The sequence below is a fragment of the Streptomyces sp. NBC_00212 genome (genome assembly GCF_045206365.1).
In the GTDB taxonomy this organism is placed as follows: Bacteria; Actinomycetota; Actinomycetes; order Streptomycetales; family Streptomycetaceae; genus Streptomyces.
Genome location: NZ_CP108115.1, coordinates 4479743 through 4537413 on the forward strand (window position 1 = coordinate 4479743; position 57671 = coordinate 4537413).

46 protein-coding genes (2 of these 46 running past the window's edge) are annotated in these 57671 nt (G+C 71.9%); 18 read left to right on the top strand and 28 right to left on the bottom strand.

All coding sequences use genetic code 11. The features are described 5' to 3' along the window. A protein-coding gene (locus tag OHA17_RS20595; protein ID WP_406507802.1) for an AI-2E family transporter crosses the window boundary here: on the top strand, positions 1-1061 show its 3' portion. It extends 25 nt beyond the left edge of the window; only the last 1061 of its 1086 coding nucleotides appear in the window; its start codon lies off the left edge, out of view; it ends in the stop codon at positions 1059-1061. On the opposite strand, the gene OHA17_RS20600 is transcribed toward OHA17_RS20595, so the two are convergent. After that, positions 1007-3172 (bottom strand): SpoIIE family protein phosphatase, encoded by a 2166-nt coding sequence (locus OHA17_RS20600; RefSeq protein WP_406507803.1) that lies wholly within the window; start codon positions 3170-3172, stop codon positions 1007-1009. The two genes, OHA17_RS20595 and OHA17_RS20600, sit on opposite strands and share 55 nt — an antisense overlap. A gap of 147 nt (positions 3173-3319) precedes the next feature. Here OHA17_RS20600 and aspS point away from each other — a divergent pair, with 147 nt between their 5' ends. The 6 genes from aspS (at position 3320) to OHA17_RS20630 (ending at position 10553) form a co-directional block, all read left to right on the top strand. Continuing rightward, entirely contained in the window at positions 3320-5086 is a 1767-nt protein-coding gene (aspS, locus tag OHA17_RS20605; RefSeq protein WP_406510771.1) for an aspartate--tRNA ligase, read from the top strand. A gap of 212 nt (positions 5087-5298) precedes the next feature. Next, a complete protein-coding gene (locus tag OHA17_RS20610; protein ID WP_406507804.1) occupies positions 5299-5454 on the top strand; it encodes a hypothetical protein in 156 nt (51 codons plus the stop codon). Between the two features lie 52 nt (positions 5455-5506). Beyond that, positions 5507-5896, top strand: coding sequence for a DUF6507 family protein (locus OHA17_RS20615; protein ID WP_406507805.1), 390 nt, complete (start codon positions 5507-5509; stop codon positions 5894-5896). 3 nt (positions 5897-5899) lie between these two features. Beyond that, positions 5900-8050: a hypothetical protein gene (locus OHA17_RS20620; RefSeq protein WP_406507806.1), complete on the top strand. Its 2151-nt coding sequence runs from the start codon at positions 5900-5902 to the stop codon at positions 8048-8050. Continuing rightward, positions 8031-8678, top strand: coding sequence for a pentapeptide repeat-containing protein (locus OHA17_RS20625; protein ID WP_406507807.1), 648 nt, complete (start codon positions 8031-8033; stop codon positions 8676-8678). The genes OHA17_RS20620 and OHA17_RS20625 overlap by 20 nt, the downstream gene beginning before the upstream one ends. A 459-nt stretch (positions 8679-9137) precedes the next feature. Continuing rightward, a complete protein-coding gene (locus OHA17_RS20630; RefSeq protein ID WP_406507808.1) occupies positions 9138-10553 on the top strand; it encodes a DUF6177 family protein in 1416 nt (471 codons plus the stop codon). An 875-nt stretch (positions 10554-11428) separates the two neighbouring features. Here OHA17_RS20630 and OHA17_RS20635 read toward each other — a convergent pair. From OHA17_RS20635 to OHA17_RS20705, 15 genes are all read right to left on the bottom strand, one after another. Further along, positions 11429-12643, bottom strand: a complete 1215-nt coding sequence (locus OHA17_RS20635; protein ID WP_406507809.1) for a helix-turn-helix domain-containing protein — start codon at positions 12641-12643, stop codon at positions 11429-11431. A gap of 106 nt (positions 12644-12749) precedes the next feature. After that, a complete protein-coding gene (locus OHA17_RS20640; RefSeq protein ID WP_406507810.1) occupies positions 12750-13478 on the bottom strand; it encodes an NADase-type glycan-binding domain-containing protein in 729 nt (242 codons plus the stop codon). 570 nt (positions 13479-14048) lie between these two features. Then, entirely contained in the window at positions 14049-14615 is a 567-nt protein-coding gene (locus OHA17_RS20645; protein WP_406507811.1) for a phage tail protein, read from the bottom strand. Then, a complete protein-coding gene (locus OHA17_RS20650) occupies positions 14612-16558 on the bottom strand; it encodes a putative baseplate assembly protein (protein ID WP_406507812.1) in 1947 nt (648 codons plus the stop codon). The genes OHA17_RS20645 and OHA17_RS20650 overlap by 4 nt, the downstream gene beginning before the upstream one ends. Then, positions 16558-16998: a GPW/gp25 family protein gene (locus tag OHA17_RS20655; RefSeq protein WP_053724991.1), complete on the bottom strand. Its 441-nt coding sequence runs from the start codon at positions 16996-16998 to the stop codon at positions 16558-16560. Before OHA17_RS20655 ends, OHA17_RS20650 begins: the two co-directional genes overlap by 1 nt. A gap of 10 nt (positions 16999-17008) precedes the next feature. Then, entirely contained in the window at positions 17009-18937 is a 1929-nt protein-coding gene (locus OHA17_RS20660) for a VgrG-related protein (RefSeq protein WP_406507813.1), read from the bottom strand. Next, positions 18934-19656, bottom strand: a complete 723-nt coding sequence (locus tag OHA17_RS20665) for a LysM peptidoglycan-binding domain-containing protein (protein ID WP_398874552.1) — start codon at positions 19654-19656, stop codon at positions 18934-18936. The genes OHA17_RS20660 and OHA17_RS20665 overlap by 4 nt, the downstream gene beginning before the upstream one ends. Positions 19657-19658: 2 nt before the next feature. Further along, a complete protein-coding gene (locus OHA17_RS20670) occupies positions 19659-20096 on the bottom strand; it encodes a phage tail protein (protein ID WP_053724988.1) in 438 nt (145 codons plus the stop codon). Positions 20097-20156: 60 nt separating this feature from the next. Then, on the bottom strand, positions 20157-21248 hold the full coding sequence (locus OHA17_RS20675; protein WP_406507814.1) for a hypothetical protein: 1092 nt from the start codon (positions 21246-21248) through the stop codon (positions 20157-20159). Positions 21249-23780: 2532 nt separating this feature from the next. After that, positions 23781-23939 (bottom strand): DUF6760 family protein, encoded by a 159-nt coding sequence (locus OHA17_RS20680; protein ID WP_162952566.1) that lies wholly within the window; start codon positions 23937-23939, stop codon positions 23781-23783. Continuing rightward, on the bottom strand, positions 23936-24379 hold the full coding sequence (locus OHA17_RS20685; RefSeq protein WP_398874556.1) for a hypothetical protein: 444 nt from the start codon (positions 24377-24379) through the stop codon (positions 23936-23938). Before OHA17_RS20685 ends, OHA17_RS20680 begins: the two co-directional genes overlap by 4 nt. Further along, a complete protein-coding gene (locus tag OHA17_RS20690) occupies positions 24379-24822 on the bottom strand; it encodes a phage tail protein (protein ID WP_406507815.1) in 444 nt (147 codons plus the stop codon). The genes OHA17_RS20685 and OHA17_RS20690 overlap by 1 nt, the downstream gene beginning before the upstream one ends. 60 nt (positions 24823-24882) lie before the next feature. Next, a complete protein-coding gene (locus OHA17_RS20695) occupies positions 24883-26463 on the bottom strand; it encodes a phage tail sheath family protein (RefSeq protein WP_406507816.1) in 1581 nt (526 codons plus the stop codon). A gap of 323 nt (positions 26464-26786) precedes the next feature. Beyond that, complete coding sequence (locus OHA17_RS20700) at positions 26787-26942, bottom strand: hypothetical protein (protein WP_159047681.1); 156 nt, start codon at positions 26940-26942, stop codon at positions 26787-26789. A 174-nt stretch (positions 26943-27116) separates the two neighbouring features. Further along, positions 27117-28556: a hypothetical protein gene (locus OHA17_RS20705; protein WP_406507817.1), complete on the bottom strand. Its 1440-nt coding sequence runs from the start codon at positions 28554-28556 to the stop codon at positions 27117-27119. A gap of 294 nt (positions 28557-28850) precedes the next feature. On the opposite strand from OHA17_RS20705, the gene OHA17_RS20710 reads away from it, so the two are divergent. The 3 genes from OHA17_RS20710 to OHA17_RS20720 all read left to right on the top strand — a co-directional run bounded on the left by OHA17_RS20710 (position 28851) and on the right by OHA17_RS20720 (position 35468). Further along, the gene (locus tag OHA17_RS20710; RefSeq protein ID WP_406507818.1) at positions 28851-32204 is read left to right on the top strand and encodes an AfsR/SARP family transcriptional regulator; all 3354 of its coding nucleotides are present in this window, start codon (positions 28851-28853) and stop codon (positions 32202-32204) included. 26 nt (positions 32205-32230) lie between these two features. Continuing rightward, positions 32231-33808 (top strand): peptidoglycan-binding protein, encoded by a 1578-nt coding sequence (locus OHA17_RS20715; RefSeq protein WP_406507819.1) that lies wholly within the window; start codon positions 32231-32233, stop codon positions 33806-33808. Between the two features lie 229 nt (positions 33809-34037). Beyond that, positions 34038-35468 carry a hypothetical protein gene (locus tag OHA17_RS20720; RefSeq protein WP_406507820.1) on the top strand — a complete coding sequence of 477 codons (1431 nt, stop codon included), beginning with the start codon at positions 34038-34040 and terminating at the stop codon, positions 35466-35468. Between the two features lie 471 nt (positions 35469-35939). On the opposite strand, the gene OHA17_RS20725 is transcribed toward OHA17_RS20720, so the two are convergent. The 4 genes from OHA17_RS20725 to metG form a co-directional block, all read right to left on the bottom strand. Continuing rightward, positions 35940-37925, bottom strand: a complete 1986-nt coding sequence (locus tag OHA17_RS20725; RefSeq protein WP_406507821.1) for an AAA family ATPase — start codon at positions 37923-37925, stop codon at positions 35940-35942. Beyond that, the gene (locus tag OHA17_RS20730; protein WP_406507822.1) at positions 37922-38659 is read right to left on the bottom strand and encodes a DUF4255 domain-containing protein; all 738 of its coding nucleotides are present in this window, start codon (positions 38657-38659) and stop codon (positions 37922-37924) included. Before OHA17_RS20730 ends, OHA17_RS20725 begins: the two co-directional genes overlap by 4 nt. A gap of 91 nt (positions 38660-38750) precedes the next feature. Beyond that, positions 38751-39428, bottom strand: a complete 678-nt coding sequence (locus tag OHA17_RS20735) for a response regulator transcription factor (RefSeq protein ID WP_053730853.1) — start codon at positions 39426-39428, stop codon at positions 38751-38753. 219 nt (positions 39429-39647) lie between these two features. Next, on the bottom strand, positions 39648-41231 hold the full coding sequence (metG, locus tag OHA17_RS20740) for a methionine--tRNA ligase (protein WP_406507823.1): 1584 nt from the start codon (positions 41229-41231) through the stop codon (positions 39648-39650). Between the two features lie 155 nt (positions 41232-41386). Here metG and OHA17_RS20745 point away from each other — a divergent pair, with 155 nt between their 5' ends. Together OHA17_RS20745 and OHA17_RS20750 are read left to right on the top strand one after the other, a co-directional pair. Then, entirely contained in the window at positions 41387-42040 is a 654-nt protein-coding gene (locus OHA17_RS20745) for a response regulator transcription factor (protein ID WP_406510772.1), read from the top strand. A 13-nt stretch (positions 42041-42053) separates the two neighbouring features. After that, the gene (locus tag OHA17_RS20750) at positions 42054-43187 is read left to right on the top strand and encodes a sensor histidine kinase (protein WP_406507824.1); all 1134 of its coding nucleotides are present in this window, start codon (positions 42054-42056) and stop codon (positions 43185-43187) included. Between the two features lie 3 nt (positions 43188-43190). Here the strand turns inward: OHA17_RS20750 and OHA17_RS20755 are convergent, their stop codons facing one another. From OHA17_RS20755 to OHA17_RS20765, 3 genes are all read right to left on the bottom strand, one after another. Continuing rightward, positions 43191-44519 carry a VWA domain-containing protein gene (locus OHA17_RS20755; protein ID WP_406507825.1) on the bottom strand — a complete coding sequence of 443 codons (1329 nt, stop codon included), beginning with the start codon at positions 44517-44519 and terminating at the stop codon, positions 43191-43193. A 463-nt stretch (positions 44520-44982) separates the two neighbouring features. Continuing rightward, positions 44983-45957, bottom strand: coding sequence for a hypothetical protein (locus OHA17_RS20760; protein WP_406507826.1), 975 nt, complete (start codon positions 45955-45957; stop codon positions 44983-44985). Between the two features lie 14 nt (positions 45958-45971). Then, positions 45972-47459 carry an APC family permease gene (locus OHA17_RS20765; protein WP_406507827.1) on the bottom strand — a complete coding sequence of 496 codons (1488 nt, stop codon included), beginning with the start codon at positions 47457-47459 and terminating at the stop codon, positions 45972-45974. A gap of 298 nt (positions 47460-47757) precedes the next feature. Between OHA17_RS20765 and OHA17_RS20770 the strand changes: the two genes are divergently transcribed. Genes OHA17_RS20770 through OHA17_RS20780 form a run of 3 tightly spaced genes read left to right on the top strand, consistent with a single transcriptional unit; the run spans position 47758 to position 49083 of the window. Beyond that, positions 47758-48168 carry a hypothetical protein gene (locus tag OHA17_RS20770; RefSeq protein ID WP_406507828.1) on the top strand — a complete coding sequence of 137 codons (411 nt, stop codon included), beginning with the start codon at positions 47758-47760 and terminating at the stop codon, positions 48166-48168. A gap of 46 nt (positions 48169-48214) precedes the next feature. Further along, entirely contained in the window at positions 48215-48709 is a 495-nt protein-coding gene (locus tag OHA17_RS20775; RefSeq protein WP_406507829.1) for a hypothetical protein, read from the top strand. Further along, positions 48706-49083, top strand: coding sequence for a peptidase inhibitor family I36 protein (locus OHA17_RS20780; RefSeq protein ID WP_406507830.1), 378 nt, complete (start codon positions 48706-48708; stop codon positions 49081-49083). The genes OHA17_RS20775 and OHA17_RS20780 overlap by 4 nt, the downstream gene beginning before the upstream one ends. Before the next feature lie 17 nt (positions 49084-49100). Here OHA17_RS20780 and OHA17_RS20785 read toward each other — a convergent pair whose 3' ends face one another. Continuing rightward, positions 49101-50045 carry a LysR substrate-binding domain-containing protein gene (locus OHA17_RS20785; protein WP_406507831.1) on the bottom strand — a complete coding sequence of 315 codons (945 nt, stop codon included), beginning with the start codon at positions 50043-50045 and terminating at the stop codon, positions 49101-49103. A gap of 231 nt (positions 50046-50276) precedes the next feature. Here OHA17_RS20785 and snpA point away from each other — a divergent pair, with 231 nt between their 5' ends. Both snpA and OHA17_RS20795 read left to right on the top strand, forming a co-directional pair. Then, positions 50277-50930 carry a snapalysin gene (snpA, locus tag OHA17_RS20790; RefSeq protein WP_406507833.1) on the top strand — a complete coding sequence of 218 codons (654 nt, stop codon included), beginning with the start codon at positions 50277-50279 and terminating at the stop codon, positions 50928-50930. 77 nt (positions 50931-51007) lie between these two features. Continuing rightward, on the top strand, positions 51008-51169 hold the full coding sequence (locus tag OHA17_RS20795; RefSeq protein ID WP_406507834.1) for a hypothetical protein: 162 nt from the start codon (positions 51008-51010) through the stop codon (positions 51167-51169). 150 nt (positions 51170-51319) lie between these two features. On the opposite strand, the gene OHA17_RS20800 is transcribed toward OHA17_RS20795, so the two are convergent. From OHA17_RS20800 to OHA17_RS20810, 3 genes are all read right to left on the bottom strand, one after another. Further along, entirely contained in the window at positions 51320-53278 is a 1959-nt protein-coding gene (locus OHA17_RS20800; protein ID WP_406507835.1) for an FUSC family protein, read from the bottom strand. Between the two features lie 221 nt (positions 53279-53499). Continuing rightward, on the bottom strand, positions 53500-54519 hold the full coding sequence (locus OHA17_RS20805) for an endonuclease/exonuclease/phosphatase family protein (protein WP_406507836.1): 1020 nt from the start codon (positions 54517-54519) through the stop codon (positions 53500-53502). A gap of 76 nt (positions 54520-54595) precedes the next feature. Then, the gene (locus tag OHA17_RS20810) at positions 54596-55426 is read right to left on the bottom strand and encodes an alpha/beta fold hydrolase (protein WP_406507837.1); all 831 of its coding nucleotides are present in this window, start codon (positions 55424-55426) and stop codon (positions 54596-54598) included. A gap of 123 nt (positions 55427-55549) precedes the next feature. On the opposite strand from OHA17_RS20810, the gene OHA17_RS20815 reads away from it, so the two are divergent. Beyond that, a complete protein-coding gene (locus OHA17_RS20815; RefSeq protein WP_406507838.1) occupies positions 55550-57022 on the top strand; it encodes a PLP-dependent aminotransferase family protein in 1473 nt (490 codons plus the stop codon). Here OHA17_RS20815 and OHA17_RS20820 read toward each other — a convergent pair. Further along, positions 56934-57671, bottom strand: the 3' portion of a protein-coding gene (locus OHA17_RS20820) for a hypothetical protein (RefSeq protein ID WP_406507839.1). It continues 153 nt past the right edge of the window; only the last 738 of its 891 coding nucleotides appear in the window; its start codon lies off the right edge, out of view — the gene reads right to left on this strand; it ends in the stop codon at positions 56934-56936. The two genes, OHA17_RS20815 and OHA17_RS20820, sit on opposite strands and share 89 nt — an antisense overlap.

The following is a 57671-nucleotide window of genomic DNA, read 5'->3' on the forward strand; positions in this document are numbered from 1 at the left end:
CCGAACCCGCCCGGCGGCTCGGCGCGTGGTGCGTGATCGTGCTGCTCGTCGCCGGGGTCGTGGGCGTCGGCGTCTGGCTCTGCGTCGTGTTCAAGACCGCCGTCACGCCCGTGCTGCTCGCCCTGCTCGGCACCGCCCTGCTCGGGCCCGTGCACCGGTGGCTGATCCGGATGAAGCTCAAGCGGTCGCTCGCTGCCGCGATCACCTGCGTCGCGCTCGTCGCGGTGGTCGGCGGGGCCGGATACGTCGTCGTCAGCGCGCTCATCGACACCGGGGACCAGATCGTCGCCTCGCTCAAGCAGGCCGGGCAGTGGGTGGCCGATCACTTCGGGGTGGCCGGCGGGGACGGCGTCACCAACCTCGCCGACAACGCCAAGCGGCTGCTCTCCAAGTTCGGGGCGGGCGCGGCCAGCGGGCTGCTCGAAGGGCTCAGCCTGCTCGGCTCGCTGCTCGCCACCAGCGTGCTCGCGCTGCTGCTCACCTTCTTCTTCCTCAAGGACTCCGACCGGGCCGTCGACCTCGCCCACTCCCTCGCCCCGCGCGGCACCGGCGACACCGTCGAGGCCATGGCACGCCGCGCCTTCGAGGCGGTCGAGGGGTTCATGCGGGGGACCACCCTCATCGCCTTCATCGATGCCGTCTGCATCACCGTCGGGCTGGTCATTCTGCGCGTGCCCGGCGCTCTCGGGCTCGGCGCGCTCGTCTTCATCGGGGCGTACATCCCCTACCTGGGCGCCTTCGTCTCCGGGGCCGTCGCCGTGCTCGTGGCGCTCGCCGACCGCGGGTTCGGCATCGCGCTGTGGACGCTCGGGATCGTGCTCGCCGTGCAGCAGCTCGAAGGGCACATCCTCCAGCCCGTCATCCAGAGCCGCACCGTCCAGATGCACCCCGCGATGATCATGATCGCGCTGACCGCGGGCGCCAGCGTCGCGGGCCTCATCGGGATGCTGCTCGCCGTGCCGGTCGCGGCGGCCGCGTTCGCCGTGCTGGGGGAGCTGCGGAAGCGTTACTCCGAGGACGTGTCAGCAGGGTCGGAAGAGCCCGCCGCCCCGGGCTCGTAGAGCTCGAACCAGATCGACTTCCCGTCGCCCCTGGGGTCGACCCCCCACGCGTCCGCCAGCATCTCCATCAGGATCAGGCCGCGGCCGCTGGAGGCCATCTCGCCGGGGCGGCGCCGGTGCGGGAGTTCGTCGCTGGCGTCGGCCACCTCGACGCGCAGGCGGCGGGTGCCGAGCGGGCCGCGCGCCTCCGCCACGAGCAGCGCGTCGCCGTCGGTGTGGACCAGCACGTTGGTGATCATCTCGGAGATCATCAGGACCGCCGAGTCGATCTGCTCCTCGTCCGTCCAGTCGTGCAGGAGCTCGCGCAGCTGGCGGCGGGCGCCCGCGATGCGCTCGGGTTCGGCCTGGGCGATGGTCAGCGCGGTGCGGCGGACCGGGGCGGGCGGGACCGCACCGGCGCCGACGGTGACGTTGCGGCGGAGCAGCAGCAGCGCGATGTCGTCCTCGCGGCGGTCGACCAGCGGGCCCGTGGTGTGGTGCGAGGAGGGGCCGTGCACGGCCTGGACGAGTTCGTCGGCGAGCTGCTCCAGGCTGTCGCCGGTGTGCGTCTCCAGGACCGGGCGCAGCCGCGTCCAGCCGCTGGCCATGTCGTGGCCGCCGGTCTCGATCAGGCCGTCCGTACAGATCATGATCGTCTCGGCGGGGTCGAGCACGAGCCGGGTCGTCGGGTAGTCGGAGTCCGCCTCGATGCCGAGCGGGAGGCCGCCCGCGGTGGGGCGGATCAGGGCGGTGCCGTCGGCGGTGCGGATCACCGGGTCGGGGTGGCCGGCCCGGGCGACGTCGAGGGTGCCGGTGGCGGGGTCGACCTCGATGTACAGGCAGGTCGCGAAGCGCGGCGCGTAGTCCTCGTACCCGTCGCCGTACGGGTCGGGCACCCCGTGCGACTCGGTGATCCCGTACAGGAAGCGGGAGGCGCGGGAGAGGACCGCGTCGGGGCTGTGGCCCTCGCTCGCGTAGGCCCGCAGCGCGATCCGCAGCTGGCCCATGAGCCCGGCCGCCCGCACGTCGTGGCCCTGTACGTCGCCGATGACCAGCGCGAATCTGCCTCCGCCGGCGCCCGTGCGGGAGCCGGGCAGCGGGATCATGTCGTACCAGTCGCCGCCGACCTGGAGACCGCCGCCGGTCGGGACGTAGCGGGCCGCGATCGTCATGCCGGGGATCTCGGGGCCGAGCGTCGGCATCATCGAGCGCTGCAGCCCGAGCGAGAGCTCGCGTTCGCTCTCGGCCTCGCCCGCGCGGGCCAGGGCCTGCGCCAGCATGCGGGCCACCGTGGTGAGGACCGAGCGCTCGTCGGGGGTGAAGGCGACGGGGTGCTTGAACGCCGCCATCCAGGCGCCGATGGTGCGCCCGGCGACGATCAGCGGGACGAAGGCCCACGACTGGCGGTCGAAGCGCTGGGCCAGTGGCCAGGTGGCGGGGAAGCGGCGGCGGTACTCCTGCGGGGTCGGCAGGTAGATGGCCCGTCCGGTGCGTACGACGTCGGCGGCCGGATAGTCCATGTCGAGCGCCATGTCCGTGAACGGGCCGTCGTCCCCGGGGTTGTGCCCGTGGTGCCCGATGATCGTGAGGCGCTCGCCGGCCACCCCGAACACCGCGAGGCCGTCCGGCGAGAAGCCCGGCATGGAGAGCGAGGCGGCGACCCTGAGCACCTCGGAGGTGGAGCGGGCCTCGGCGAGCGCGCGGCCCGCGTCGAGGAGGAAGGCCTCGCGCGAGCGGCGCCAGTCGCCGGTGATGGAGGGGTGGGCGGCGGTGGTGCCGGGCTGTGGCTCGGCGACCTCCTGGATGGTGCCGATCAGGACGTAGTTCTCGCCGTTCATGATCGGCTTGGAGCGGCTGCGTACGGTGCGCAGGACCCGGCCGTTCTCGTCCATGATCCGCAGCCGGACCTCGGCGAGGGTGCCCTCGGCGACGGCGAGGTTCACGATGCCGTCGACCTCGTTCCAGTCCACCGGGTGGAAGCGGGAGCGTACGGCGGCCTCGCTCAGGGTGGCCTGCTGCGCGGGCAGACCGAGGAGCCGGGCGGCCTCTGCGTCGAGGGTGACCGTCCCGGCTGCGTTGTCCCAGCGCCACAGGCCAGTCGCGATCGCGGCCAGGACGTCCTCTGTGCGCATTGCCCCTATTTAAGAAGATCCGGGGACCGGCCGCCACCGAGAGTGGCCCCCAGGACCGGGCGGTAACCTGGACTGGTTGATTCCCGCCTGTCTCGCGAAGAATCTCGCGAAGATCGCGGCCACGGTTCGCGAAGAATTGGATGAATGATGCACCGGTACCGGTCCCACACCTGCGGTGAGCTCCGCGCCTCCGACGTCGGCAGCGACGTCCGGCTGAGCGGCTGGCTGCACAATCGCCGAGACCTGGGCGGCATTCTCTTCATCGACCTGCGGGACCACTACGGCATCACGCAGCTGGTCGCCCGGCCCGGCACGGCCGGCGCGGAGGCCCTGGACAAGCTGTCCAAGGAGACCGTCGTACGCGTCGACGGCAAGGTCGTCTCGCGCGGCGCCGAGAACGTGAACGGTGAGCTGGCGACCGGCGAGATCGAGATCGAGGTCGGCGAGGTCGAGGTGCTCGGCGCCGCCGCCCCGCTGCCCTTCACGATCAACGCCGACGACGGCGTGAACGAGGAGCGGCGCCTGGAGTACCGCTTCCTGGACCTGCGCCGCGAGCGCATGCACCGCAACATCATGCTGCGCAGCGCCGTGATCGCCTCGATCCGCTCGAAGATGGTCGCGCTCGGCTTCAACGAGATGGCAACGCCGATCCTGGCGGCCACCTCCCCCGAGGGCGCCCGTGACTTCGTGGTGCCGTCCCGTCTGAACCCGGGCAAGTTCTACGCGCTGCCGCAGGCCCCGCAGCAGTTCAAGCAGCTCCTGATGATCTCCGGCTTCGACCGGTACTTCCAGATCGCGCCCTGCTTCCGCGACGAGGACGCCCGCGCCGACCGCTCGCCGGGCGAGTTCTACCAGCTCGACGTCGAGATGAGCTTCGTCGAGCAGGAGGACGTCTTCCAGCCCATCGAGAAGCTCATGACCGAGCTCTTCGAGGAGTTCGGCGGCGGCCGCCACGTCACGTCCCCGTTCCCGCGGATCCCGTTCCGCGAGTCGATGCTGAAGTACGGCAACGACAAGCCCGACCTGCGCGCCAAGCTCGAACTCGCCGACATCACCGACGTGTTCGAGGGCTCGGAGTTCAAGGCGTTCGCCGGCAAGCACGTGCGCGCGCTGCCCGTTCCGGACGTGGCCGCCCAGTCGCGCAAGTTCTTCGACGGTCTCGGCGCGTACGCCGTATCGCTCGGCGCGCAGGGCCTGGCCTGGGTGCGCGTCGCCGAGGACGGTTCGCTGTCGGGCCCGATCGCCAAGTTCCTCACCGACGAGAACGTCAAGGTGCTCACCGAGCGCCTCGGCCTCGTCCCCGGGCACGCGGTGTTCTTCGGCGCGGGCGAGTTCGATGAGGTCTCCAAGATCATGTCGGGCGTACGCGTCGAGGCCGCCAAGCGCGCCGGGCACTTCGAGGAGGGCGTGTTCCGGTTCTGCTGGATCGTCGACTTCCCGATGTACGAGAAGGACGAGGAGACCGGCAAGATCGACTTCTCGCACAACCCGTTCTCGATGCCCCAGGGCGGCCTGGAGGCCCTGGAGACCCAGGACCCGCTGGACGTCCTGGGCTGGCAGTACGACATCGTGTGCAACGGCATCGAGCTGTCGTCGGGCGCGATCCGTAACCACGAGCCCGAGATCATGTTCAAGGCGTTCGAGATCGCGGGGTACGACCGGGAGACCGTGGAGCGCGAGTTCGGTGGCATGCTCAAGGCGTTCCGCCTCGGCGCGCCGCCGCACGGTGGCATCGCGCCGGGCGTCGACCGCATGGTGATGCTGCTCGCGGACGAGCCGAACATCCGGGAGACCATCGCGTTCCCGCTGAACGGCAACGCGCAGGACCTGATGATGGGCGCGCCGACGGAGCTGGACGAGTCCCGCCTGCGCGAGCTGAACATCGCCCTGCGCAAGCCGGTGGCCGACAAGTAGTCAGCCGCCGCATAAGGTCCCTTGACCTTTTCCAACCCCCTGGGCTTTGGCCTGGGGGGTTGGTTTGTTGCCCTGGGCCGCGCCGCTGGCTCAGAACTGCATTGCGTCTGCAACGCCCGTTCGATAGAAATTGACCTTGCCAGTGGGGCGTACGGGGCGCGGGTGACTACTCACTCGCGGGACGGTCTGCTGGAGATGGGGGAGCAGCAGTAGTGGGTCAGTACCACGGCAAGGAGCTGCGCTGGAACAAGGCGGTGGCTGAGGTGCGGGAGACCATCCGCCTGGTGCGCGGCAGGCTGGAGCTGAACGACGGGACCGCGCAGTCGACGTTGTCGAAGGCGAAGGCCGCTGTCGACGCCATCGGCTGAGGCGCGGCACAGCAGTAGTTGATTAACGGGGACGCGGGGAACGGGGTTTGGTGTGTCGGGGTGGGATGTCTCGCAGTCCGGGGTGGAGTCGGTGACTTCGCTGGTCGGGGTGGCGATGGACGACGTGGCCAAGAGCGTCACGTCGTACGGGACGAACGTGACCAGCGCCGCGGGTTCCGCCGGCACGATCAGCGGCGCCTACTGCGGGGCGAAACCGATCGGGCCGATCGGGGCGGCGCTGGAGCTGTTCGTGGAGAAGACCGCGGGCGATGTGCTGTTCCTCGGGGCACGCGCGGCCAAGTCCGTGAACGGCGCGCGCCAGGCCACCGCGTACTACGTCGTCGGGAACCTTGAGATGGCCGCGAACGCCGAGCACACGGCGCTGTCCGCGCCGGAGGTCAAGCTGCCCACGCCGGGCGGTTCGCAGGACGGGAAGAAGTAGCACGTGATCGAGCCGTCCGGCATACCCCAGTTCCTCGGCAACCTGGACCAGTTGGACAAGGACATCTCCGCGCTGCGCACGGATGCCACGGGCATCCGCAACGGCGGCAAGGATGTGCACTCCCGCTTCCAGGCCCTGGCCGGTGTCTACAAAGCGCCCGAGGCCGAGCAACTCCTGGGCACCACCCGGCCGGTGATGGACAAGGCCGAGACCTTCGCCCAGAACCTGGAGACGGTGGCCGACGCACTGGAGACGTTCTCCGTCGAGGCTCGTCCGCTCGCCGTGAAGCTCGCGCAGCTCAAGAGTGATGCCCTCACGTTCGTCGACAGCGTCGACGGTGAGCATGACTGGACGTACGACGAGGACAAGGTCAACCGGCACCAAGCGCTGATGGACGGCGTGAGCGCCGCGGAGAGTGCCTTCAGGGACGCTGAGAACCGGGCCGCGAGCAAGATCTCGGCGATCGTCGGCGGCCCGAAGTTCATGTACGACGACGGCAGCCACACCTCCAACGCCCAGACGGTGATGTACGGCTACTCCTCCGACAGCCTCAAGCATGCCGAGAAGCTGCCCTGGGGCACACCCGAATCCGAGTCCCACCACCTCTGGGAGATCGACTACTTCGCCAAGAACTACGTCTTGGACGGCTTCCTCGTCGGCGGCGTCGGAGACACGTTTGAGGGTCTGGGGCATCTGTTCGGCATTGGCGGCTCTGCCAGTGAAGCCTGGGGCGGCCTCAAGGACGTCGTCACCGGGATCGGCCTGTACACCGCATCCCCCTACGAATGGGTGATGGACCACACCATCGGCCCGGCCGCCCCGGACCCCGAAGAGGACCACGCCAAAGCGGCCACCCGTGAATTCTTCAAGGGGTTGGTCGCGTGGGACGACTGGAAGGACAACCCCAGTAAGGCCGCAGGCGTCGTCACCTTCAACTTCGGCACTGGCGTCCTCGGCGGGGTGCTGCGGGGAGCGGGCAAAGCGGGCGAGGCCGGCGAGGCCGCTTCCAAGGCGAGCCGAGCGGCCACGGCCGCAGCCAACCTCATCACCTACCTCGACCCCGTCGCGGCCGGCCTGAAAATAGGCGGCACGGCAGTCAGCAAGATGCCCAGCGTCGCCGAACTCGCCTCCCGCATCCGCATCGGCTCCAGCGCGGACCACATCCACAGCGTCTGGGAACTCAACGACGGTTCCAAAGTCGTCATCAAAGACGGCAAATTCATCCCGTACGGCAAAGACGGCAAGCCGATCACCCAACCGGCACCCTCGAACGCGAAAGCACACCAGCCGACTACGTCGGACGCACCGCCCGGTGTGCCCGAACGCCATCCCGTCGGGGTCGGGTCGCGAACACCTGAAGCCAGTGCGCACGCTGGGGAAAACCTGCCCCCGCAGGCCACTCACCATGCGCCGAGCGGCGGCTCGGGCAGCGGTGCGGGTTCGCATACGCCGTCAGGTGGTGGCGGTTCGCACACGCCTTCCGGTGGCGGCGATCACGGCACCGGCGGTCACGACCACACCCCGGGTACGGGTGCCGGCGGCCACTCGGAGAAGCACACGTCCGGCGGAGAGCCGCAGGAGCACAGGGGAACAGGAACGTCGGATACCCCGGGCGAGACGGGCACGACGCCAAGCGATCGTGCAAACGAGCCGCTTCCGGAGTTGACAGCGGAGGAAAAGGCGGCGCACTGGGGCCACCTCGATGAAGTTGAAAAGCGGGCTCCAGAAGAATTCGACCACCTTAAGCACGACCCGGATCATAAAGGTCAAGTCAATGACAAATCGATGGATGAGGCCCGGGTCGGCCTCGACCTTCGGGAGAATGGACGCATTCCGGCGGACATCCGCCGCCCGGAGACGGCCGATAGGGGTGAGTTCTACTCCGAGACCACTGGCGAGTACTATGACATCAAGGGTATCCACTCCGACTACCCGCCATTCAACAATGTGCGTGACAAGTCCCAGCCGTTCAAGGGCGCGTACGACCCGGCCAATAATGAGGCGTGGGTTAACAAGCAGCTGGCGAAGCAGATCGAAAAAAATGGACGCATAATCATTATTGACCTTCGGAACGCGAATCAAGCAGCAATCGACAGCGTCAAGGCCGCCGTTGAAAGCCGTGGTTGGGGAGATCGTGTCATCTGGTATCCGTAAGAACTGGAAGCCGACTGCGTTCCCGGCCGATCCGGAAGCCACGCGGCAACTTCAGGAATGGCTCGCCTCAGAGGAATACAACCTCAATGGCATGCAGCGCGACTTCCGGGGCGCCGACCTCTCGGGCGGGGACTTCTCGAATGCATGGTTCACCGATGCGGTTCTCGTGGGCGTGCGACTTGTCGGCGCGTCCTTCTACCGGGCCGACCTGCAGTCGGCGGACCTGACCGGGGCGGATCTGACCGGAGCGGATTTCGTCCGGGCGAACCTGGACGATGCCGTGCTCAGATCGGCGCGGCTCGACGGGGCGGACATGGTCCGGGCTTCGCTGTGCGATGTCGACGCATCGGGAGCGAGCTTCCGTGGAACGAGGTTCCTCGGCGCTTCGCTGATCGACACCGATATGAGGGGGGCGGACCTAAGCGATGCTGTCCTTGACGAGAACCTCTTCGAGATCAAAGTCGACGACTCTACGGTGGTGCGTGGCCTGACCGGCACCGTTTTCGGTCCGATCACTGTCTTCAGTGGCGAATCGTCCCGAGAGGTGGCCGACGCAGAACTTGAGGCGTGGATCGGCGCGCGAGGTGGGCGGGTGCAAGTAATTCCTCCGCGCCGCCCACCGCAGTAAGGCTGGCACGACCTATCGGCCGGAATCCGCGACTTCCACAGCGGGTGACCAGCTCCAACGGGCAACGAAGTGGGGAACGTCAGGAGCCGGTCCGTGCACAGCGACTCAGGTTGAGGTGGCGGAGGTCGGCTACGGCGGAGTCGGCTGGCGAGCGCTTGACCAGCGACCGGATTCCTGCCCGCGGGTCCAGCTCGGGAGCGTAGGCGGCAGCTGGAACGCCGTAAGCCACTGCGAGTTCAACCGCAGCAGTAGCGAGGAGGCCGCGTTACAGCGCACGACAACGGCAGTCGGCTCCTTGTACCGGTTGTGCTCCGGCGGGAGTGGCCCCCGGGCGTGCGCTCGCTACGGCAACGGGCGAGCTGTGGGGCTGTCGTTCATCTCGCACCGTCCGACACTGCCGCCGCCACTCATCCACCCTCCACTCCACGCATCCAGCCCCCTCGACGGAACAGAGCAGTCGTGACCAAGGACGTCATCGCCCTCACCCCGACCATGCCCGACCCGTCCACCGTGCTCGCCGGCCTGTACGCGGGCGGTCCCGATCTGCGCGTCAACACCCTCGCCGACGGGGCGGTCCTCCAGCTCTGTACCGCCGACGGAGCCCCCCTCGTCTCCGTCGAGACCCCGCACCTGGTTCATCACCCGCACGAGGCCCGCCGTCTGCTCGGCGACCAAGTATCGCTACCGGAAGGCCCGTTCTGGTGGACTGAGGCCCGTGCGACCACCGCCGTCCCCGAGGGCGAGCGCCTCGCCGCTTCCTTCGCCGGACGTTTGACCACCGTGCTGGGCGGCATCGTCTGGCCACCCCATGTCGCCCACACCGACGTCGTCCCCACCACCGGCCTCACCCCGCCCACGACACTCGGCGACCTCCCGCCGGCCGTGGACATCCAGACCGATCACGCCTCCGTCATCCTCCAGGACCGCCCGGTCATTGCCCTGACCACCTGGCTCTCGGATGCCCTGAGCGCCGCGGCAGCCGGCGGACGGGCCCTGCAACTCGTCACCGCTCCATCCTGCCGCCTCACCCAGCCCACCCGCGCCGCACTCGCGGCTCACCCCAACCGCTGGATCATCCAGCACCCCGAACACGGCTACTACGACGGAGTCTCCGGCATCCAACTCCGGTGGCACAACGGCGCCTTCGTGCCCGCACCCGACGAAAGCGGCAACGCCCGCATCGCCGAGCCCTTCAAGTCCGACCAGGACGCCGCAGCCGCCCCCGGCGAACAGCAACTGCTGCTCTCCATACGCACCATCCAACCCGCTACCGAAGGCCTGCTCCTGGGCGGCGCCATCGAGGCCGCCTGGCAACACCTGACCGGGACCCGTCCCGCCGGCTGGGGCACCGCCGAGCCTGTCAACCTCCCCTGGTCCAGACGGCAGTTGACCGACCTCGCCCGCACCCGCGCCCAAAAGTCCGCACCCACCTGGCTCGTCGCCATCGGTGACGCGGAACACCCAGCCATTGCCACCACGCGAGTCCTGCACACCCCCGCAGGCATCGAGGAACACATCGCCGTTGCCTTCGGCTATGCCCCCGGCAGCACCCCGCCCCTGGCCGCACTCCCCGAACTGGCCCGCCTGCTCACCACTCGGCACAATCTGGCCACCATGCTGACCACACTGCGCACCGGCCGCCGTGACCTGACCGTCCCCTCACACTTCGAGGCCCTGCCCGTGCCGGTGTCCTTCACGCTCGGCCCCGACGCCGTACGTCAGACCGGCCTCGCCCACGCTGAAGCACCCTCCCCGCACTTGGTGCCGGCCCGGCTCGGCCCCGCCACCGCCCCCGCACTCCACTACACCCTCGGCGACGGCGCCCAACCGGAAGCCTGGACCAAACTGCAGCAACTCACCCAACGCCTGAAATAGATACGTCAAGGGCTCGGCCCTACGGCCGCCGCCCACGTCTCCTCAGCAGAATCCGACGCCATCGGGACCTGCCCATCCTCAAGCCCACGCCCGCGGCAAAACCAGCGCCCTGAAGGCAACCCGCGTTGTGCTCCTGGACCGGACGGCCGTATGAAGCGAGCGGCCCCGCCCGTCTACCGTAGGGAACAGCAGACGGACAGGGCTGGTCCTGGGACTCAGCGGTTCAGGTCCCGGTACTCCTCCAGCATTCGCAGAGGAGGGGTGGAGGTCCCTCGGGCAGTGCCCGGGCAATGCCGCTCCGCGCGCATGGTCCAGGCCTCCCAGCACGACAGGCAGCGCATCACGCCGGAGTGCTCCGGGTCTGGTTCTGCGCCACCGCCACAGCGCGGGCACTGGATCACGGGCAAGCTCCTACGCCGAGAGGTCGAACTCTCCCAGCTTGGCACCCGTGAGGAAGTCGGACCACTCAACCGCTGTGAACGCGACGGACCGACCGGTCACGGAGTTCCGAACGGCCACCGTGCCCGGCACGTTCGTGGCCACCCCGGCGTACAGGTGCGCCGGGGCGGGGGGCTCGGTTACGCCCAGGGGAAGGCGATGACGGGTGTCGAAAGCACCCGCGCACTCCGCAACTCCGCCTCGGTACAGGGCCGTACTTGGTCCGGCGGCACACTCCATTCCATGCCGCCACCGGGTGGGCGGAGGAATAGAGATCCCTCGTACTCGGCCACGATCTCGCCGACGGCATCCGTGCCTTTGTCCACCGCGAATCGTCCGCTGCCCATGTGGCCTCGCCGTCCCCTCGTACGTTGTACGGCGATCATTCCGCCGAGCAGCGACGTTCCCCAGGGACGTAACGTCCTAGTCTCAGCACGCTAATTGGCGACACCCAGAAACTCGGCGAGCTTACGCAGGCCCGGAGGCCGTGCCGACGACTCCCACAGATCGCTGACGATGGCCACTGCGAGCGTGTGGTGCCGCATCCATGCCGGAGCCACCCGACGCAGCGATTCGAGTGCTCGAACGGCACCTGCCGCGTCACCAACATCCGTGTGAGCACGGGCCACGTCCAGCAGGAGCCAAGTGCGCCATGACGGTGGAATGTCCTTACTGAGACGCATCCCTTTGGCCAAGTCCATGGCGTCATCAGGGCGTTCGTGCTGAACGGCGAGACGTACTCGCTCAATGCGGACCGATGAACGGCTGAAGACGGAAACCAGTTTGCTGTCCACTGGGGGTGGGAGCGTCGCGACGCGATCCGCAGCCCTCTCCGCCGTCTTCATCATCGTGTCGGCGGTGTCGTAGTCATCGTTCCTCGCGTAACTGGTCGCTGCCGACATCAGTAGGCCGCCCCAGACTCGAACCCCTTCGGAGGTGTGGACGTGGTCCCTCTCCACTCCGTCCGCCGCATGTACGGCGAGATGCTGTGCGTCATCCAGCCGGTTCTGCCGTTGGTAGGCCCACGCGACGGAGTTGGACACCATGGCGGGCAACAGCGGGTCTGTGGACTGTCCGGCGGCTTCCATGGCCCGTTCCAGAGCTGACAGCGCAAGGTCTGACTTGCCCAAACGGATGGCCAGATGTCCACCGAGCTGCAAGGCCTTGCCCAACGCGGCCTGTCCACCCGCCCTTTGCTCCGGGGTGCCCACAGCAGCGGCCAGACGGGCGTCCGCGATGATCCCCGGGAGCACGTCCATGAGCCGACCGAACTCGGCATCGTGGTACAGCGTCCACCCCTGGGTCAGCTCTGCTCGCAGGAGCGGCAGGGACAGCCGATCGGCTCCACTCGGCTCCAATGGCGGAGCGAAGAGTGGAGGCATGATCGCGCGACGTACAGCGACCAGGGCCGGAGGGTCCGCTTCACCGGTGGAGGGCACACCGGGCGGGCCCCCCAACAGGCTGGTGAGTTCGACCCCGAGCCCCTTGGACAGCGCGTGGAGCGTGGGCAGCCGGGCGCTGTGCTTGCGCTTCTGCTCCAGCTTGCGCACGACGTCCACGGACACGCCGGACCGATCCGCCAACCCCTCCTGAGTCAGATCGGCGAGGCGACGCAGACGAGTCAACCGGTCGCCCAGGGGCTCAGAGGCCATGCCCCCACGCTACGCCGGTGGTTCGGCCGGAATCACGGAAAGCCCCCGCACCCGCCGCCCCCGAGGGGTGCGAGGAGCTGGGGGCTCCTCCGCACCCCTGTGTGCCTCAGTTCTTCGAGCGGGCGAAGAACTCCACCTCCGCTATTGCCACTTGCTTGTCCTTGGCTGCGCCGAAGGCCGAGCGCAGGATGATGCGGACCGATACCGCGTCCCGTACTCGGACGTCCACGCGCTGCACGCCGCCGTCGTTGAGGGATCGGTGCGACGTGTGCTGCTTGCCGCTGGAGTCGGTCACCACCAGGTCGAATTCCTGCGGGCGGGCCTGTTCCGACTGCTGGCCCTGGCGCTTCGAGGTGCCCGGGGTGATCAGCAACGCCAGCAGGTCGGTCGGCTGGCCGAACGTCGCTTCCAGGTACGTGCCCGCCGCGTCCTCCGCGTAGCCCGTGCCCCACCACGTGTTGGAGTAGCTGTCGCCCGCCAGGCCCGCCTTGTGCTGTGGGTCCTCGTGCGAGGCCGACCACGCCGTCGGGTGCACCGCCACTCGCTTCGCGAAGTGGTCCTGGACCGCCCTTGCCGCCGGCGGGCCACCTATCACCCCTCCAACGACGACCGCTACGACTGCCGCTGCCACCAGCGCCCTTGCTATCCAGCGCTTCCTGTCCCTGTGCAGCGGGGGGCGCTGGCCCGCGTACGGGCCCGTCGCGTTGTCCTCGCGGCGCGGGGTCAGCGGGGTCGCGCAGCTTCGGCAGAAGTTGCGGTGCTGGTGGTTCGGGGTGCCGCAGGCGGGGCACGGCGTGCCGTTTTCCGGGGCGGGGGTGTGGGTTGCCGTCCTCACCCGGGGGCGGGCTGCCTCCGGGCGGCCGGGGAGGACTGATCCCGGGGCCTCGGGGGGCTGGGTTGCGCTTGGTTCCTGTACCGGTACGAGGAGGGCTCTGGCGGCGTCTGCCGCTGAGGTTGCCCGTACCTCGGGGAGGGGGGTGGTGTCTCCCGGGGTGTTCGCGTTGTCCGCCACGGCGGGGATGGGGGTGGTTACGGCTTCCGGGGCCGTGGCCGGGGCGGGGTTCGCGTCCGGTGCGGTGGGGTCGGGCGCGGTGTCCGGGGTTCCGGCGGCGGGGGGTTCCTCCTGCGCGGATGCGCCGGCAGCGGGGGCGTCAGCTGAGGGTGCTGAGCTCGGTGCGGCATCCCCCGACGGCTTCGACGCACCCCGGGGCGCATCCCCCGACGGGGTTGAAGCGGGCGGGGTCGCGTCCCCCGAAGGGGTCTGGTCCGCTGACGGGGTTGGTGGGGGCGTCGGGGCGGTCCAGCGGAGGAAGGCTCCGCAGGAGTCGCAGAACGATTGGCCCGTGGCGCGGGCCGGGGTGCCGCAGTCGGGGCAGGGGACCATGGCCGGGGTGGACATGAAAGGTCAATTCCCTTCGTGGGTAAGGGTTTTCGCGGATACCTCGGCCGTGAAAGGGAGGTGGGCGGGGCGGGCCGCCGCCACCACCGCCTGGAGGCGGTGAGGGTCGACGGAGGATGGGTCGGAGACTCGGAGAGTGACCCGGAGGGAGGACCTCGGGGCGCCCGGGAACGGGCCCAGCGGGCGGGCCGACCAGGTCGCCCCGCCGCTCTCGGTGATCTCGGGGCGTACCCCGAAGGCCAGTTGGACCGCCCGCGACAGGCCCTGGGCCGTGCCCCGGACCCGGTGCAGGGACACCGCTGTCGCCACGGCATGGCGCCGGATCTCCAGCGGCTCCGTGCCGTCGAGCTCCGTGCCGACCCAGCCCGTCAGCCAGTCCACGAAGTCCTCGGGGGCCAGCGCCGGGTCGAAGTACGCCTCCAGGCAGTCCAGGACGTTGAACAGCGGGGCCAGGACCACGTCCAGGCCCTCGACGAAACGCTGGGCGAAGTCGTCGTCCGCGTACACCGCGGGCAGCTCGCCGCCCAGCGGGTGCGACGAGCCGAGCCCCTCCACCGATCCCCGCGCGCTCATCGCGCCTCGATCACGCGCACGCGGTGGTCGAAGGGGAAGAGGAGCGCCGAGGGGGAGAGTTCGATGCGGTCCGTCGCGTCGCCCCGGCGGCCGGTCAGGGGGTCCGCCGGGTGGAGCAGCACCTCGTCCACCAGCTCCACGCCCGGCACGCGCTGCAGCGCCGCGAAGATCTCGCCCGCCCGCAGCGGGCGGCCGAACGGCCAGCCCGTGCCGTGGGCGCCGCCGGTCAGCGGGTCCAGGTAGGAGTACAGGGCGTTCAACGCCTCGTCGCGTACGTGGTCCGCCTTGGCCGCGCGGAACGCGTGCAGGGTGGCCACTACGGTCACGCCCTGGTAGAACGGCGGGCCCACCGCGAGGCGGGTGCCCAGCGGGCGGCGGTCGTCGAGGAAGGTCGTCACGCGGCCCAACAGCTCGTCGCCGGGGACCAGTTGCTCGAAGCGCAGGCGTCCGCCGCGGTCGGGTACGGCCTGCGGCACGACCAGGACGCGCACCGCGTTGTCGCCCGACTCGGCCGCGTCCGCCGCCAGGCACGCGATGCGGGCGGTCTCGGGGGCGGCCCGGCGGGCCAGCTCCTCGTAGTCGCGGGCGGTCACCGCGCGCTCCTGGGCGCGCAGCGCGATCGGCGCCCGCGTCTTGGCCTCCTCGACGGTCTCGCCGTCGACGCCGCCGCGCGCCGCCTCCCGGTTCTCCACGCGGGAGATGTACGGAATGGAGCTGCGCAGGACCTGGATGGAACCCCGGGCGACGTTGCCGGAGCGGCCGCCGCCGGTGCCGTAACGGGAGGCGCGGATGGCCGCGCCCTTGATCGGGACGGCGCCGAACTGCCGTACCGTGCCGTCCGGTTGGCGTACCGAGGGGCCGAAGGCGATCTCGCCCGTCGCCGCGTCCAGGGTGAAGTGGCGGTCGAAGGGGCCGGACGAGGCGAAGTCGCCCACCAGCTCCCACTCCTCCCAGCCCTCGCCCGCCGAGATCTCCAGGTGCACGCCGCCGACGACCGGCGCGTTCGCCAGCATCAGCCGCTGGCCCGGGACGCCCTCGGAGTCGCCGAGGGACTCGTCCCGTACGGCCTCGGCGTGCGCGACCCGGGTGGTGCCGCCGATGGTGAACGCGGAGGCGCTGCGCACGGTCGGCGAGACGCTGTAGAACGGCTGGCCCGGGGCGGCCTCGACGACGCGGCAGCGCAGCCAGCCCGCGTCCAGGCGGCCCATCCGGGACACCGCGTGCGCGGCCGGCATGTGCAGGACGACCTCGCCGGGGCGGTTGAGGCCACCCGTGCTGTCCTCGGCGACCTCGCACTCGGTCCAGCCGTCGGCCGTCCACGCCTCCCACACCAGGGGCGGCTGGCGCGGGTCGACGCCGACACCGTCGACGCGGCTCTCCATGCGCACCGCGGCCGTGCAGTTCGGCAGGGCCGCCGACAGGCCGAAGAGCAGCACGTCGCCGGGGAGCGGGCTCGGGCTGAACACCGAGACGTCGGTGCCGCCGAGCACGTCCTGCGAGCAGTCCTCGGGCGCGGAGCCGGTGGGCTGGCGCAGTACGTAACTGAGGCTGCAGGGCACGATCGTCAGGTCGTCCTCGGTCGCGAAGACCACCGCCTCTTCGGTCTCGGTGCGGCCGGTGGCGACCTCGGTGCCCCGGGGCAGCAGGACCGGCTCCGACTGCGGCGCGGACAGCCAGAACGTCACCGCCGCTCTGGCCGCCGACGGCGGGAACAGGGTCACGCCGAGCAGGTCGAGGAAGGCGAGCTGGTTCTTCTCGGGGACCCGGTTGAGCCGGTACACCAGCTGGTCGGCCATGTGCGCGACGGCTTCGATGAGGGTGACACCCGGGTCGGAGACGTTGTGGTCGCTCCACTCGGGGCAGCGCTGCTGGATGTAGCGCTTGGCGTCGTCGACGAACTGCTGGAAGCGGCGGTCGTCGAGATGGGGTGCGGGCAGGGCCATCAGTGTCGTTCGCTTTCGCCGGCCGTCGGGCCTGGCTGGTCGCCGCCCTCGGAGGGAATCACATAGAAGGGGAAGACGAGGCTGCGCGGGTTGTTGGTGCCGCGCACCGAGTACCGCACGTCGATGTGCAGCACGGTCGGCTCGTCGGGCGCCGGGGTCACCGTGACCTCCTCGACCTCGATCCTGGGCTCCCAGCGGTCGAGCGAGGTGCGCACCTCGTAGCGGATGCGCCCGGCGGTGGCGTCGTTGACGGGCGCGAACACCAGGTCGTGCACCGCGCAGCCGAACTCGGGGCGCATGGGTCGTTCGCCCGGCGCGGTGGCGAGCACCAGGCGCATGGACTCCTCGATCTCGCGGTCGCGCCGGGCCAGGGCGATGCCGCCGCCCGGATCGGTGCGCATCGGGAACGCCCAGCCGGCCCCGACGAAGTGTTCGCTCATCTCAACTCTCCTAGACGATCGGCATGCCGTTGGACAGCGGGGCCGGAGACGTCAGCTCGATGGCGGCCGCTCCGCTGATGGCGACGGTGGCCGCGGTGATGCTGGCGTTGGCGATCGCCGTGATGGCCGCCTCGCCGGCCGCGTTCAGCGACACCGCGCCTCCCGCGACGACGGACGCCTCGCCGCCGGCCTTCACGTCGAAGGCGAGGCCCGCCTTGACGTTGACGGCCATGCCCGCGTCGATCTCGATGCCGGCGCCCGCCTTCATGCTCAGCAGGCCGCCCGCCTTCAGGGACAGGTTGCCGCCCGCCTCGATGTCGACGCTGCGCGTCCCCTTGATCTCGACGCTGCCGTCGCTGTTGATGGTGAGGGAGGTGCGGGCCTCGTTCAGCTGGATGTGCAGCCTGCCCTTGCCGGTGCGCAGCCGGATGCCGCTGGACAGCCGGGCCGCCCCGCCCTCTTCGAGCAGTTCGACGGTGTGGCCGCTGCGGGCGGTCAGGGAACGCCAGTTGATCTGCCCGCTGGTGGGGTCGACGACGGGGATGTTGTCGGGCTCGCGGGTGTGCTTGTCGATGCCGTTGTAGAGCCCGGCGATGACGTACGGGTGCTCCAGGGAGCCCCGGTCGAAGGCGCAGAGCACCTCGTCGTTGACGTCGGGAAGGAGCAGCCCGCCGCCGCCCTTGCCGCCGAACTGGGCGACCCGGCACCAGTCGCTCTCGTACGTCTCGGACAGCCACGGGAAGCGCAGCCGGACCCGGCCGAGCCGCAGCGGGTCCTTGGTGTTGGTGACCAGGGCGACCGCGACGCCCGGCATCGGGGGCGCCTGGTCGGTGCCGCCCGCGGCGAGCCCGTACAGCGAACGGAACTGGCGGCCCGAGACGTTCAGCCACGTCGTGTACTGCTCGCCGGACGCGAAGACATGACGGACGCCGGTGGCCGTGTACTTGCCCTCGAAGGGGAAGCCCGCGCCCTTCACGGCGATGGGGGTGCCGGGCTTGAGGTCGGGGTTGCCGGTGACGGCGACCTCAAGCTCGGCGAACGCGCCGGTGACGTCGTCGGCCAGTGCCTTCGCGGCGTGGGTGACCTCGGACAGCGTGGTGTACGGGATCTGGGTGGCGGTCAGCTCGGCCGCGCCGAAGGGCGTGGTCACCGTGGCCGGGGTGATGTCGGCGACGATGTCCTTGCTGGTGACGGCCGGTGCGGGCGCGGCGAGCTGGCGCTTGGTGCGCATGTCCCAGCCGCGCACGTTGACCTTCTTGACCTGCCCGGCCGACGTCATCGCGATCCGGCTGTGCAGGGTGTTCGTGCCGAAGTCGAGGACGTACGGGCTCTGGGCCGCCGGGGTCGTGTCGGACGGTGCGCCGGAGGCGGGCTTCAGCTCGGAGAAGTTGAGCTTGCCCATGTTGTCGAAGGACAGCCGGACGTCGTTCTCGGCGGCCAGGCGGGACAGGAAGTCCCAGTCGGTGATGTTGGGCTGGGTCGCCAGGTCGTACACCGTGGGCGTCGAGTCGACCTTGCCGAGCGCGAGGCCGTTGAGCCCGGCGATGCGGCGCACGATGTCGGACGCGGTCATGCTCGGGTAGCCGGCGACGCGGCGGTTGCGCAGCAGCCGGTGGCCGGGGTCGTAGCCGCGCACGACGAGCTGGCGGCCGGTGCCGGGCTCGGCGTCGACCTCCAGGGCGGTGACCTCGCCGGTCAGCATCGGGTCGCCGCGTCGGCTGTCGGTGAACGGGCTGAGCACCACCTTCGCGCCGATCTTCAGCATCGGGTACTTGGTGGTGACGACGCCGTCCTTGTCGCTGAAGGTCAGCTGGAAGGCGGAGGGCACGTTGACGGAGGCGTCGACCCAGCCCTCGATGAGGCGCACGGCCAGCGGGTCGGGAAGCACCGCACCGTTGATCTGGACGTGCAGGACGGTGGTGAAGGTCTTCTCGCTCACGCGGCACCCTCCGAGGAAGCGGGCAGGAGCAGCTCGGTGCCGGGGCGCAGCCGCATCGGGTCGTCGATCTCGTTGGCCTCGGCGATGACCCGCCAGCGCGTGGCGTCGCCGTACTCGCGCCAGGCGAGCGAGGCCAGGGTGTCCCCGGCGACCGTGCGGTGCACCCGGCGGGCCTCCAGGGCGCCCGAGGTCGGGTTCTGGCCCTTGGTGTTGGTCGCGACCTCGGTCAGCGAGAGGTTGCAAGTGGCGCGCAGCGGCATGCCGTTGGGGCTGAACAGGGTGTAGTTGGCGTTCACGCTCGTGACGTAAGCGGTGAACTCGACGGTCGAGAAGGAGCCCCAGCTGAACTTCACGAACGGCGGCGAGGGCGCCTTGGAGGCCACACTCTGCGGGGTGACCTCGCAGCACGAGAGCAGCAGGTCGACCTGCTTCTGCACGGTGTTGGAGCTGGGTGTGCCCGACGCGTCGAGGAACACCTCCAGCTGGAGGGCCGCCGGCTGCGCGCCGGTGAACTTGGCGGGCGCGCCCCGGGTGTAGGCGATCGCCGGCATGACGACCCAGCTGGAGGACCGGCCGAGCTGCACCTGCGACGGGTTGAACTGGAACTTGACCTCGCCCATGAGCCCGCCCACCGCACCACCGAGGTCGGTGGGCGGCTGGTGGATGGCGAGGGTGGCGCGGGACAGACCCGCGGCCTTTCCTCCGGTCGGAGCGGCCATGCTCACGCACCCCCTGCGTCGGTGAAGCCGTGGTGGGCGATCTCCAGCGTCTCGGTGGCCACGCTCGGACTCGCCGGGTCGAGGCTCGGGCCCGTCCAGCGCACCGGAAGCACCTCGATGAGGCCCCACTGCGCGACGATCGAGCCGTCGGCCCGCAGCGCCGCGATCTGCGCGGTCGGCCGGGTGATGCCGGAGGCGAGCGAGGAGATCCAGGACGCCACCTTGGAGGTGTCGGCGGTCAGCGGGCGGGTCAGCCGGATCGTGGAGAACGTGACCCGGGTGGGCAGCTGCCACACGAACCCGTTGTTGCCGCCCTCCTGGCGCTGCTCCACCTCGACCTCGGACGCGAGACCGTCGCAGCCGTTGAACAGGCCGAGGTTCTGGCCGTCGATGGTCAGCTTGAAGAAGACGGTGGAGCCGGGGTCAAGGGTGGAGGGCATGGGGTGGTCTTCCGTCGGTAGGAGCTTGTGCGGGCGTGGTTACGGGCGTGTGGTGGCGGGTCAGCGGTCGCGCAGGCGGCCGATCCGTTCGCGGTCCCCGCGCAGCTCGGCGCGGAGCAGGCGCGAGAGCGGGGCGACCAGACGGCGGGCCAGCGCGTCGATGTCGGGGGCCTGTTCGTCGGCCCCCGTCGCCGACTGCGGGGCGGTGGCCGGGGCGGGTGGGGGCTGTGTGGCGGCATTCCGTTGCACGGGGGGCGCGGGCTGCCGTTGTACGGAGGGCTGCGCGGCCGGGGCGGGAGCCGGGGGCGGGGGCGGGCTGCTGCGCCGTACGGGAATGACGGGCGGCGGGGTCGGCTCCGCGGCCCGCTGTACGGAGGGTTGCGCCATGCCGCGGGGTGCCGCGGGGCGGTGCAGGGGGACGACGACCTGTCGGGTGTCGCCGGCCGTGGGGGCCGCCTGCTTGAGCGGTGCGGGTGCGGCGGCGGGGCCGGGCGTGCCGACCGTGCCGGCCGGGGTGCTCGGGGCAGTGTGGTGACGGGTGGTCAGGGGGCGGGCCGAGGCGAGTGGAGGTCCCGCAACCGGCATGCGCTGCAAGGGAGTTGGGCGGGGGAGCTGGACCTTGCGGAGAGGGGTGGGCGGGGGCGCGGGCGCCGCCGGTGCCGGTGCGGTCGGGGTTGCCGGGGCGGCCGGTTCGGCGGGAGGCGTGGCGGTGACGGCGCGCTGCACGGCGGGCTGCGCGGGGGTGGTCGCCGCGGCGGTCGGTGCGGCGGGGGTCGGCGCGATGCCCGGCGTCATGCCCGGGGACGCGCCCGGCGTCACGCCCGGGGTGATGGGGGCGCCGATGAGGGGGCGGCGGCGGGCCGTGTCCGGGGTCGGGTTCTGGACGCGGCTGACCCGGCGGACCATCGGCTTGCGCTGTACGGGGGGTGCGGCCGGGGGCGGGGGCGTGGTCCCCGCATCGGTGGGGGGAACCGATGCGGGGACGTTGGAGGGGCCGTCGGGGGCGACGGCGGGAGTGGGCGCGGGTGCGGGCGCCTTCGCGGCGGGCCGCACCACGCCGACGGGGTCGAGGTGGTGGGAGGGCCGCACCGGGCGGGGCGCGGAGGTGAGCGAACGCTGGGCGGGCGCGGTCGCCGCACGCTGAACCGGCATGGGGTTCCGGGGTGCCGCTGCCGGGCCGGGGCGGCTCGGCGTGGCCGTAACTACCCGCTGTACCAAGGGAGTTGGCCCGGCTGCGGTAAAGGGGGTTTCCGCCGAGCGGGGTCCCGTCGGGCCGGACGGGGGTACGGCGACACCCCGAGTCGCCCCGGGCGCGCCCTGGGCGGGGTTGCCCGCCGGGGCACCCGGAGAGCCAACGGCCCGCTGCGTGGCGGGAGTTGAGACCGGACCGGCCGTCGTACGGGACTGCTCCACCGCCTCGCGCGAAGGCACGGCAGCCCGCTGCACGACGGGTTGGGCCTGAGCGGAAGACCGCACCGCCGGGGGTGCCTGCCGGACGCCGGGGGCGATCGGGGCGGGGCTGTTGGCGGCGCGCTGGATCGGGGGGCCGATGGGGGTGGCCGGGACGGGCTTGTCCGGGCGAGGGCGCGTCGGGGCGGCGGGGGCCGAGGGCGCCGCCGGGGTGGGCGTGGCTCGCTGTACCGGGGGCGTGGGGGCGGTGCCGGGGCTGTCCGTCGCCGACGGGCTGGGCGGGGTTGCCGTTGCCCGGCCGGGCTTGGGTGTTTCGCCGCGTACGGGCATGGCGGGAGGCGCCTCGGACTCGGGCGGGTTCACTGGCACAACTGCCCTCTGCGCGGGGGCGGTTGTGTCGGGGGTGGCCTTGCTGGCCGGTGCCGGTGCCATGGCGGGGTTGTTGGTTGTGGGGTGCTTGGGCGCGACCGCTCGCTGCACGGCGGGGGTCGGCGCGGGCGTACCCGAGGTTGCCGGACTCGGCGTTGCACCCGGGGTGCTTGTGGTGCTGCGCACGGGCATGGCGGGGGGTGCGGTGGGCTCGGCCGCGGTTGCGCGCTGTACAGGGGTTGCAGGTGCTGCGGGTGCCGCACTCGGGGCAGCCGGGCTTGGCGGCATCGAACCAGCCGCAGGCTTAACTGCTCGCTGCACGGCAGGAGTCGAGCCGGGTGCAGGCGAGGGAGCGGGTTCCGGCGAGCGGGTTTCGTCGTGCCCACCCTTCCCCAAGGTCTCGGCTTCGCTCGACCGGGGGAGACCCCAATCGCCCTGCGGAACATCTGCCCGCAACGGGGGTGGGGTCTGGCGGGGTCGTGCCGACTGCACGGGGCGGGCCGCACTGGGGGCAGACGGGCTCGCCGGCCCGGAACCGGCCGCAGGCTTGGTGGCACGCTGCACGGCGGGAGGCGCACTCGGCGTCGCCGAGCCCGTCGGCGCTGAACCAGAAGCGGGCGTAACTGCCCTCTGGGCAGCGTCAGTTGAGCCGGAGACAGCGGGACGCGGAGTCGCAGCGGCGTTGTCCGCCGACGCGCGCGGAGGCGTGGCGGCACGCTGCACGGCGGGAGCGGCACTCGCAGGAGACGCGGCAGCCGGTCCCGGAGCCGCGCCCGGGTTGTTCCCCGAGCCGGCCGCCGGCTTGGCAGCCTTCTGCGCAGCCGGAGTGGCCCCGGGTGCAGCCGGGCTCGTCGCAGGCTTAACTACCCGCTGCACAGCGGGAGTTGACTTAGCCGGAGTCGGGCCAGACGCCCCCGGCGTCGTACCCGGCCCGCTCGCGGGAGCAGTCGCCCGCTGTACTGGACCCGCAGCCGGGGTCGACGCAGACGCCGACGGCCGAACCGGGGCGGGGGCCGATGCGGAGGCCGCCCGCTGCACTGGGGCCACAGTCGGCGCAGCGCCAGGCGCAGCCGGGCTCGTCGTATGCCTAACTGCCCGCTGCACGGCGGGAGTTGATCCTGCCGGAGCTGGGCCAGCTGCCTCCGGTACCGTACCCGGCCCGCTCGCAGGAGCAGCCGCCCGCTGTGCCGGAGCCGCAGGCGAGGTCGGCGCAGAAGCCGCTCGCTGCACCGGAGCCGCGGCCGGGGTCGACGCAGACCCCGACGGCTGAACTGCGGCGGGGGCCGATGCGGAGGCCGCTCGCTGCGCCGGGGCCGCGGCTGGGCTCGATGCAGACGCCGCTCGCTGCACCGGACGCGCAGCCGATGCAGAAGCCGACCCCTGAGCCGCAGCCGGGGCCGATGCAGAAGCCGACCCCTGAGCCGCAGCCGGGGCCGATGCAGAAGCCGACCCTTGAGCCGGAGCCGGAGCCGGAGCCGGGGGTGACGCAGAAGCCGACCTCTGAAGCGGGGGCGGAGCCGACGCGGAACCCGCGTCCTCCGCGCCCGCCGCCGGAACCCTCCCCGCCACCGGCAGCCGCAGCAGCGGAAGCGGAAGGGGTGACGGTGAACCCGTCACCGGGGTCAGCGCGTTGTGGAGGACTCCGTGCGGGGCCGTCGGGGAGACCGCGTGGGTCAGGGGGCGGACCACCGAGAGGTCCTGGTGGGCGGCCAGGGTGGCGCCGAAGGACCGCTCCGCCGTGAGGCGGGGGGCGGTCAGGGCGCGCTGCATCGGGGGCGCGGCGGCCCAGCCCCCGTCGCCCCGGGCGGGGGTGGGGGAGGGCTCAGGGGTCGCGGGGGCGGGGGCCGAAACCCCTTCGCTTCCCGCCGGCCGGTTACGCCGGCGCTTGAACAGGCCCATCCCCCGTCACCGCTCCCCTTCGCCTTGTTCCACCAGTGCCGCCACCCGCCGTACGTACGCCCGCCGGTCCGCATGCTCCAGGTCGAGGATGGAGTCCATGTCCCAGTGGAAGTGGTAGGCCAGGTACGCGGTCTCCTCCTCGATCCGGTCGGCCGCGTACGTCACGATTCCCCCAGGCGGCTCCCGGCCAGCTCGACCTCGAAGGACTGCTCGCAGTGCGGGCAGGCCACGGCCGCACGGGTGTGGCCCTCGGCGTTGATCTGCCGGTAGAAGTCCTGGAGGAAGGCCAGGTCGGAGGCGAACATGTTCTCCACCGTGCCGTCGTGGACGTCACCGAGCGTGCCGAGCCGGGTGATGACCCGGCCGAGCAGGACCACCGACAGGTACGCCGGGTTCTCGCGAACCCGTACGTCCCGCAGCGGGACCAGCTCGTCGCGGGCCGTGGCGAGCCGCATCGCGCCGCGCCGGTGCACGGTGCCCGACTCGTCGACGTACCCGCGCGGCAGCTCGAACTCGAACTCGGTGCGCAGGGTCTCCCGCGCGCCGGACGCGGCCGGGGTGTCCACCCCGGGCGCGCCGGCAATTCCAGGACCTTCGCGGCGCATTACTCGATGACCAGCTCTTCGAAGGTGATGGAGACCTGCTCGGTCATGGCCTGGGCGTCGCCGGCCTTGACCGAGCTGATCTCGACCTTGTTGCACCAGGCGTTGCGCAGGTGGTAGCGCTTCACCGGGTTGTCCATGTAGTCCATCATGATGATGGAGGCGTTCTTGCGGGCCGAGCCCATGTTCCCGTCGATGGACTGCTTGATCCACTCGGAGAACGTGGCGGACTGCGTGGCGCCGCGGGTCACCGTGCACTCACCGGCCTTCTTGACGCCGGGCAGCTTCTTGATGACCGGCTTGCCGTCGGCCGAGACCTGCTGGTACTCGATGACGTCCTGCTCCATGGAGAGGCTGCTGACCTCCTGCAGGTACTCGACCATGATGCCGTCGATCTGCAGGCCGAAGTTGTGTGTGGTGAGCGCATCACCGGGCTGAAGCGACATGCTGGGTTACTCCTGTTCGTGCGGAAACGGCGGGTACGTACGCGAGTTGGAGCAGATCTGCTACTCCTCCAGCTCGCCGCCGCCGCCCGAGAACTGGGCGAGCCGGAACACGACGAACTCGGCGGGCTTGACGGGTGCGATGCCGATCTCGCAGACCACGCGGCCGAGGTCGACCGACTCCACCGGGTTGGTCTCCTCGTCGCACTTCACGTAGAAGGCGTCCTCGGGGCGCTGGCCGAACAGGGCGCCGTTGCGCCACTCGTTGACCAGGAAGGCGGAGATGTTGCGGCGGATCCGGGCCCACAGCGCCTGGTCGTTCGGCTCGAACACGACCCACTGGGTGCCGATCAGGATCGACTCTTCCAGGTAGTTGAAGTACCGGCGCACGTTCAGGTAGCGCCAGGCCGGGTCGGAGGCCAGCGTGCGGGCGCCCCAGACGCGGATGCCGCGGCCCGGGAAGGCGCGGATGCAGTTGACGCCGACCGGGTTCAGGAGGTCCTGCTCGCCGCGGGTGATCTGGAGTTCCAGGTCGACGGCGCCGCGCACGATCTCGTTCGCGGGAGCCTTGTGGACGCCGCGCTCGGCGTCGTTGCGGGCCCAGATGCCGGCCATGTGCCCGGACGGCGGCACGATCTTGGTCTGGCCGGTGGAGGGGTCGAAGGACTTGATCCACGGGTAGTAGAGGGCGGCGTACCGGGAGTCGTAACCGGCGCCCTCCATCCGCCACTTGCGGATGTCGCGGGCGTTGAGCCCGGGCGGCGGGTCGAGGATGGCCATCCGGTCGCCCATCAGCTCGCAGTGCGCGACCAGGCCCAGCTGGACGGCCTTGACCTGCTCCAGGTCGATCAGGCCCTGCTGGTAGGCGGCCATCAGGTCGGGCACCGCGACCATGTTGATCTCGTCGAGGGCCTCCAGGCCGCCGAAGCCGGTGCGGTCGGCGGAGTCGCCGATGAACTGGCCGGACTCGACCCGGGCGAGGGCGCCACCGGTCGCGGCGGGGGCGGGCGCGGCGGCCGGCGGGGCCAGGGTGACGGCCTGCGCGTCCGGCTTGGCCAGCTGGCCACCGGCCACGGCCTCCTCGACGGTGATCGTCTTGGAGCGCTGCTTGACCTGCGTGACGACGAAGTTGCGCGCCGACTTCTTCGCGCTGACGTCGAAGTTCTCGACGACGGTGTCGCCGTCCTTGACGACCAGCTTGAAGCGGTCCGCGTCCTTCTCGTCGGCGTCCTGCACCTCGACGGTCAGCGCGCCGCCGGTGGCGCCCGCCGTGATCGCGGAGACCTTGAACGTGCCGAGCGCCACGGCCTCACCGGCGGTGATCGCCTGCGGCGCGGCGGCGGCCGCGGCCTGCGGGGCGGCCTGCCCGGCGCCGTTCTCGGAGCCGCCGACGCGCACGACGTAGGCGGCCGTACCGCCGTTGTTGAAGAAGCCGTAGACGGAGTGCGCCAGGTAGTACCCGTCCGTGAACTCGCCGAACTCGGCGACGTACTGGGACCAGTTCGTCACCAGCGTCGGCTCGTTCAGCGGCCCCACGGGCGCGAGCCCGACGAAGGCGGCCACCGAGGTGCCGACCCCTTCGATGGGGCGGGATCCGCTGGCGACTTCCTCGACGTAGACGCCGGGGGACAGGTAGTTGGGCACGGGAAGCTGCTCCTTGTTACTGGGGTACGGAGGGTGCGGGCCAGCGCCCGAAGACTTTGGGGCCCAGCTGAGCGCGGGGCGGACGGCTCACTCCGAATCCGAGCTGCACGCGGTTGTCCCGCCCCCCGAAACGCTGCTACCGGCCAATTACCCCTCAAGCCTCGCGCGGCGGGGCCCGCGCGGGGAGGGGAGAAGGTGCGTGGACGAGGGCAGCGCAAGGTGCCCTTCCGGTCATCGGCGCGGGATCTCCCGGCCGGATCGGGTACGGCAGGCGCCGTACCCGGGCCCGGGGCCCGAACGCGGAAGGTCCGGAAGGGGACGGGTCAGGCGTCGTCCTCGTCCTCGGAGAGCGGGACCGATCCCGGCGGCGGGCAGGGCCGGCCGGTGCTCAGCCGGTTCGCCTCGCGCACCTTCTCCAACAGTTCCTCCCTCCGCCGGGCGTCCTCGGCCGCCTGCTGTTCCGCACTGCTGTCACCCATGGCGCGCACCCCCTAGGCACGTAATGCCGACTCCCGTCCACGTCGCCCCGGTCCGTGATGGTGCAGTAGCTGTCCGTACTCCCAGCAGCGTGCTCCCCCGACGTGCGGCCTGAACAGTGGGCGCGGGTCTCCAAATCCCGGCCGACCCCGACAGCTCCTACGAACGGGTGGTCCTCAGGGCCCGGCCGGCGGGCGGCCGACCCGCAGCGTCATGGGGTTGTTGAAGTAGCCCGAGGCCGCCTGCTGCTCGTGGAAGCTCTCGCCGGGGCCGCCGCCGTAGACGCGGAAGAACCAGGAGCGGCAGGTGTGGTCCTCGAAGTCGTTCTGCAGCTGGATGCGCGGCAGGCCCCTGTTCCTCTTGACGGCGGGGTCCTTGACCAGGGCGGCCAGCACGTCGTCGAACTTCGTCTTGAAGGCCTGCTGGTCGTCGCTCTCCAGGAGCGGCTTGAGCCGGCTGAACCAGCCGCTCTCCTTCTTGGCCCGCTCGTAGAGGAGCTCGTACAGCTCCGAGCGGGCCTTGGCGTCGAACTCGTTGCGCGCGTAGTTCTCCAGGGTCACCTGGCAGGTGCCGTCGAGGGAGCGTGCGACGACCGCCGCGAAGTGGTAGCCCCAGACGTTCTCGCCGCGGTCCACGGCGGGCGACACCGAGTGGTCGCGGCCGTCCTCGGCCAGCATGCTGAAGATCCCGAAGCCCTCGCCGGGGCCGGGGGACGCGTACTTGTTGATGCCGAGGCGGGCCTCGGTGGCATCCCGGCCGCCGCCGCGGGTGGCCTCGCCGTAGCTGCGGCCGAGGTCCTGGAGCGGGGCCGTCTCGCCCCGGGCGGCGGTGACCGCGCCGTCGACGCCGAGGGTGTTGGCGGTGTCCTGCGCGACCGCGCCCGCAAGGCGGTTCGCGCGGGCGTCGCTGTCGGAGTTGGGGGTGAGCAGGAAGCCCCCGGCGCCCCCGCCGAGTACTGCCTGGGCCCGCTTCGAGTGCTCGGAGCCGATCAGGGAGCACGCCACCGAGATGCAGGTGGAGCGCAACAGCGAGACGAACGGCCCCAGTTGGCTCGCGGGCGTGGCGTCCTTGACGACGGTGGGCTGGACGCGGAGCAGCCGGTGCGCGCCGACGCCGATGCTGCGGCCCCCGGTGACCAGCTCGACGGTGCTGCCGACCGCGCGCAGCGCCGTGTTGGCGGTGTCGACGACGGCCTGCACCGCGTAGAACTCCTTGGGTTCGTCCACCCCGTGCACGGCGAGCGTGCCGTCGTCGGCCACCCGGAGCGGGGCGTTGGCGGGGCCGACCTCGGAGAGCTCGTAGCGCAGCCGCTCCCGGATGTCGCGCGGTTCACCGCCGCCGCCCCTCGCGACCACCGGTTCGGGGCCCTGCGAGACGAAGTACGGCCCGCGCTCGCCGGGTTGGGGCGTCGCGTCGTACGTGCCGCCGGCCCGGTCGGTGATCCGCTGGACGGACGCGGCCTCCCGGTCTCGTTCGGCGGCCGGAGCGAACAGCTGGGCCACCGCAGCGTTCCCGGCGGTGCGGTGGAGCCGGGCGAGTGCGGATTCGCGCCGCGTCGAGCCGGCCGCCGGGGCACCCGGGCGTCGCTCGGCCTGCTGTTCCTGCGTGACCCGCACGATAGGTGCACTCCCCTCGTTCGCCGGCTCGCGATTCTTGACGCCTCCGATACGGAACGCAGGAGGCGCAAGGCCCGTCTTGGGGGCAGGGAGGGTGCCCTTTCGACCGGTTACCCACGGGATACAGGGGCCAGTTCAAGCCAACTCCTTGTGCGATACATATGGTGATGCGGGCCGGTCGGAGGCCCTGGCGTAGCGTTTCGGTGGACCGGAAGAACAAGATCCAGTGGGCCGGAAGGGCAATCGTCGGGGGACGAATCGGCCGGGCGAGTTGAGAGGAAGAGGCGGCGGCGCGTGACGGAATCCGGCGGAACGGGCGACGGTGGCACAACCGGCGGCATAGGCGGCACGGCGACTGGGCTGCGGTTCCGGATGCTCGGGCCCGTCGAGGGCGACCTCGGCGGCCGGCCCCTGCGGCTCGGACCGCCCCAGCAGCGGGCCCTGCTCGCCGTGCTGCTCCTTCGCGCGGGCCGGCCCGTGTCCATGCCGGAGCTCCTCGACGCGATCTGGGGCGAACGGCTGCCCCCGCGCGGGGTCGGCACCCTGCGCACGTACGTGTCGCGGCTGCGCACCCTGCTTGAACCGTCCCGCCCCGCCCGCACCCCGGCCAGGCTCCTGGTGTCGGCCGACGACGGATACGCCCTGCGGGTGCCGTCCAGCGCGCTCGACACCGCCGTCTTCGAGGCGCGCCTGGCCGAGGGCGCCCGGCTGCGCGGCGCGGGCGACACCGCGGCCGCCCACCGCGAACTGACCGGCGCGCTCGCCCTGTGGGGCGGCACCCCCCTCGCGGGCCTGCCCGGCCCGCACGCAGAGCGCGAGCGCGACCGCCTCACCGAACTGTGGCTGTCCGCCCGGGAGGACCACTTCCACGGCGCCCTCGCCCTGGACCGCCACGTGGCGACGATCGCCTCGCTCCGGGCCTTCGCGGCGGAACACCCCCTACGCGAACGAACCCAGGCCCTGCTGATGCTGGCCCTCCACAGAGCGGGCCGCCAGGCAGACGCGTTCGCGGTCTACGAGACCACCCGCCGAACCCTGGACACAGAACTGGGCGTCCCCCCGGGCCCCGAACTGACAGCCCTGCACACGAGGTTGCTTACCCGGCCTATGCAGGAGTCCCGGCCGGTTGAGGAACCTCGTCGGGCAGCGCAGAAGCCCCTGCCGGTGGTACCCGCCTCGCGTCCCGCTGCGGACAACCGTTCCGCTTCCCTCCACGCTGTGGGCAGTCGTTCCGCAGGGCGATTGGGGTCTCCCCTGGTCGAGCGAAGCCGAGACCTCGGGGAAGGGTGGGCACAGCGAACCCCGCCCGCCGGAACCCCGCTCACCGCCCCCACCCCGCCGCAGTCGACCCTCGCAACCGACCCCGCGCAACGGGGCACCCCGCCCACCCCCGAGCGCCCGGCCACCCGCACTCGCCCCGCCCAACTCCCGCCCCCCATAGGCGACTTCACAGGAAGAGCAGCCCCGCTGAAGGAGCTGACCACCCTCCTGCGGGAGGCCGGGGAAGCCCAGGCCATGGGCGTGGCCGTCCTCACCGGCCTGGGCGGCGCGGGCAAAACCGCCCTGGCCATAACCGCCGCCCACCGCACCCGCAGAGCCTTCCCCGACGGCCAGCTCTACGCGGACCTCCGCGGCAACGACCCGGACCCCGCGGACAGCGCGGACGTCCTGACCCACTTGCTCCGAGCGATGGGCGTACCCGAGGGCGCGATCCCCGACGACGCCGGCCAGCGCGGAGCGCTCTACCGCTCCCTGCTCGCGGGCAAGCGCGTACTCGTCCTCCTGGACAACGCCCACGACACCGCCCAGATTCGCCCCCTCCTCCCCGGCACCCCGGGCAGCGCGGTCCTGGTCACCAGCCGCACCCGCATCGTCGGCCTCCCCGGAGCCCGCCTCCTCGACGTGGAGGCGATGACCGAGCAGGACGCGCTGGCCATGCTGGAGACGATCGTGGGCGGCGAGCGCGTACAGGCCGAGCCGGAAGCGGCCCGCCAACTCGTCGCCTCTTGCGGCCGGTTGCCGCTCGCCGTGCGCATCGCCGCCGCCCGCCTCACCGCCCGCTCCGACTGGGCCCTGGCCGACCTGACGGCCCGGCTGCGCGACGAGCGGCACCGCCTGGACGAGCTGGAGGCCGACGGCCTCGGCGTGGACGCCGCCTTCCGGCTCAGCTACGAAGGACTGGACGCGGCCGCCGCCCGCGCCTTCCGCCTGGCGTCGGCCGCCGCCGTGCCCGTCTTCGGCCGGGCCACCGCGGCCGCGCTGCTCGGCGTCGACGAGTACACGGCCGAGGACGCCCTGGAGGCACTGGTCGACGCCGGTCTCATCGAGGCCTGCGGAGTCGACCGCTACCGCTTCCACGACCTCGTACGGATCTTCGCCCGCCGCGTCCTCGACGACTCGCCGGACGCGGCCGAGCGGCCCGCCGCCCAGCGCAGGCTGCTCGACCACGTCCTGGCCACCGTCCGCAACGCCATCCGCCGGCTGCGCCCGCTCAGCGGCGTCCCCGATCTGCTGTACGCGCCGCAGGCGCCCGGGTACCGGCCGGCGGACGCCGAGGCGGCCCGGGCCTGGCTCCAGGAGTCGCACCAGCTGATCCGGGCCACCGCCGAGCAGGCGCTCGGCAAGGGCCCCTGGGAGGACCTGGGGGCGGCGGCGGTGCGGCCCGCCGTCGACCTCCTGACCGGCTGGGCCCACCTCGTCCTCGGCACCGCGCGGCGCCGCGAACTGGGCGGCCCGGCCCGCCTCGCCCTGTCCGTGGCGCACTGCCACGGCGACTCCCGCTCGGCGGGCCGCGCGCTGCGCCTGATCGCCGCCGTGCCGCAGCAGGGCGCCGACACCTACCGGCGCATCGAACGCACCCTGCGCCAGGCCCTGCGGTTCGCGGCGCTTGCGAGCGATCCGCTCACCGAGTCGGAGGCCGCGCACGAACTCGCCATGATCCTGGCCGCGATGGGCCGCCCCGCCGAGGCGCTGCCCCTGTTCGAGCAGGCGTACGCGCGCTTCGTCGAGCTGGAGAGCCGGGGCGACGCGGTGCGCGTCCTCGCCCATGTCGTACGCGCCCACATGCTGCTCGGCCACAAGGAGCGCGCCGAGTCAGCGGCCGATGAAGTACTGCGCACCGCAAGGGAGTTGGGCGACCGGGGTACGCTCGGGCATGTGCTGTACCAGATCGGCTGCGCACTGCTCGCGGGCGGCCGTCCGGTACGGGCCGCAGCCCATCTGCGGGAGTCGCGCCAGCACCACCAGTGGGTCGGCGACCTGCGCTGGGAGGCGCTCGCCTGGGCGCGGCTCGCGCACTGCGCGCTGGCCCGGGAGCGGCCTGGGGAGGCCGCGGCCTGTGCGACGCAGGCGCTGTCCATCGAGGGCGACCTCGGCGACCCGTTCTGCCGCGGCCTCGCGCTCGCGGCACGCGGCCGGGCGCTGCTCACGCTCGGCGAGACACCGGCGCTCTCCGCGCTGGCCTCGCTGCGCACCGCGCACCGGCTGCTCAGCGCGCGCGGCGCGGCGGAGGCCGACGAGCTGACGTCGCTCCTGTGGACCGCGCCCACGGCGGCGAGGCAGCCGACCGGCCCGCCGGACAGCCCGGCCGAGGGGGCTCCGAGTGCAGCCAGGGCTGCCCTCTGCCAGAGCCTTTTGGGCAGGGGGTAGCCCGGCGCGCCCCCTAGCCTTCGATCATGACCATGTGGACGTCTCTGGACCCGGCCGCCGTCGCCGTCGATCCCGGTGGGCGGGCCACCGCACGGCTGCGGGTACGCAACACCGGGGACACGGTCGAGGAATACCGCCTCTCGGTGGTCGGCACCCCCGCGGGCTGGGCCCGCGTGGAACCCGACACCCTGCGCCTCTACCCCGGCAGCGAGGGCACCGCGGAGATCTCCTTCGCGCCGCCCCGCACGTCCGACGCCCTGGCGGGCCCGGCCGCGTACGGCATCCGCGTGGAGCCCCGCGAGCACCCCGACCTGCGGGACGTGCTCGAAGGGCAGGTCACGGTCGCGCCCTTCACCGAAGTGCGCGCCGAACTGCTGCCGCCGAGCCTGGTGGGCCGGTTCCGCGGGCGGGCCTCGGTGGCTGTCGACAACCTCGGCAACACTCCGCTCACGGCGTCACTGACCCTGCGCGACGAGACCAACCGGCTCACCTACGACATGACGCCGAACTCGGTGCAGATCGCGCCGGGCCGTGCCGCGTTCGCGAAGCTCAACGTCCGCCCGCAGCACGTCCGTTGGACGGGCAGGCCCGAGCAGCACCGCATCACGGTCGCGGTACGCCGCTCCGGCGACGACACCGGTCTCGAACTCGTCGGCATCTTCGACCAGCGTCCGGTGCTGCCGCGCTGGCTGATGGTCGTGGGCAGCGCGATGGTCACGGCGGCCGTCGCGTTCGTGGTGCTGTGGCTGGCCTTCCAGCCGAAGGTCAACACCGCGTCGGGCGAGCTGCAGGCCGGGTCCAGCGCGCAGCCGGTGCCGCAGGGCGCCGAGTCCCCGCTGCCGTCCGCCCCTCCGTCCGCACCGCCGCCGCCCCCGGTGAACGCGCCGAACCCGGCCGGTGACGGCTCGGGAGGCGGCGGTGGTGGTGGCGGTGGCGGGGACAACGCCGCGCCCGACGGCGGCCCGCCCGTCGTCCCCGCGCCCCCGAAGGCGCCGCCCGCATCGAAGGCGAACGCCAAGTCGGGCCCGGTCTGGGAGAAGGGCTTCAAGCCGGACGACATCGTCACGTTCGCGCAGTACCGCCTGGCCACCCTCGGCAACAGCAACCCCTGCGAGCTGAAGGCCGGGTGGACCGCCGGGGTCATCGACCAGCTCACCGAAAACTCGCTGCGCTGCTATCAGGCTGCCGTCATGCGGGACAAGAACAGCAGCCGCCAGCTGACGCTCACCGACAAGACGCCCGGCACTCTGGGCCGAGCCACTCTCACCTCGCTGTGGGCGCAGGGCATCAGGGTGGAAGACGTGAAGAGCGGCGCGAACAACTTCCAGGTCACGAAGTTGACCGCGGCGCTGTGGTGGGCCACCCAGTCCTCCATCTCGGACGACGACCTCACCCGCGACCGGTACTACGCCAACAAGGGCATCGAGTACTTCCGGGCCGCGCAGAAGGGCGGCATGCTGATGAAGTCGGACGCCGATCTCGCGAAGGGGATCAAGGCGTACCAGGCGTCCGTCAACCTCCCGCAGACCGGTGTCGCCGACGCGCAGACCATCAACTGGCTGATCGGCGGCGCGGTCAGGGACACCGGCAAGCCGGGCCGTTAGCGCGGGCGTTAGCGGGCGTTAGGCGCTGCTGATCGCGGCCTGACAGGCTGCTCGCATCCACAGACTCCCGGGCGGTTGTTCCCCCGCAACCGCCCGGGTTCCATCCTCGGGCAGGCCCCCCGCCGGGGCCGCCCGACCGGGGGGGATGGCCGCTCGGGCAGCGGGTCCTGCCCCCGGAACTGCCCCTTCCGTCCCTGTACTTCGCTCCCCGCCGGAATTAACTCGGGGGGTGAGTATGTGGACTGCCCTGGAGCCCCCCGCCACCACCGTTGCCCCCGGTGACAGCGCTGTCGTACGGCTGCGGGTGCGCAATACGGGCGACACCGTCGAGGAGTACCGGCTCTCGCCGGTCGGGGACGCCGCCGGGTGGGCGAGCGTCGAGCCGACCGTGCTGCGCCTCTATCCCGGGACGGAGGGCACCGCCGAGGTCACCTTCGCGCCGCCGCGCACCCCGGACGCCGTGGCGGGCCAGAGCCCGTTCGGCATCCGGGTCGATCCGCGCGAGCACCCGGGCGAGGCCGACGTCGTCGAGGGCCGGCTCACCATCAGCCCGTTCGCCGAGATGCGCGCCGAGCTGGTCCCGCGCACCGTGAAGGGCCGGCGCAGGGCCAAGGGCCGGGTGGCCGTCGACAACCTGGGCAACCAGCCGCTGACCGCCTCCTTCTCGACCCGGGACAACGCCGACGCCGTCACCGTCGAGGCCAACCCCACCGCGGTCCAGGTCGACCCGGGCCGGGCCGGATTCGCCGAGGTGCAGCTCACTTCGGCGAACGTCAGCTGGTTCGGCGGCATACGCCAACACCAGTTCAACATCTCGGTGTTGAGGTCGGGCGACCCCGCCCCGCAGGAGCTGCGCGGCACCTATGTGCAGCCGTCGGTGTTCCCGCGCTGGGTGCTCGCGGTCGGTTCGGTCCTGGTGGCGGCGGCCGTCGCCTTCGCGCTGATCTGGTTCCAGCACGACGTGGGCGTCAAGAGCCAGGCCTCCGAGAAGGCGCCCACCAAGGAGGAGCCGCTTCCGCAGGGCTCCAACACGCCTCTGCCGTCCGCCCCGCCGCCGCCCTCGAAGCAGCCGCCGCCGCCCTCCAACCCCGCGCCCGCCCCCGGCGGAGACCAGCCGAAGCCGAAGGACCCGCCTGGCGGCGGGGGCAGCGGAGGCGGCGGTGGGGGCAACGCTCCCAAGCCGCCCATGTACGACCCGAACAAGCAGGTGCGGATCCAGTCCGGACTCGGGTACCTCCTCGTCACAGCGACCGACCAGAAGCCGGAAGGCCGGTACGTCTACGCGGCGCCGACTAGCTTCAACACGCCTCCCTGGGACCAGTTCTGGCACGTACGCCCGCTGCCGAACAACGAGTTCGCCTTCACCTCGTCGTCCGAGCCGTGGGCTGTCGCGGACAACATCCGGGAGGGCAACCAGGTCCAGATGTGGGGGGCGTCGGGCGGCAAGGACAGCCTGTCCGACGGGTCGATGACCGCCAACCAGAAGTGGTCGATCCAGCCGATCAGCGGCGGTGACGGTTTTGTGCGGCTTGTGAGCCGGGACGACAACTGGTGCCTGTCGGATCTGACGCCGAACGACCGTAAGAACCTCCAGGTGGCCGAGGTCCGCCCCTGCGGAGCCCTCCCGGACGACCAGCAGCGCTGGAAGATCCTCCAATAGCCCCGTCCGGACCAATGCCTGGGGCTCCGCCCCAGACCCCGGATGCCCCACCCCGCCCCTCCCCGCTGTGACACTCTGCGGCTCCGCCGCGTGGCCTCCGGGGGCGGGGGTGCGGCATGGTTCCTGGGGCTCCGTCCCAGACCCCGTTCGCGCCTGAAGGGCGCTCGTCCTCAAACTCCCCCAAGGCCTTAAGGGCCAGGGGGGACCCCCATGACGGGCTGAAGATGCCTGCCCGGGCACCCGGCGAAGGTCAACCCTGCTAGGGGCGCGGGGAACTGCGCGAGCAACCACGCACGGTCCGCAGGCTGACGGGCGTCGGGGGTCTGGGCCGCAGGCCCGGGGGAGTTCGCATCGCACTCCGCCAGGATTGACCCTGCCAGGGGCGCGGGGCTGTGACATTGTGCGGCTCCGCCGCGTGGGCGCGGCCAGCCACGCACGGCCCGCAGAGCGAAGGCCCCGCACCCCGGAGGGCTACGGCGCCCAAGCCCCCCCAACCCCCGGCACAAGCCGCCCCGACTTCACGTACTCCCGCCGGGCCCCGGCACGGACATCCTCCGCGGTCACCGGAGAGCCCCGGCCCGCCGCGAGATACCCGGCAGTCACCGCAGCCGACCGAATCGAACCCCCGGCCAGCTCGAACTCCTTCGCGCACGCGTCGAGTTCAACCCCCAACCCCTCCTCCTGCGGCACCCCCGCCAGGCAGCTCCGCCACAGCACCGCGCGCAGCGCGACGTCCGGGAACGGGAAGTCGACCACCAGGTCGAGCCGGCGCGTGAACGCCTCGTCGATGTTCGCCCGCAGGTTCGTCGTGAGGACGGCGATCCCGTCGAACGCCTCAAGCCGCTGCAACAGATACGCACTCTCCAGGTTCGCGTACCGGTCGTGCGAGCTCTTCACCTCCGACCGCTTGCCGAACACCGCGTCCGCCTCGTCGAACAGCAGCACCGAGTCGGTCCGGTCCGCCTCGACGAAGATCTTCTCCAGGTTCTTCTCGGTCTCACCCACGTATTTGTCGACCACCGACGACAGGTCCACCACGTACAGGTCCAGGCCCAGCTCACCCGCCACGACCTCGGCCGCCAGCGTCTTGCCCGTGCCGGAGTCCCCCGCGAACAGCGCGACCACGCCCCGCCCGCGACCGCCGCCCGTACGCAGCCGCCACTCCCCGAGCACCCGGTCCCGGTGCCTGGCCCGCCCCGCGAGCTCGTGCAGCATCCCGAGCGGCTCCTCGGGCAGGACGAGGTCCGCGAACCCGACGGCGGGCCTGACCCGGCGCGCATGCCGGTCGAGCAGCGGCGCCGACAGCTGCCGGGCGCTCGTCTGTACGTGGCCGAGGCCCACCGGCACCCCTTCGAACCCGGCCAGGGCAAGGGCCCCCCGGGCGGCCCGCCGCACCTGCCCGGCGCCGAGCCGGTAGGGCCCGACGGCTTCGGCCAAGTCGCCCTCGTACGCGGGGAGTTCCTCGTTCCAGGCGGTCAGCGGGTCGGTCTCGGCGGTCGTGTCCTCCAGGGCGAGCAGCGCCGCGCCCGGCGCCCAGGTGGGGTCGTACGGATCGGTCCCGGCGAACACCACGGTCACGCCCGGAGCCGCCAACTCCCTTACCAGTGGCCCTGGTTCGGAGTGCGGGAGCTCGACCACGATCGCCGTGCCCGACCCGCGCAGCCTCGCCTCGCGCAGCAGCGCCCGGGCCGACAGCCGGTCGGCCTGCTCGGGGCGGTGGCGCAGCACGGCCCGCCCCGCGCCGCGCAGGGCCGCGGTCACCGCGTCCGCCCCGCTCCCCGCCCTGCGCTCGCGCAGATGGACGGCGACCGGGCCCGGCGCGAGCGCGATCCGTGCCGCGAGACCCTCGCCCGGGGCGCTGCCGCCCGGTGCGAGCAACTCGACGCGCGCGTCCATGAGATGGCCGTCCAGGGTGTCGTCGCCCAACAGATGGGCCACGACCCGCTCCGGGACCCGCAGGGCCCGCCCCGGCAGCGGCCGCTCCTCGTCCTCCAGGACCACCAGGCCGCCGGTGATCAGCGGCGCCGCCGGATGGAGCCGGCCGCGCGCGTCGGGGTCGTACGGTCCGGTGCCGGCGAGTTCCAGGGCGAGCGCGACCGAGGCCCTGCGGCGGCCCACGTCGTCGTTGAGGTAGCCGTACAGCGGCTCGAAACGCCGGTCCACGTCGGGGGCGAGCGCCGCGACGAGAAGCAGTTCGTCGACCGGGCCGAGCCCGAAGTCCCGCGCCAATGCGAGAAGTCGATCCCCCGGCTCGGGGATGAACGACCCGTTGGAAGAAGGGGGTTCAGGTACGCCGTCCGCGCTGGCGAGGCGGGCCGCCGTCTCCGCCGAGACGTACAGGCCGCGCAGCGGGTCCTGCGCCGTCGGGTCGTCGGCGGAACGGGCCGCCACCAGCGCCGCGACCGTGGTCCGCAGCTGGTCAAGGCGGAACAGCAGGGCGCGAGCGGCCTCGTTCACCGGGCGCCACCGTCGCGCGAGGCACCCTTGCGTGCGCCGCCGTCAGGGGCGGCACCGTCCTGCGCGCCGCCGTCCTGCGCGCCGCCGTCCTGCGCGCCGGCATCCAGCACGCCCCCGCTCCGCGAGCCCCGCATGTACCGCGGCTTCGCGTCGTTCGGCACCCCGTCCCGGCCCCGGACGGTGACCACGCCCTCGGTGACCGGCGGCGCCACGTCGTACACCGGCGTGACCGGGAACGGCGTCGTGATCACCACGTCGAGCGAGGGCTTCAGCTCGCCGCCGAGCGCCGACCAGATGTCGGCCAGCGAGCGCGACTCGGCCGGCGGCACGGCGACCGTCAGCGGCAGGGTCACGTTGTACGCGTCGAGCGCCTGCGGCACGTACTCGGCCGGCAGCATCTCGTGCGGCAGCAGACACGCCAACGCGCCGGAAAGCAGTCGGTGTTCGTCCTCGGGGCGGCTGGTCCACGCCGTCAGGAGGTAGGAGAGGCGGTACCAGCGGGGCGGCTGGCGGCGGCGCAGGACGATGCCGTTGGCGTCCCGTTCCGCGTACGAGCCGCGCTCGCGGCGGGCCACGTCCTCGCGGATGTCGTACAGGTAGGCGTTCAGGGTGGGGGTGTTGCGCCGGGCCGCCCAGTCGCGGGTGGGCGCCTCGAAGACGACCTCCCCCGTTCCCTCGGGCAGCGCCCCGCCGCGCAGGATGCGCCGCAGCGCCTCGTCGATTTCGTGGATCATGGAGCCAATTCCCGAGTCATCGGATGCCGTCGGAGTCAGTTCGCACCGGCGGCGGTTGAGCGGTCAGGGCCGTCAGATGGCCCCGGGCCCGCTAGATGTAGCCCTCGCGCAGCGCGTACGCCACGGCGTGTGCGCGGTTGGTGAGCTGAAGGCGGGTCATGAGGGCGTGCAGGATGTTCTTGACGGTCCGCTCCGAGTAGGCGAGCTTCTCGGAGATCTGCCGGGTGTCCAGGCCCTCGGCGACCAGGCGAAGGACGTCGACCTCGCGGGGCGCCATGCCGAACAGCGGCGCGGTCGAGGAGGATCCGGCGGAGGCGGAGGTGGTCTCCGAGCGGCGCAGCCGGCCGACCTGCACGAGGAGCCGGCTGATCAGGTCCGGCGGCAGCTCGCCCTCGCCGCGCGCCGCGCTGTGCACGGCCTTCAACAGGCGCTGTTCGGTGGCCTGATGGCGCCACAGGATGGCGCGCACCCCGTATTCGACGACGGTCAGCAGATCGGGTTCGCGCAGTTCGCGGGCTATGAGCACCACGCGCTGCTCGCCGCCGCGCACGACGCGGCGCAGTTCCGCGGAGGCCGAGTCGTCGACCTGGTCGACGAGCATGACGGCGACCGCGGGGTCGGCCGGGCGGCCGTCCGTCTCGCGGGTCTCCCGGGCGTCGCGCAGGACTTCGACGGTGGGCTGATGCTGCAGGTGGCTGATGACCCCTGCCCGGCTCAGCGGATCGGAGGCGTGAACGGTCACCGTGACACGATTCGCGAGCAATGGCATTTCCCTGTCCTTTCCCTCTCCCCGTGCGTATCGACCGGCTCACTCTGGTCGGGCCCGATCAACAGCGAATCAACAACCGTTGAATGAGCCACCAATCCGGCCAAGAAGGATCGAAGTCGTCAGGAAAAGAGGTGCGGGGCCCGGGATCACCAGACCCCGGGCCCCGCACCGTACGTACTTCACCGCACGCGCCGCACCGTACGTACGTACCTCAACGCCTTACGCGGGCTTCTCCTCAAGGCGCGGGAAGAGGACCGCGCCCTTGGTGACCGTCGCGCCGGCGGGCAGCGCGCCCCATGTGCCCGCGTCCTGGACGCGCTGTTCGGCGAGCGAGCCGAGCGGGGCCTCCGCGCCGAGCGAGTCCCACAGCTTCTGCGAGGTGTCCGGCATCACGGAGTTGAGCAGGACGGCGACCCCGCGCAGCGACTCGGCCGCCGTGTACAGGATCGTCGCGAGGCGGGCCCTGCCCTCGACGGAGTCGTCCTTGGCGACCTTCCACGGCTCCTGCTCCGTGAGATAGCCGTTGACCTGCTTGACGAAGTCGAAGACGGCCAGGATGCCGCCCTGGAAGTCGAGTTCGTCACCGATGCGCCGGTCGGCCTCGGCCGCGGCCTTCGCCAGACCGTCGTGGACGGCCTTCTCGGCGTCGCCGTCGGCGATGGCCGCGGGCAGCTCGCCGCCGAAGTACTTGCCGACCATCGCGGCAACGCGGGACGCCAAGTTGCCGTAGTCGTTGGCGAGTTCGGAGGTGTAGCGGGCGGTGAAGTTTTCCCAGGAGAACGAGCCGTCCTGGCCGAAGGCGATGGCCCGCAGGAAGTACCAGCGGTAGGCGTCGACGCCGAAGTGCGAGGTCAGGTCCTGCGGCTTGATGCCGGTCAGGTTGGACTTCGACATCTTCTCGCCGCCGACCATCAGCCAGCCGTTCGCGGCCACCCGGCCCGGCATCGGAAGCCCGTTGGCCATCAGCATCGCGGGCCAGATGATGGCGTGGAAGCGCAGGATGTCCTTGCCGACGAGGTGCACGTCGGCGGGGAAGATCTCCTCGAACCGCGCCTGGTCGGCGCCGTACCCGACGGCCGTCGCGTAGTTGAGCAGCGCGTCCACCCACACGTAGATCACGTGCTCGGTGTCCCACGGCACCGGCACGCCCCAGTCGAAGGTCGACCGCGAGATGGACAGGTCCTGGAGGCCCTTCCGCACGAAGTTGAGCACCTCGTTGCGGGCCGACTCGGGCTGGATGAAGCCCGGGTTCGCCTCGTAGAACTCAAGCAGCTTCGGACCGTACTCACTGAGCTTGAAGAAGTAGTTCTCCTCCTTGAGGAGCTCCACCGGCTTCTTGTGGATGGCGCACAGCTCGGTGCTGCCGTCCTCGGACTTGATCAGGTCGCCGGGGAGCTTGTACTCCTCGCAGCCCACGCAGTACGGGCCCTCGTAGCCGCCCTTGTAGATCTCGCCCTTGTCGTACAGGTCCTGGACGAACTCCTGCACCCGGTCGGTGTGCCGCTTCTGGGTGGTGCGGATGAAGTCGTCGTTGGCGATGTTCAGGTGCTCCCACAGAGGCTGCCACGCCTCGCCGACGAGCTTGTCGCACCACTCCTGCGGGGTGACGCCGTTCGCCTCGGCCGTGCGCATGATCTTCTGGCCGTGCTCGTCCGTGCCCGTCAGGTACCAGACCTTCTCGCCGCGCTGGCGGTGCCAGCGGGTGAGCACGTCACCGGCGACGGTGGTGTAGGCGTGGCCCAGGTGCGGGGCATCGTTGACGTAGTAGATGGGCGTCGAAACGTAGTACGTCGGCGAAGGCATGCGCGGAATCCTATCGGCCGTCGCATCCGTGCCCGCCCGGGATGTCCGGATGGCGGACGCCTTCGACGCCGCGGAGAGGTTTGCGAAACACCCGTTGTCGTAGCAAGGACGCATCCTGGGACGGAAGGGGGCACGTGCACACGAAGGACGAGAACATGCGGGTACTGGTCGCCGAGGACGAGGAGGTCCTCGCCGAGCTCGTCGCCACCGGGCTGCGGCGGGCCGGCTTCGCCGTGGACACGGTCTACAGCGGGGACGCGGCCCTCGCGTACCTGGGGCTGCACGACTACGACGTGGTGGTGCTCGACCGGGACCTGCCGCGCGTGCACGGCGACGAGGTGGCCCGCCGCCTGGTCGCCGACGCCTCCCGCACCCGCATCCTCATGCTGACCGCGTCCGCCTCCATGGAGGACCGGGTCGAGGGCCTGGACCTGGGCGCGGACGACTACCTGGGCAAGCCCTTCGAGTTCCCCGAGTTGGTCTCACGAGTGCGGGCGCTGCGGCGCCGCAGCGCCCGCCCGGTCCCGCCGGTCCTGGAACGGCACGGGCTGCGCCTGGACACCGTGCGGCGCACCGCGCACCGCGACGGCCAGGAGCTCGACCTCTCGCCCAAGGAGTTCGCGGTGCTCCAGATCCTCCTGGAGGCCGACGGCGCGACCGTCTCCGCCGAGGAGCTCCTGGAGCGCGCCTGGGACGCCAACGCGGACCCCTTCACGGGTGCCGTACGCGTCGCCATGAGCAAGCTGCGCGGAAAGCTCGGCGAGCCCCCGCTGATCCGTACCGTCCAGGGCGTGGGGTACTCGTTGTGAGGGGCCCGGCCCGGTGATCAGGACCCGTATAGCGCTGATCTTCGGCGGCGTCTTCCTGGTACTCGGCGCGGCGCTCCTCGCCGTCGTCAACCTGCTCTCGCGGGCCGGCACCGAAGAGCAGGCGACCGCGATCGCGACCCGCGCGACCACCCTCCAGGTGCCCGGCGTGTCCGCCTACAAGGGCCGCACCACGCCCCTCGAACCGCTGACCGTCTACCGGGTCACCTCCGACGTCAGTGACGCCGCGTCCAGCCAGACCGCCCTGTGGTCCACCCTCGCGCTGGTCGCGATCGCGTTGCTCGCGGTCGTGGTCGGCTGGTGGACCGCGGGCCGGCTGCTTCGTCCCGTACACGTCATGACGGCGCGGGCCCGCAAGCTGACGGCGAGCAATCTGCACGAGAGGGTGGGTGCCGCCGGACCCGACGACGAGCTGAAAGAACTCGGCGACACGATCGACGACCTCCTCGGCCGGCTCGAAGCCGCCTTCGACAGCCAGCGCCGCTTCATCGCCAACGCCTCGCACGAACTGCGCACCCCGCTCGCCACCCAGCGCGCCGCGATCCAGATCGGCCTCGACGGCGAGCCCGGCCCCGCCGACATCGAGCGCACCCGCGGCACCCTGCTCGACAACAACCGGCGCAGCGAGCAGCTCATCGAGGGGCTTCTGATGCTGGCCCGCAGCGAGCGGGGCCTGGAGCAGCGCGAGGAGGTGGACCTCGCGGAGGTCGTACGGGAGGAGGCGGCGCGCTACGACACGGTCAAGGTGGACGCGGCTCCCGCTGTGGTGCGGGGCAACCGGGCGCTGCTCGCCCGCCTGACCGCGAACCTCCTCGCCAACGCGGTCACCTACAACGAACCGGGCGGGGCGGTGGAGGTCACCGTGTACGGCGGCCGGCTCGTGGTGACCAACCCCGCCGGGCCCGTGGTCGCCGAGGACGAGATCCCGGCCCTGTTCGAGCCCTTCCGGCGGGGCGAGGGCCGCGACCGGATGGGCCCGGGGGCGGGCCTGGGCCTGTCCATCGTGCGCTCCATCGCGGTGGCGCACGGCGGAACGGCCACGGCGGAGCCCGGCGCCGAGGGCGGGCTGGCCGTGACCGTCTCGCTCCCGAAGGCGCCTCGGCCGCGTACTACGCGTACTAGAGGTTAGGGACTAGGGGCGGAACGAGCTGAGCAGCCCCTGGTAGACCTCGGCGTCGCTCAGCTCGCGGGGTGCGGGCCCGGCGTGGAAGAACCCGACGTGCGCGTGGTCGGCTTCGGCGGTACGCAGAAAATCAAACGCCTTGGAGTCGTCCTCACCGAAGGCGACGAACTGCCAGTACAGGGCCTTGTCGGCGACGTCCGCGAGCGCTTGGCGCGCGGGCAGCTTGGCGTCGGGGGCGCCGTCGGTCTGGAACACGACGAGCACGGGCCCCTCGTGCCCCGCCTTCTCGACGTGCTCGACGACCTCCTCGACACCCCGGTGGTAACTGGTCCGCCCGAGCCGCCCGAGCCCGGCGTGCGTCTCGTCGACAACCCCGTCGTACGAGTCGAGGGCGAGGTCGACGGACCCGTCGATGTCGGTCGAGAAGAACACCGTGTGCACGGTGGCGTCCTCGTCGAGGTGCGCGGCGAGCGCGAGCACCTGCTCGGCGAGCCCCTGCGCGCTGCCGTCCTTGTAGTAGGGCCGCATGGACCCGGACCGGTCGAGCACGAGGTACACCTTGGCGCGAGCCCCGGAGAGCCCGGCCTTCTTGAGCGCGGCCCCGGCCGCCTTGTAGGCCCCGGAGAGCCCGGGCGCCCGGGATTTGACCTTGGCGGCGGAGAGGGCGGGCTTGGGAGCCGGCTCGGCTCCGGCCGGGGTGGGCTCGGAGACGGGTTCGGCTTCGGCCTCGGCCTCGATCGGCTCAGGGGCGACTTCCGCCACTGCCGTCACGGGCTCGGGTTCGACGACGGGCTCGGGCTGGGTGGGCTCGGGCTCCGGCGCGGGGTCCGGCCCCGGCTCCGGCTCCGGCTCGGCGATGGGGGCGATTTCCGCCTTGACCGCGACGGGCTCGGGCTCGGGGGCGACGGCCTCCGGCTCCTCCACCGGCACGGGCTCAATGACCGGCTCGGGCTCAGCCACCGGCTCGGGCTTCGCCTCCGTACGGGGCTGAGGCAACTCGACGACGGCGTTCGAGGAGCCGAGGGAACCAACAGTGTCGGACTCGGACTCGGAATCGGCCCCGGACCCAGCGTCGGTGCCGGAGTCGGAGTCGGAGTCGGACGAGGACGCGGGCGGGCGCGGTCCGTCAAAGGCGGCGGCGACGAGTTCCTCCGCCGAGGACAGGACGACTTCTTCCGCCGGGGCCGGAACGGAAGGCGCGGCGGCCTCGGTGGTGACCGGTGCCTCGACGGCCTGCGGGGTGCGTTCCGTCTGGGGCGGTACGGAAGCCGCCGTCGGCTCGGCACGCTCCGCGCGATCGCGTCCGAACACCTTGCGCAGCAAGCTCCGAATGCCCATGGGCGAGGCCTTTCGCATGAGTTGGGTGCGATACGTACCGCACTGCGCCAGTTTCGGGATCAGATCCCTGGCCAGCACGGATACGTAAGGTTAGCGACCCGGCGGACGCTTTCCCGGAAGGGGCCGGTTCCGCGTCCAAAGGGGCGCGGGCCTGTGACATTGTGCGGCTCCGCCGCGTGGCCGCACCGAGCCGGTACTGAGTGCCCTACAGGGGCGCGGGGCTGTGACATTGTGCGGCTCCGCCGCGTGGGCGCGACCGGCAGTACTGGGTGCCCTACAGGGGCGCGGGGAACTGCGCGAGCAACCCAGCACGGTCCGCGGTCGAAAAGGGGTTAGGGGCGCGGGGCTGTGACATTGTGCGGCTCCGCCGCGATGGGGGTCCCCCCTGTTCGAGCGGAGCCGAGAACTTGGGGGAGCGCCCAGCCACAGCCGACCCGCACCCGAAACGCGAGTGACCCCGCCCTCAGTACCCGCCCCCACCCTGCCCGCGCCAGCGGACGATCTGAGAAGCCGGATCCCCCGTATACACCCAGGGCACCAAGGCAACCCGCTCCCCGAGCAACCCGACCAGCGCCACCCCCTCACGCGTGAGCCCCGCGCAACACGCGGCGTGCGCAAGGTAGTTGAGCTCCGCCGCCTCGGACGCGCGAATGGGCCCCGGGGGCCGCCCGCCCAGCCAGCGGTCGTAGGTACGCCGAAGCTCGGTCACGGCGAGCTCGTGATTCCAGTGCTGCCCGAACCCCCGCACGGCCCGCCCCTTCGCGGCATCGGAGACGTACCGGTACTCCTCGACCCGGGCGATCTGGACCAGCACCGGAAGCGGGGACCCGGCCGGGGCCGCCCCCGCCGCGTCCCGCGCGAAGTCGTACATCGAGCCGTGCGTACCGTGCCAGCGCGCGGAGAAGTACCGCAGCATCTGGACGTGCCCTTCGAGGTGGTACGGGTCGCGCCGCCGCAACTCGTCCCACCAGCCGCGCAGTTCGCGCCGGGAGACCCCGCCCTCGTACAGCCGCACCACGGTGAGCAGGGAGGCCCACGGTGTCGGGTCGGCGGGGCGGGCGTCGGCCGCGCTGAGGCAGGCCATGACGGCGACGTCGATGCGGTCGCGGTCGGTTCCGGCGCCGCGTCCGGCCGCGATGGCGCCGTTGAAGACGCGGGTCACCTCGGTGGCCGCCCGCAGCACCGCCGCGTCCGGACTGTCCGGCTCGGCGGCCCGCCAGGCCTCGACGACGGTCGACCCGGCCGCGGCGTTCGCCAGCGCCCGGATCCGGTGCGTGCGCAGCGCCCAGTCGTCGCCGGTGGCCCGCAGCAGGTCGCGTACGCCCTGCCAGCGGCCGATGACGATGTCGTGCCGGGCGACGGTGAGCGCCCGGTCGCCGAGGTCGGCGTCGAAGCGTATGGCCGTCTTCCGGTGGGACCGGCGGCCCAGTGCTGCCATGCGCGTACCGCCTCTCAGAAGTCGGTGGGGTGCCCGGTGTTGGCGTAACTGGACGTTTTCGTACGGGAGTTGGGGAGCCCGGTACCGGCCTCGAACGAACGGGTCGCGTCCAGCCGGGCGGGGCGGTAGTACGCGCTGCCCCGCCGCCAGTACCAGAGCATGGGGACCAGGCCCGCGAGCAGGCTGCCGATGCCGATCGCGACGGCGGCGCCGCTGAGCCGGGTCAGCGAGGCGCCGAACACGCAGAACATGAACACCGAGCCGAGCAGCGGCCAGGCCCCGCCGAGCAGGAAGGAGCTGAGGGATTCGGTGAGCGTCCTGCGGTACGCGACGACCGCGGCGAGCCCGGCGAGGCCGTAGTACAGGGTGGTCTGGAGGCCGATCGCGGCGAGCGCGTCGGACATGATGTCCTGCACGGAGCCGAGCGCGTTGGAGGCGACGAACAGCAGCAGTGCCACCGCGCCGACGACGAGGATCGCGACCCAGGGCGTGTTCCACCGCCGGTGTACGGCGCCGAGCCCGCCCGGCATCGTACGGTCGCGGCCCATCGCGAACAGGGAGCGGGTGACCTGGATGAGGGTGGTCTCCAGGGTGGCGATGGTGGAGAGGACCACGGCGAGCACCATGAGCTTGCCGCCGGCGCCGGGCCAGACGCGTTCGCCGAGCAGGGCCAGGACGTTGGACTGCCCGGCCGCGATCTCGCCGCTGGTGAGCAGCACGTTCACGGCGACGGTGAAGGCGACGAACAGGGCGAAGACGATGCCGACCCCGACCAGCGCGGCGAGCCCGGCGGTGCGCCGGCTGTCGCGGGTCTCCTCGCTGAGGTTGCTGGTGACGTCCCAGCCCCAGTAGTAGAACGCGGCGATCAGGGTGCCCGCGGCGAACCCGGACACCCCGTCGAAGTGCCCGAACCCGAGCCACCCCCAGTCGAAGGGAACGACCCCGCCACCCTCAGCGACGTGAACGAGCGCCCCGACGCAGAACCCGCCGAGAATCACCAACTCGACGCCGGAGATGATGAGTTGGGCCTTCGCTGAGAGCCGGGCACCGCCCAGCACCACACCCAGCATCAGCAAAAACCACCCGGCGCCAGTGGCCGTAGCCAGAGCGGTGTTATGTGCGAGGGCAGGGTCGAAGAGACCGAGGGTCATCTGCCCGGCGGGCAGCGAGCCGGCCACCATGAACAGGGTGGCCGCGACGACGAGCGCCCACCCGCTGATGAACCCGAGAAAGGGATGCAGGGTGCGCCCGACCCAGGAATAGGCGGCCCCCGCGTTGACGTCGATCCGCCCGAGCCGCCCGAAGGCGAGCACGATGCCGAGCATGGGGATCGCGCAGTAGAGCAGCGCCGCCGGACTGGCGAGCCCGACGGCGCCCACGAGCACGGAGGTGGTGGCGGCCAGTGAATAGGCGGGCGCGCTGCCCGCGACCGCCATGACAACGGTGTCGAACGTGGACAGTACGTTGGGCTGAAGCCCTCTGCCACCGGTGCTGCTGCTCATGGCCCGAACATCCTTTGACGGCACGACATATGGCGGTATGTCAGAAACCCCGGGCTTTGCAGTACTCCAACAACCCGAAGCCGACCGCATCGTAGTCGCCGGAGCGGGCCCCTCGGCTATCCCGGCCGCGGGGAACGGACGTCCGCCGGACGGGCGCCCTGATGTTCATGATCGTCAAGGCGTCGCACGACTCGGGAAGGGCTCCGTCACCCGTCCGGGTGATAGCGGGCATAGGGGCGCAAACCGTGGGGGAGTGTGAGCACGCTCGCTTTGCTCTCGTCACCTGGGGGACCTCCGCATGCGTCAACTCGCCCTCGAATCCGCCTTGTTCGCGTCCATCCTCGCCGCCGCGCTGGTTCCGGCCGCCCAGGCCGTGCCGGTCGGCCACGCCACCACGGCCCACGCTCCCGAAGCCCATGCCGTCCCGGCCGGGCAGGTCTACTTCTGGGCCGGGCCCGATCAGATGGGGAACGGCGGGGCCTGGGCCTACAAGCCGCCGGGGTATCGCGAGGCCGATCCCCGGATCAAACGGCGGGCCTATTCCTTCGACTCGCACGCGAGCGTCACCGTCTACGCCATCAGCCACCAGGGCGGCGGCGGGTGCCTCTACCGGGCGATCCTGCCGGGCGACTACGACAACGACTGGACCGCCTGGGCCACCAAGTTCGACGGGGTGAGTGACAACAAGATGGGGTGCGAGCCGGGCTGATCCGTCGATGAGTTCCGTTCGTGCGAGGGGCTTGTCGCTTCTCGCCGTGTCCTTGTTCCTGGCGGTGGGGTGCTCTGCTCCCGCCCCGCCGCAGCATCGCCCCGACTCCGACGACGTCATCAAGGCCGCCACCCAGCGGCTCACCGAACGCTGCCTCAGCGGTCAGGGGCTCGTGGCGCCCCGGCCGGGGCAGAGCCCGTCCCCCGGGCAGCAGCAGAGGGTCAGCGCCGCGCTCTTCGGTACCGGCCCGGCCCAGCTGTCCGTCAACCTGCCCACCGGATACGTCGTACGCACCCACACCGACGGCTGTCTCGCCGCCGCTCAGCAGCGGCTCTACGGGGATCAGCCGGGCTGGTTCCGGGCGTCCGTGATCGTGAACAACCTCAAGCCCGAGGCCGACCACAACCACCAGACCCTCGCCGAGGTCCGCGCCCGCCACCCCGCCGAGATCGCCGACTTCGAGCGGCTGCGCGCCCACGCGCTGTCCCAAGCCACCGCCCTGCTGAACAACCGACCGACGACAGGAGAACCGTCCCCATGAAGCGCATCGCCGCCCTCCTCGCCGCCACCCTCATTTCCGTCGGAGGTGTTCTGGTCACCTCCTCCACCGCCGCCCAGGCGTCCGCACCCTGCCGCAGCGGGTTCTTCTGCGTCTGGACGGACGCCAATTTCCAGGGCATGAAGATCGAGCACAGCGGCGACGACCACTGGTGGGAGGGCGACATGTTCAAGCACGACTCGTCGTGGGCGAACCACGGCATCTCCGGGCCCGGGGTCAAGGACCACGTCCAGGTGCACGAGGGGCGTGAGCTGCTCGGCCGGGTCACCATCTGTCTCGCACCCGGGCAGGAGGTCGGGTACAGCCGGAGCGCCAACGACCAGGGTGGGTCTCATACTTGGACGTCTGGCTGCTGAGGCATGCGAGAGGGCCGTTAGGGGCGGCCCCGCTCTTCCAACCACGCCCTGTACGCGGGTGAGTGGGAGGCCGCCTCCCAGTACGCCGACTCCAAGTCCTTGCCCACCCCGGCCAGTTCACCTCCGTACGCCCCGCTGCGGACCGCCAAGAGCAGCCGTACTCCCAGCGGGTCGTCGCGCAGGGGGCGTACGGCCATGTCGGAGCGGGGGCGCGAGGTGGGCTGGCACAGGGTGACGACCTCGCCCGTCGCGACCAGGCCCGCGGCCGTCAGGTAATCGCCGTGCAGGACACGGGGGTTGAGGTCAGCCGCGTTGAGGACGCGGCGCAGGCCCTCCCATTCGCCGTCCACGCTGGGGTCGACCATCCACTGGTCGGCGGCCAGGTCGGCCAGGTCCACGACGGGCCGGTGGGCCGCCGGATGGTCGACCGCCAGGCACACGAACTGGGGCTCGCGCTCCACGAGCGTACGGATGTCCAGGCCCGGCGGGATGCGCAGCGGGCAGCCTTCCACTTCGTGTACGAACGCCACGTCCAGCTCGCCCGCCGCGACTTGGCGCAGCAGCGCGGTGGCCGAAACCGCCACCTGGAGTTCCGTCTCCGTGCCGGGCAGGCGCTCCCGCAGGCGGCGCAGCCAGCCGGGGATCGCGCGGCTCGCGGTGGAGCCGATGCGCAGCCGGTCGCCTTTGGCCGCGCGGGCGGCCGCGGCCCGGGTGTCGGTGACCAGCGCGCTCAGCGAGGCGAGGAGCGGACGGGCCCGGCCGACCACGCCGCGGCCCAGAACCGTGGGCACACAGCCGGTCCGCTCGCGCGAGAAGAGCCGCCCGCCCAACGTGTTCTCGATGCGCCGCAGTTGGGTCGTGAGGGCGGGCTGGCTCGTGCCGAGCGCTCGTGCGGCGCCGTGCAGACTGCCGGCGTCGGCGATGGCGCACAGCACCCGCAGATGTCTCACCTCCAGCTCCATGGGCTGAGGTTAGGGCGTACTAAGTCATCGCACCAGATGACCAAAACCACACTGATACGCGGGAGTTATCGCAGATCGACATCATTCCCGTACGCCGCCGTGGCCTCCACAATCACCAATCACCGGGACGGCGCCACAGCGCGCCCCCCGGGTCACCGATCAGCAGAGCCCCCACCCGCGGCCGGCCCACCCAGCCGGGCGCGGATCCCCGACGGATTGGTAACCCCCCCCATGAGGCACTCCCGCACGTTTGCCGTGACCACCGCGCTGGGCCTGGCCCTCGCCGGCTTCGGCGCCATCCCCGCCACCGCGGCCACCCCCACCTCGGCGGCTCCCACCTCGGCCGCGCACTACACCGCCGCGGGCAAGCACTCCGCCGCGAACGACCAGGCGTTCTACGACGCGGTCATGAAGTCGGTCGCCAAGAAGCGCGCCGCCAACCCGCTCGCGGCCGCCGTGACCGTGACGTACAGCACCGCCGACGCCCCCAGCTTCACCTCTCAGATATCGCAGGCCGCACAGATCTGGAACTCCTCCGTCCAGAACGTCCGCCTCGCCGAGAGCAACTCCGGTGCGGACTTCCAGTACCGGGAGGGCGACGACCCGCAGAACGGTTCGTACGCCTCGACCGACGGGCACGGCAACGGCTACATCTTCCTGGACTACGGCCAGAACCAGCAGTACTACTCGGTGCGGGTCGTCGCGCACGAGACCGGGCACGTGCTCGGGCTTCCCGACCACTACTCGGGGCCGTGCAGCGAGCTCATGTCCGGCGGCGGGCCCGGCACGTCGTGCCGCAACGCGTACCCGAACAGCACGGAGAAGTCCCGTGTGAACAGCCTGTGGGCCAACGGGCTCGCCTCGGCGGTCAAGCCGGCCGCGTAGGCCTCTGGCAGCATGGGGGGATGCCCAGCGTCTCTCCCCGTCGTTCTTGCCCGTCCTGCGGCCGTGCCGTTGCCGTGGTGGCGGGCAAGTTCGTGCGCCACGATCCGCGTACGCGGGAGTTGTCCGGCGAGCTGACGCTCTGCCCGGGCTCGAAGCGCCGGGCCCCCGCGGACGCTTCCCAACGAACCCTGGACGGGTTCGAACTCCCCGCGTTCCCGGGCCAGTTGCCCCTCTTCTGAAGCGTTGCCCCGCTGGGCGTGCGGCTCCTTCGGTCTGCGGACCGTGGGTGGCTGCTCGCGCCCACGCGGCGGAGCCGCACAATGTCACAGCCCCGCGCCCCTGGCAGGGTCGGTGCTGGCCCGCACCAGGCATTTCAGCCTGCCCCAGGGCTAGGGGGTGGGGGACGCGATGGCTCGGGCCGCACGTACCTCCTGTCTCAGTGGGGCCAGCACGGACTCCTCGTCCCCCGAGAGATCCGCCCGCACCTCCACCAGCGTCACGCTCTCCCGCAACCCCTCCGCCAGCTCCCGCAGCTCGGCAGCGATCTCCGTGACCTCGCCCGCCGCCGGCGCGTCCGCGCCGTGGTTCACCCGCACCCGCGCCGCGGTGGTCGCGTCCACGATCCGCTCGACCGCGACGACCAGCGGCCACCACGCCGCGGCCCGGGCGCCCATCGGCGGCGGCTCCGTCAGCGCCCGCTGGAATTCGCTCCGTACCGTCGACAGGTCGCGGTAGAGGCGGCGCCGGTGCCGGACCCGTTCGGCCCGGTCGTCCCCGGCGGAGAACGCGTACTCCACGTACTCCGCGGTCGCCGCCACCGCGTCCGCGAGCCGGGTGCCGATCCGGGTGTGCCAGCTCTCGGGCCACAGCAGATAGCCCGCGACCAGCGCGATCGCGCAGCCGATGAGGCTGTCCCACAGGCGGGGCAGGACCAGGTTGAAGCCCTGGTGGTTGAGGACGTCCGAGAGGAGGAGGATCACCGGGGTGATGGCCGCGGTCTGGAAGGCGTACCCCTTCGCGGAGAAGGCGGGGATCAGCGCCGCGAGCAGCATCATCACCGGCACGTCCCACCAGCCGCGCGACACCTCCGCGAGGACGGCCGCCGCGATGACGAGCCCGCCCGCCGTGCCGACCGCCCGCATCAGGGCGCGTGCGAAGACCGAGCCGAAGTCGGGCTTGAGGACGAAGACGATGGTCAGCGCGACCCAGTACGAGCGCTCCACCGGGACCACCGAGACAAGGGCCTGGGCGAGCCCGATGCACAGGGCGAGGCGGAGTCCGTAGCGCCAGGAGGCGCCGGAGAGCAGGACGTTGCGGGCCGCGCGGCGGAAGCGGATGCGCAGGGCGGCGGGGCGGCCGAGGCGGTCGTCGATGTTGGAGTGGTCGACGTCCGGGTTGTGCACGACGGCGAAGGCGTGGCGCAGCGCGGTGTCCAGGGCCCGCTCGGCCGGCGTCGCGGGCGCGGGCAGATCCGGTTCGACCGCGCCGGTGCGGCCCTCCTCGATCGCGTCCGCCAACTGCCGTACGGCGGTGGGGATCGCGGAGTCCACGCCCCAGCCGCGCAGGTGCACGGCGGGTGCCGCCTCGACGATCGGGATGACGACGTTGAGCTGGGCGAGGAGGCGCACCAGCTCCTCGCGGCGGCCGTGTTCGCGCGCCCGGCGGGCGAGCACCAGGTCGTAGGCGGTGTTGAGGGACTGGGTGACGTCCTGGCGTCTGGTGTCGTACGCGTCGGTCGTGGCGGCCTCGATCGCTTCGGCGACCGCGCGATAGGTCCCGGCGACGGCGGCCCGTTCGGGTTCGGTACGCCGCAGCGGCCAGCCGAGCAGGCTCAGGAGCAGCACGAACAGGCCGCCGAGGCTGAGCAGCAGCGGCGCCTTCCACCAAGGGCCCGGCATGGGCAGGCCCGCGCCGACGACGGCGTTCAGGAGGAGCAGCAGCCCGGAGACGGAGGCGACCGCGCCGATCGTGGAGATCATCCCGGAGGCCAGCGCCACGAGCGTAAGGGCGGCGACAGCGAGCCAGCCGTGCCCGAAGACGAGGCTGCCCACGGTCACGCCGAGCGCGCCGAACAGCTGCGGCACGGCGATGTTGAAGATCCGCATCCGGTACGCGTCGGCGGTGTCGCCGATGACCCCGCTGAGCGCGCCCATGGAGGCGAGTGCGCCGTACGCGCTCTGCCCGGTCGCCATGCCCACGGCCAGCGGCGCGGCCATCGCGATCGCGGCGCGGGCGACGGCCGGCCAGGGGATGGGGGTGGGGGCGGGCCGCAGCCCCCCGATGAGCCATTCCGGCGGCGAGAGCCGCCCCTGCCGTGCGCCGTCCCCCGCCCGCTTCTGATCAGCCATGACCACACGACACCGTAAAAAGATCACTTGGTGCAAACGGGGCGGCCAACGAAACCGTAAATGTTGTCCACAGCCTGTGGATAATTTTTTCGAATTCGACCATCTCGATGTGCCGCCGCTTCCGGATCATCCACGAAACCGTCGTCCCTCTCGGCTCCTACGATCCTGACCCGCCGGGACGGGGCCCGCATGTCGGCGCCACAGCCGTCCAGGCCGATGTGTCAGCCGCCGTACAGGCTGAGCCCCACGAGCAGCGCGCGGTGGTCGGTGCCGCGCAGTTTCAGGAAGCGCGCGGACGTCGCCTTGAAGGCGTCGCCGTTCACCAGGACGTGGTCGATCTGGGTGCGCAGCGGGGTGGTGCGGTCGGCGGGCCAGGACCAGGTGTGCGACTGCCCGGTGAGCCGGGCGCTGTCGTGCAGGGCGCCCTCGTCGAGCACCGAGCGGAACAGGGCGTGGTCCTGGGTGGCGTTGAAGTCCCCGGCCAGGATGACCGGCTGCCCCTTCGTCGACTTCGCGAACTCCCTTGTCCTGCCCAGCTCTTGACGCCATTTGCCGTCGTCGCCGGGCAGCGGAGGCGAGGGGTGTGCGAGCTGGAGCCGTACGTCCCGGCCGCCGATGGTGACCACCGCGCCGGGCATCGCCATCACCGACTCGATGGGCTCGGCCGGCTTCAGCGGAAACCGGCTCAGGATCGCCGATCCGGCGGAACCGTCCTCGCGTACGACATCGCGGTACGGGTAGTCGGCCTTCGGCAGGTCCCGGGCGAGCGCGTCGGAGCAGCGGAAGCTGCACTCCTCGACGAACACGAGGTCGGGCTTCTCGCGCAGAGCCGTGGCGATCAGATCGTCCGTCGCCCAGCCGAACTCGGTGTTGGACGTGAGGACTTTGAACTCCGCCAGGATCGGGCCCTTCGGCGTGGTCGTGTCGGCGCCGTACGGCTGGGTGTACCAGCCGGTGACCGCGAGGACCGCGACGCCCCAGACCATGCCGGTGCGCCACCGCCCGAGCGCCGCCAGCGCGAGCCCCGCGCCGCCGGGCACGAGCAGCCAGGGCAGGAAGGCGAGGGCCTGCGGCACGGGCGTGACCCCGTCCGAGTCGGCGGCCCGGCACCCCACCACCACACTGACCCCGGCAAGCAGGAGCGCCCCGGCCAGCGCGGACACCACCCGCCAGGGATGCCCGCGCCGTACCTCCGAAGCCGCCGTCGAGGCCGGCACGGTCGTGGTGCCCGAGGTGTCCAAGGCGGTCTGCCTCCCGCTAGCTGGTCACAGCGCTCGCATCCTCCCTCAAAGACGGGCCCCCGCCCGGCACGGTTGCTCAAGCCTTTGCCCGCGCCGCCACCCGGTCGAGGAGGCCGTGGAGGGCTGCGTTGAAGACGGCGGGCTGCTCCAGATTGGGCATGTGGGCGGCCGACTCGACGACGGTCAGGGTCGAGACGGCCGGGTTCGAGACGCTCGGGGTCGAGACGCTCGGGTTAGAAGCGGTGCCGATCGCCGCGTGCATCGCTTCCGCGTCCGCGACCGGGGTGTACGTGTCGTCCCGGCCCACGACCACCAGGGTGGGGACGTCGATGGCCGTCAACAGGGCCCGGTAGTCCGGGCGTTGGGCCCGGCCGCGCAGGGCCGCCGCCGCGCCCTCGGGCTGAGTGGAGGTCATCATGCGGTGCACGTGGGCCCGTACGGCCTCGTCCGCGTACGGCGCGACCATCTTGTCCAGAACCTCGTCCGCGAAGCCCTTCATGCCTTCGCGCACCAGCCGGTCGGCCATCGCGTTGCGGGCGGCTCTGCCCTCGGGGGACTCGGCGGCGGGGAAGGTGTCGGCGAGGACGAGCCCGCTGATCCGCTCGGGGAAGAGCCGGTAGCACTCCATGACGATCTGGCCGCCCATGGAGAGCCCGCCGAGCGTGAACCGCTCGATGCCGAGCGCGTCCGCGAGCGCCCGGACGTCCTCGGCGAAGTCGGAGAGCAGCGTGGTGCCGGTTCCGGGGACGACGGGTGCGCTGCCGTAGCCGCGCAGGTCGGGGGCGACGACCCGGTGCGTACGGGAGAACTCCGCGAGCTGCGGGGCCCACATGGTGCGGTCGAAAGGGTGGCCGTGGACGAGCAGCAGGGCGTCGCCCGTGCCCTCGTCGGTGTAGGTGCGGGACATGGTGAGGAGGCTAGGTGTGGGCAACTCGTCGGTGCAATAGTCTCTTTGCTCTCGGTGCAATCGAGGCTTTAGGCGGTGACGCCTTACACAGGTGACGCCTTACGCGGGTGAAGGAGGCGGGGCGTGGACTATCGCAGGGTGGCCGACGAGGTCGCGGGGGAGATCGAGTCCGGGGCGCTCAGGCCGGGCGACCGGCTGCCGACCCAGCGGGCCTTCGCGCGCCGCCGCCGCATCGCCGTCTCCACCGCGATCCGGGTGTACGGGGAACTCGGCCGCCGGGGCCTGGTGGTGGGGGAGGTCGGGCGCGGCACGTTCGTACGGGCCGCCCCGCCGCACCCCGGCTCGGTCCTCGCGGAGGACAGTGGGCGTACGCCGGTGAACCTGGAGCTCAACTACCCGGTGGTGGAAGGTCAGTCGGAGCTGATGGCGAGGTCGCTCGGGGGTCTGCTGCGGCCGGACGTCCTCACCGGGGCCACCCGCCCGGCGGCCGCCGACGGCACGGCGCAGGCCCGCGAGGCCGCGGCGGGGCTGCTGGCCCGCCCGGGCTGGCGGCCGCACCCCGACCGCGTCCTCTTCGCCGGGAACGGCCGCCAGGCGATTGCCGCCGCGCTGTCCGCACTGGTCCGCCCGGGTGCCCGGCTGGGCGTGGAAGAGCTGACGTATCCGCTGGTCAAGGCGGTGGCCGAACAACTCGGCATCGCCCTGGTGCCGCTGGCCATGGACGCCCAGGGCGTGCTCCCGCAGGCGCTCGCGGCGGCCCATCGCCGCACCCCGCTGTCCGCGGTCTACCTCCAGCCCACCCTGCACAATCCCCTCACCCTGACGATGGGCGGGGAGCGGAGGGCGCAACTGGCCGATGTGTTGCGGGAGTTGGGGCTGCCCGCGATCGAGGACACGACGTGGGCGTTCCTGGCGCCGGCCCTGGGTGGGCCGCAGGGCGCGGCTCCGGGTGCCTCGGAGGGTGGTGCCCCCGGCCCCGCGGCTCCGGGCGTCTCGCGGGGCGGCGCCCCCGGCTCCCCGAGCGACAGCGCCCCGCGCGGCGCCACCCCGGGCGCCTCCACCGACCCCACCCCGCCACCCCTGGCCGCATACGCCCCCACCCACACCATCCTCATCGACAGCCTCTCCAAGCGGCTCGCCCCCGGCCTGACCACGGGCTTCCTCGTGGCGCCACAACCCCACGCCGACGCGCTCGCGCGGGCTCTGCGCTCCGGGGCCTGGACGGCGGGCCGGTTCAATCTGGAGGCGGCCGTGCGGTGGGCCGGGGACGGGACCGTCGAGGCGGTCGGCGCGGCCAAGCGGGCCGACGCGGCCGCCCGGCACGAGCTGGTGCGGGCGTACCTCGGCGGCTTCCGGGTGCGCAGCGCCCCGGCCGCGTACTACTGCTGGTGGGAGCTGCCCGCACCGTGGCGGGCCGAGACGTTCGCGGCGGCCGCGGCCGAGCGGCTCGGGGTCGCGGTGACGCCGGGGACCGCGTTCGCGGTGGGCGGCCGGGTGCCGGACGCGGTCAGGATCGGTCTGGCGACCCCGCCCGTACCGGTCCTGGCCGGGGCCCTTCGGCGGCTGGCCGCCCTCGCCGCCACAGCCGGCCCGTGAGCCAGGCCCCGAGCGCGAGCGCGAGCCCGAACGCGAGGACGGCCCACGCCGCCGTGCTGAGGAAGTCGGTGAGCGCGTCGTAGACCGCGCCCGCCGCCGACGGGTCGGAGTCCGCGGGAAGCCCGTCCAGCGTGAGCGACCTGCCGATGGCGACCAGGACGTGCAGGACCGCCGCACCCACGGCAAGACCGATCCCCACCCCGATGAGGGCGCGCCGGCGGCGCACCGCGACGAGCACCGCCCCGCCCGCCGCCGCCAGACAGAGGACCGCCGCCCACCCGCCGATGCGTTGGAGCCACCGGAAGACGGTGCGGACCGGCCCGAGTTTCGTCGACTCGACGACGGTCAGGTCGGTGTGTTCCACGGGAATCTCGTTCGCGAACGGCACGCCCTGTGCCTCCAGTCCGGTCTTGATCTGCTGGATCGCCGGGGCCAGATCGATGCGTACGTCGTTGCCGCCGCCGTTGTGGGTGAGGGCGGAGACGACGCTCGCGTGGGCGGCCCGGTTGGCGGTGTTCCACACGCCCTGGAAGGCGGAGGTGGTGGTGAAGGACCGCACGGCCCCGCCGATCAGCGAGGCCACCGAGGCCTGGAGTGGCCCCGCGTCGATGTTCTGCGTGATCGCGTCGGTGACCTTGGCGGCCACCTC

Coding starts and splice junctions, on each gene's coding strand:
- OHA17_RS20765 (WP_406507827.1), bottom strand. CDS start 47,459: ATGAGCAGCAGCACCGGTGGCAGAGGGCTTCAGCCCAACGTACTGTCC.
- OHA17_RS20730 (WP_406507822.1), bottom strand. CDS start 38,659: ATGATCCACGAAATCGACGAGGCGCTGCGGCGCATCCTGCGCGGCGGG.
- OHA17_RS20685 (WP_398874556.1), bottom strand. CDS start 24,379: ATGCGCCGCGAAGGTCCTGGAATTGCCGGCGCGCCCGGGGTGGACACC.
- snpA (WP_406507833.1), top strand. CDS start 50,277: ATGAGGCACTCCCGCACGTTTGCCGTGACCACCGCGCTGGGCCTGGCC.
- OHA17_RS20800 (WP_406507835.1), bottom strand. CDS start 53,278: ATGGCTGATCAGAAGCGGGCGGGGGACGGCGCACGGCAGGGGCGGCTC.
- OHA17_RS20645 (WP_406507811.1), bottom strand. CDS start 14,615: ATGAGCGCGCGGGGATCGGTGGAGGGGCTCGGCTCGTCGCACCCGCTG.
- aspS (WP_406510771.1), top strand. CDS start 3,320: ATGCACCGGTACCGGTCCCACACCTGCGGTGAGCTCCGCGCCTCCGAC.
- OHA17_RS20690 (WP_406507815.1), bottom strand. CDS start 24,822: ATGTCGCTTCAGCCCGGTGATGCGCTCACCACACACAACTTCGGCCTG.
- OHA17_RS20675 (WP_406507814.1), bottom strand. CDS start 21,248: ATGCCGGTTCAGCGTGCGGCGACCGCGCCCGCCCAGCGTTCGCTCACC.
- OHA17_RS20655 (WP_053724991.1), bottom strand. CDS start 16,998: ATGAGCGAACACTTCGTCGGGGCCGGCTGGGCGTTCCCGATGCGCACC.
- OHA17_RS20735 (WP_053730853.1), bottom strand. CDS start 39,428: ATGCCATTGCTCGCGAATCGTGTCACGGTGACCGTTCACGCCTCCGAT.
- OHA17_RS20770 (WP_406507828.1), top strand. CDS start 47,758: ATGCGTCAACTCGCCCTCGAATCCGCCTTGTTCGCGTCCATCCTCGCC.
- OHA17_RS20785 (WP_406507831.1), bottom strand. CDS start 50,045: ATGGAGCTGGAGGTGAGACATCTGCGGGTGCTGTGCGCCATCGCCGAC.
- OHA17_RS20755 (WP_406507825.1), bottom strand. CDS start 44,519: ATGGGCATTCGGAGCTTGCTGCGCAAGGTGTTCGGACGCGATCGCGCG.
- OHA17_RS20745 (WP_406510772.1), top strand. CDS start 41,387: ATGCGGGTACTGGTCGCCGAGGACGAGGAGGTCCTCGCCGAGCTCGTC.
- OHA17_RS20665 (WP_398874552.1), bottom strand. CDS start 19,656: ATGGCCGCTCCGACCGGAGGAAAGGCCGCGGGTCTGTCCCGCGCCACC.
- OHA17_RS20760 (WP_406507826.1), bottom strand. CDS start 45,957: ATGGCAGCACTGGGCCGCCGGTCCCACCGGAAGACGGCCATACGCTTC.
- OHA17_RS20700 (WP_159047681.1), bottom strand. CDS start 26,942: ATGGGTGACAGCAGTGCGGAACAGCAGGCGGCCGAGGACGCCCGGCGG.
- OHA17_RS20810 (WP_406507837.1), bottom strand. CDS start 55,426: ATGTCCCGCACCTACACCGACGAGGGCACGGGCGACGCCCTGCTGCTC.
- OHA17_RS20600 (WP_406507803.1), bottom strand. CDS start 3,172: ATGCGCACAGAGGACGTCCTGGCCGCGATCGCGACTGGCCTGTGGCGC.
- OHA17_RS20670 (WP_053724988.1), bottom strand. CDS start 20,096: ATGCCCTCCACCCTTGACCCCGGCTCCACCGTCTTCTTCAAGCTGACC.
- OHA17_RS20715 (WP_406507819.1), top strand. CDS start 32,231: ATGACCATGTGGACGTCTCTGGACCCGGCCGCCGTCGCCGTCGATCCC.
- OHA17_RS20635 (WP_406507809.1), bottom strand. CDS start 12,643: ATGGCCTCTGAGCCCCTGGGCGACCGGTTGACTCGTCTGCGTCGCCTC.
- metG (WP_406507823.1), bottom strand. CDS start 41,231: ATGCCTTCGCCGACGTACTACGTTTCGACGCCCATCTACTACGTCAAC.
- OHA17_RS20780 (WP_406507830.1), top strand. CDS start 48,706: ATGAAGCGCATCGCCGCCCTCCTCGCCGCCACCCTCATTTCCGTCGGA.
- OHA17_RS20650 (WP_406507812.1), bottom strand. CDS start 16,558: ATGGCCCTGCCCGCACCCCATCTCGACGACCGCCGCTTCCAGCAGTTC.